The sequence below is a fragment of the Arthrobacter sp. NPDC058130 genome (genome assembly GCF_042884475.1).
Lineage (GTDB): Bacteria > Actinomycetota > Actinomycetes > Actinomycetales > Micrococcaceae > Arthrobacter.
Genome location: NZ_JBHVTV010000001.1, coordinates 801573 through 859243 on the forward strand (window position 1 = coordinate 801573; position 57671 = coordinate 859243).

Annotated in this window: 51 protein-coding genes and 1 pseudogene (1 of these 52 only partly in view); 22 read left to right on the plus strand and 30 right to left on the minus strand. The window is 60.7% G+C overall.

Annotation, left to right across the window (positions count from 1 at the left end; translation table 11 throughout):
* Window positions 1-526: 526 nt before the first annotated feature.
* A pseudogene (locus ACFVTM_RS03770) lies at window positions 527-961 on the plus strand (ABC transporter ATP-binding protein); the annotation flags it as partial.
* Window positions 962-1072: 111 nt separating this feature from the next.
* Window positions 1073-2362 carry an ABC transporter permease gene (locus ACFVTM_RS03775; RefSeq protein WP_390202109.1) on the plus strand — a complete coding sequence of 430 codons (1290 nt, stop codon included), beginning with the start codon at window positions 1073-1075 and terminating at the stop codon, window positions 2360-2362.
* A 74-nt stretch (window positions 2363-2436) separates the two neighbouring features.
* Here ACFVTM_RS03775 and ACFVTM_RS03780 read toward each other — a convergent pair whose 3' ends face one another.
* From ACFVTM_RS03780 to ACFVTM_RS03800, 5 genes are all read right to left on the minus strand, one after another.
* Window positions 2437-2802 (minus strand): peptidase inhibitor family I36 protein, encoded by a 366-nt coding sequence (locus ACFVTM_RS03780; RefSeq protein WP_390202110.1) that lies wholly within the window; start codon window positions 2800-2802, stop codon window positions 2437-2439.
* A 531-nt stretch (window positions 2803-3333) separates the two neighbouring features.
* Window positions 3334-3519 carry an ATP-binding protein gene (locus ACFVTM_RS03785; RefSeq protein WP_390202021.1) on the minus strand — a complete coding sequence of 62 codons (186 nt, stop codon included), beginning with the start codon at window positions 3517-3519 and terminating at the stop codon, window positions 3334-3336.
* 81 nt (window positions 3520-3600) lie between these two features.
* Entirely contained in the window at window positions 3601-3894 is a 294-nt protein-coding gene (locus ACFVTM_RS03790; protein WP_390202111.1) for a hypothetical protein, read from the minus strand.
* 76 nt (window positions 3895-3970) lie between these two features.
* Window positions 3971-6775: a DUF4365 domain-containing protein gene (locus ACFVTM_RS03795; protein ID WP_390202022.1), complete on the minus strand. Its 2805-nt coding sequence runs from the start codon at window positions 6773-6775 to the stop codon at window positions 3971-3973.
* 388 nt (window positions 6776-7163) lie between these two features.
* The gene (locus ACFVTM_RS03800; protein ID WP_390202112.1) at window positions 7164-8054 is read right to left on the minus strand and encodes an asparagine synthase-related protein; all 891 of its coding nucleotides are present in this window, start codon (window positions 8052-8054) and stop codon (window positions 7164-7166) included.
* Window positions 8055-9626: 1572 nt separating this feature from the next.
* Between ACFVTM_RS03800 and ACFVTM_RS03805 the strand changes: the two genes are divergently transcribed.
* From ACFVTM_RS03805 to ACFVTM_RS03815, 3 genes are all read left to right on the plus strand, one after another.
* Window positions 9627-10811 carry an ATP-binding protein gene (locus ACFVTM_RS03805; protein WP_390202113.1) on the plus strand — a complete coding sequence of 395 codons (1185 nt, stop codon included), beginning with the start codon at window positions 9627-9629 and terminating at the stop codon, window positions 10809-10811.
* A 221-nt stretch (window positions 10812-11032) separates the two neighbouring features.
* Window positions 11033-11278 carry a hypothetical protein gene (locus tag ACFVTM_RS03810; protein ID WP_390202023.1) on the plus strand — a complete coding sequence of 82 codons (246 nt, stop codon included), beginning with the start codon at window positions 11033-11035 and terminating at the stop codon, window positions 11276-11278.
* A 29-nt stretch (window positions 11279-11307) separates the two neighbouring features.
* Window positions 11308-12816, plus strand: a complete 1509-nt coding sequence (locus tag ACFVTM_RS03815) for a deoxyguanosinetriphosphate triphosphohydrolase family protein (protein WP_390202024.1) — start codon at window positions 11308-11310, stop codon at window positions 12814-12816.
* On the opposite strand, the gene ACFVTM_RS03820 is transcribed toward ACFVTM_RS03815, so the two are convergent.
* From ACFVTM_RS03820 to ACFVTM_RS03845, 6 genes are all read right to left on the minus strand, one after another.
* The gene (locus tag ACFVTM_RS03820; RefSeq protein WP_390202025.1) at window positions 12756-13292 is read right to left on the minus strand and encodes a transposase family protein; all 537 of its coding nucleotides are present in this window, start codon (window positions 13290-13292) and stop codon (window positions 12756-12758) included. The two genes, ACFVTM_RS03815 and ACFVTM_RS03820, sit on opposite strands and share 61 nt — an antisense overlap.
* 158 nt (window positions 13293-13450) lie before the next feature.
* Window positions 13451-14245 carry a transposase gene (locus tag ACFVTM_RS03825; RefSeq protein ID WP_390202026.1) on the minus strand — a complete coding sequence of 265 codons (795 nt, stop codon included), beginning with the start codon at window positions 14243-14245 and terminating at the stop codon, window positions 13451-13453.
* A gap of 186 nt (window positions 14246-14431) precedes the next feature.
* On the minus strand, window positions 14432-14593 hold the full coding sequence (locus ACFVTM_RS03830) for a hypothetical protein (protein WP_390202027.1): 162 nt from the start codon (window positions 14591-14593) through the stop codon (window positions 14432-14434).
* A 945-nt stretch (window positions 14594-15538) separates the two neighbouring features.
* Window positions 15539-17323 (minus strand): ADP-ribosylglycohydrolase family protein, encoded by a 1785-nt coding sequence (locus tag ACFVTM_RS03835; protein WP_390202028.1) that lies wholly within the window; start codon window positions 17321-17323, stop codon window positions 15539-15541.
* Between the two features lie 99 nt (window positions 17324-17422).
* On the minus strand, window positions 17423-18076 hold the full coding sequence (locus ACFVTM_RS03840) for a DarT ssDNA thymidine ADP-ribosyltransferase family protein (RefSeq protein ID WP_390202029.1): 654 nt from the start codon (window positions 18074-18076) through the stop codon (window positions 17423-17425).
* The gene (locus ACFVTM_RS03845) at window positions 18073-19467 is read right to left on the minus strand and encodes a 3'-5' exonuclease (protein WP_390202030.1); all 1395 of its coding nucleotides are present in this window, start codon (window positions 19465-19467) and stop codon (window positions 18073-18075) included. Before ACFVTM_RS03845 ends, ACFVTM_RS03840 begins: the two co-directional genes overlap by 4 nt.
* A 789-nt stretch (window positions 19468-20256) precedes the next feature.
* On the opposite strand from ACFVTM_RS03845, the gene ACFVTM_RS03850 reads away from it, so the two are divergent.
* On the plus strand, window positions 20257-20892 hold the full coding sequence (locus ACFVTM_RS03850; protein WP_390202031.1) for a hypothetical protein: 636 nt from the start codon (window positions 20257-20259) through the stop codon (window positions 20890-20892).
* On the opposite strand, the gene ACFVTM_RS03855 is transcribed toward ACFVTM_RS03850, so the two are convergent.
* The 3 genes from ACFVTM_RS03855 to ACFVTM_RS03865 all read right to left on the minus strand — a co-directional run bounded on the left by ACFVTM_RS03855 (window position 20889) and on the right by ACFVTM_RS03865 (window position 24849).
* Window positions 20889-22040, minus strand: coding sequence for a hypothetical protein (locus tag ACFVTM_RS03855; protein ID WP_390202032.1), 1152 nt, complete (start codon window positions 22038-22040; stop codon window positions 20889-20891). The two genes, ACFVTM_RS03850 and ACFVTM_RS03855, sit on opposite strands and share 4 nt — an antisense overlap.
* Window positions 22037-23065: a helix-turn-helix domain-containing protein gene (locus tag ACFVTM_RS03860; protein WP_390202033.1), complete on the minus strand. Its 1029-nt coding sequence runs from the start codon at window positions 23063-23065 to the stop codon at window positions 22037-22039. Before ACFVTM_RS03860 ends, ACFVTM_RS03855 begins: the two co-directional genes overlap by 4 nt.
* Before the next feature lie 686 nt (window positions 23066-23751).
* The gene (locus ACFVTM_RS03865; protein ID WP_390202034.1) at window positions 23752-24849 is read right to left on the minus strand and encodes a DNA sulfur modification protein DndB; all 1098 of its coding nucleotides are present in this window, start codon (window positions 24847-24849) and stop codon (window positions 23752-23754) included.
* Window positions 24850-25034: 185 nt separating this feature from the next.
* Between ACFVTM_RS03865 and ACFVTM_RS03870 the strand changes: the two genes are divergently transcribed.
* Window positions 25035-25307: a hypothetical protein gene (locus ACFVTM_RS03870; protein ID WP_390202035.1), complete on the plus strand. Its 273-nt coding sequence runs from the start codon at window positions 25035-25037 to the stop codon at window positions 25305-25307.
* Window positions 25308-25697: 390 nt separating this feature from the next.
* Here ACFVTM_RS03870 and ACFVTM_RS03875 read toward each other — a convergent pair whose 3' ends face one another.
* Entirely contained in the window at window positions 25698-26705 is a 1008-nt protein-coding gene (locus tag ACFVTM_RS03875) for an NAD-dependent epimerase/dehydratase family protein (protein WP_390202036.1), read from the minus strand.
* Window positions 26706-26707: 2 nt separating this feature from the next.
* Here ACFVTM_RS03875 and ACFVTM_RS03880 point away from each other — a divergent pair, with 2 nt between their 5' ends.
* Complete coding sequence (locus ACFVTM_RS03880; protein ID WP_390202037.1) at window positions 26708-27373, plus strand: ScbR family autoregulator-binding transcription factor; 666 nt, start codon at window positions 26708-26710, stop codon at window positions 27371-27373.
* Here the strand turns inward: ACFVTM_RS03880 and ACFVTM_RS03885 are convergent.
* The 10 genes from ACFVTM_RS03885 to ACFVTM_RS03930 form a co-directional block, all read right to left on the minus strand.
* On the minus strand, window positions 27282-28271 hold the full coding sequence (locus ACFVTM_RS03885) for a ScbA/BarX family gamma-butyrolactone biosynthesis protein (RefSeq protein WP_390202038.1): 990 nt from the start codon (window positions 28269-28271) through the stop codon (window positions 27282-27284). The genes ACFVTM_RS03880 and ACFVTM_RS03885 overlap by 92 nt on opposite strands.
* Before the next feature lie 487 nt (window positions 28272-28758).
* Entirely contained in the window at window positions 28759-29640 is an 882-nt protein-coding gene (locus tag ACFVTM_RS03890; RefSeq protein WP_390202039.1) for a hypothetical protein, read from the minus strand.
* Window positions 29641-29675: 35 nt separating this feature from the next.
* Window positions 29676-31625: an ATP-binding cassette domain-containing protein gene (locus tag ACFVTM_RS03895; RefSeq protein WP_390202040.1), complete on the minus strand. Its 1950-nt coding sequence runs from the start codon at window positions 31623-31625 to the stop codon at window positions 29676-29678.
* Entirely contained in the window at window positions 31622-32791 is a 1170-nt protein-coding gene (locus ACFVTM_RS03900) for a hypothetical protein (RefSeq protein ID WP_390202041.1), read from the minus strand. Before ACFVTM_RS03900 ends, ACFVTM_RS03895 begins: the two co-directional genes overlap by 4 nt.
* A gap of 99 nt (window positions 32792-32890) precedes the next feature.
* A complete protein-coding gene (locus ACFVTM_RS03905; protein ID WP_390202042.1) occupies window positions 32891-33259 on the minus strand; it encodes a peptidase inhibitor family I36 protein in 369 nt (122 codons plus the stop codon).
* A gap of 430 nt (window positions 33260-33689) precedes the next feature.
* A complete protein-coding gene (galU, locus tag ACFVTM_RS03910; RefSeq protein WP_390202043.1) occupies window positions 33690-34571 on the minus strand; it encodes a UTP--glucose-1-phosphate uridylyltransferase GalU in 882 nt (293 codons plus the stop codon).
* 50 nt (window positions 34572-34621) lie between these two features.
* Window positions 34622-35512 (minus strand): AMP-binding protein, encoded by an 891-nt coding sequence (locus ACFVTM_RS03915; RefSeq protein WP_390202044.1) that lies wholly within the window; start codon window positions 35510-35512, stop codon window positions 34622-34624.
* Window positions 35484-36512 carry an LLM class flavin-dependent oxidoreductase gene (locus tag ACFVTM_RS03920; RefSeq protein ID WP_390202045.1) on the minus strand — a complete coding sequence of 343 codons (1029 nt, stop codon included), beginning with the start codon at window positions 36510-36512 and terminating at the stop codon, window positions 35484-35486. The genes ACFVTM_RS03915 and ACFVTM_RS03920 overlap by 29 nt, the downstream gene beginning before the upstream one ends.
* On the minus strand, window positions 36509-37042 hold the full coding sequence (locus tag ACFVTM_RS03925; RefSeq protein WP_390202046.1) for a hypothetical protein: 534 nt from the start codon (window positions 37040-37042) through the stop codon (window positions 36509-36511). Before ACFVTM_RS03925 ends, ACFVTM_RS03920 begins: the two co-directional genes overlap by 4 nt.
* Before the next feature lie 18 nt (window positions 37043-37060).
* Window positions 37061-37891, minus strand: coding sequence for an alpha/beta hydrolase fold domain-containing protein (locus tag ACFVTM_RS03930; protein WP_390202047.1), 831 nt, complete (start codon window positions 37889-37891; stop codon window positions 37061-37063).
* A gap of 172 nt (window positions 37892-38063) precedes the next feature.
* On the opposite strand from ACFVTM_RS03930, the gene ACFVTM_RS03935 reads away from it, so the two are divergent.
* From ACFVTM_RS03935 to ACFVTM_RS03960, 6 genes are all read left to right on the plus strand, one after another.
* Complete coding sequence (locus ACFVTM_RS03935) at window positions 38064-38789, plus strand: hypothetical protein (protein WP_390202048.1); 726 nt, start codon at window positions 38064-38066, stop codon at window positions 38787-38789.
* Between the two features lie 90 nt (window positions 38790-38879).
* Window positions 38880-40061, plus strand: coding sequence for a non-hydrolyzing UDP-N-acetylglucosamine 2-epimerase (wecB, locus tag ACFVTM_RS03940; RefSeq protein ID WP_390202049.1), 1182 nt, complete (start codon window positions 38880-38882; stop codon window positions 40059-40061).
* A gap of 5 nt (window positions 40062-40066) precedes the next feature.
* Window positions 40067-41266, plus strand: a complete 1200-nt coding sequence (locus ACFVTM_RS03945; RefSeq protein WP_390202114.1) for an MFS transporter — start codon at window positions 40067-40069, stop codon at window positions 41264-41266.
* 18 nt (window positions 41267-41284) lie between these two features.
* A complete protein-coding gene (locus tag ACFVTM_RS03950) occupies window positions 41285-42559 on the plus strand; it encodes an FG-GAP repeat domain-containing protein (protein ID WP_390202050.1) in 1275 nt (424 codons plus the stop codon).
* Window positions 42559-44253: an FAD-dependent oxidoreductase gene (locus ACFVTM_RS03955; protein WP_390202051.1), complete on the plus strand. Its 1695-nt coding sequence runs from the start codon at window positions 42559-42561 to the stop codon at window positions 44251-44253. Before ACFVTM_RS03950 ends, ACFVTM_RS03955 begins: the two co-directional genes overlap by 1 nt.
* A complete protein-coding gene (locus ACFVTM_RS03960) occupies window positions 44250-45437 on the plus strand; it encodes an acyltransferase family protein (RefSeq protein WP_390202052.1) in 1188 nt (395 codons plus the stop codon). The genes ACFVTM_RS03955 and ACFVTM_RS03960 overlap by 4 nt, the downstream gene beginning before the upstream one ends.
* Before the next feature lie 95 nt (window positions 45438-45532).
* On the opposite strand, the gene ACFVTM_RS03965 is transcribed toward ACFVTM_RS03960, so the two are convergent.
* A complete protein-coding gene (locus ACFVTM_RS03965; RefSeq protein WP_390202053.1) occupies window positions 45533-46099 on the minus strand; it encodes a hypothetical protein in 567 nt (188 codons plus the stop codon).
* A 413-nt stretch (window positions 46100-46512) separates the two neighbouring features.
* Window positions 46513-47400 (minus strand): helix-turn-helix transcriptional regulator, encoded by an 888-nt coding sequence (locus tag ACFVTM_RS03970; protein ID WP_390202115.1) that lies wholly within the window; start codon window positions 47398-47400, stop codon window positions 46513-46515.
* 326 nt (window positions 47401-47726) lie between these two features.
* Between ACFVTM_RS03970 and ACFVTM_RS03975 the strand changes: the two genes are divergently transcribed.
* From ACFVTM_RS03975 to ACFVTM_RS03990, 4 genes are all read left to right on the plus strand, one after another.
* Window positions 47727-49115 carry an MFS transporter gene (locus ACFVTM_RS03975; RefSeq protein WP_390202116.1) on the plus strand — a complete coding sequence of 463 codons (1389 nt, stop codon included), beginning with the start codon at window positions 47727-47729 and terminating at the stop codon, window positions 49113-49115.
* A gap of 254 nt (window positions 49116-49369) precedes the next feature.
* Window positions 49370-50254, plus strand: coding sequence for a hypothetical protein (locus ACFVTM_RS03980; protein ID WP_390202054.1), 885 nt, complete (start codon window positions 49370-49372; stop codon window positions 50252-50254).
* 12 nt (window positions 50255-50266) lie between these two features.
* Window positions 50267-50785, plus strand: a complete 519-nt coding sequence (locus ACFVTM_RS03985) for a hypothetical protein (RefSeq protein ID WP_390202055.1) — start codon at window positions 50267-50269, stop codon at window positions 50783-50785.
* Window positions 50786-50877: 92 nt separating this feature from the next.
* Window positions 50878-51210, plus strand: coding sequence for a DUF4913 domain-containing protein (locus ACFVTM_RS03990; RefSeq protein ID WP_390202056.1), 333 nt, complete (start codon window positions 50878-50880; stop codon window positions 51208-51210).
* Window positions 51211-51689: 479 nt separating this feature from the next.
* On the opposite strand, the gene ACFVTM_RS03995 is transcribed toward ACFVTM_RS03990, so the two are convergent.
* The 3 genes from ACFVTM_RS03995 to ACFVTM_RS04005 are packed head-to-tail and all read right to left on the minus strand — an operon-like array spanning window position 51690 to window position 53904.
* Complete coding sequence (locus ACFVTM_RS03995; RefSeq protein ID WP_390202057.1) at window positions 51690-52721, minus strand: LacI family DNA-binding transcriptional regulator; 1032 nt, start codon at window positions 52719-52721, stop codon at window positions 51690-51692.
* Complete coding sequence (locus tag ACFVTM_RS04000; protein ID WP_390202058.1) at window positions 52718-52849, minus strand: hypothetical protein; 132 nt, start codon at window positions 52847-52849, stop codon at window positions 52718-52720. Before ACFVTM_RS04000 ends, ACFVTM_RS03995 begins: the two co-directional genes overlap by 4 nt.
* Entirely contained in the window at window positions 52846-53904 is a 1059-nt protein-coding gene (locus ACFVTM_RS04005; protein ID WP_390202059.1) for a LacI family DNA-binding transcriptional regulator, read from the minus strand. Before ACFVTM_RS04005 ends, ACFVTM_RS04000 begins: the two co-directional genes overlap by 4 nt.
* Before the next feature lie 196 nt (window positions 53905-54100).
* Between ACFVTM_RS04005 and ACFVTM_RS04010 the strand changes: the two genes are divergently transcribed.
* From ACFVTM_RS04010 to ACFVTM_RS04025, 4 genes are all read left to right on the plus strand, one after another.
* Window positions 54101-55393 carry an ABC transporter substrate-binding protein gene (locus ACFVTM_RS04010; RefSeq protein WP_390202060.1) on the plus strand — a complete coding sequence of 431 codons (1293 nt, stop codon included), beginning with the start codon at window positions 54101-54103 and terminating at the stop codon, window positions 55391-55393.
* 14 nt (window positions 55394-55407) lie between these two features.
* Window positions 55408-56376: a carbohydrate ABC transporter permease gene (locus ACFVTM_RS04015; protein ID WP_390202061.1), complete on the plus strand. Its 969-nt coding sequence runs from the start codon at window positions 55408-55410 to the stop codon at window positions 56374-56376.
* Between the two features lie 104 nt (window positions 56377-56480).
* Window positions 56481-57263, plus strand: a complete 783-nt coding sequence (locus ACFVTM_RS04020; protein ID WP_390202117.1) for a carbohydrate ABC transporter permease — start codon at window positions 56481-56483, stop codon at window positions 57261-57263.
* 303 nt (window positions 57264-57566) lie between these two features.
* A protein-coding gene (locus ACFVTM_RS04025) for a right-handed parallel beta-helix repeat-containing protein (RefSeq protein ID WP_390202062.1) crosses the window boundary here: on the plus strand, window positions 57567-57671 show its start. 1869 nt of this gene lie beyond the right edge of the window; the window shows 105 of its 1974 coding nt (coding positions 1-105); its start codon is at window positions 57567-57569; the stop codon falls past the right edge of the window.

The following is a 57671-nucleotide window of genomic DNA, read 5'->3' on the forward strand; positions in this document are numbered from 1 at the left end:
TCACAGTTCTATTGGGACCGCCTCAGGTCGAATTCCGGGCTTCACCCCGCGAGGTTTCGAAGATTCCTCAAGGCACGGAACTAATCATATCCAATGGATCCGGGGAAACGAGCCCGGGAAAAGTGACCGAGGTCGGTCCCTTTGAGGCGGCTACTACAGGAGAAAAACCACAAAAGGCCGGCCATTTGATACGAGTTGCCCTCACAACGCCACCGACACAAGGGTTCGAAGAAGGAATGGGGGTTTCCGTTTCGACACATGGGACTTCGAAACCTAAGCGGGCGCTACCTTCCCTTGCTGTACGGGATGATGCCGGAAAAAAATTCGTTTTGGTCAAATCTTCCAAAGGCGAGGTTCAACGAATGGAGATCACGGTTTCCGAAAGCGCATCCGGATGGACCACTGTTGACAGTGGGGATCTGTCCGTCGGAGATCAAGTGCAGGTGTCGCCGTGAACACTGATCCAACTCTCAGGCTGAGACGCGTCCGCCGCGACTTCGGGACTTCGGCCGCAACCACTCAGGCAGTGTCCGATGTCAACCTGGATGTATATCCAGGCGAGATGGTCGCAATAATGGGTCCGTCCGGTTCCGGCAAGTCGACTTTGCTAAACATACTGGGGCTGCTCGACGCGGCTTCAGCCGGCAGCTATGCCATCGACGGAAGACAAGTTGCGGATCTCCGTGAAAGTGAAAAGAACGCTCTGCGTTCCGCCACATTCGGTTTCGTCTTTCAATCGGCTCACATGCTGCCCTACGAAACCTGCGTGCAAAACGTAGCACTGGGGTTATCGATTACAGGAGTGCCAAAACGGTACAGGAGTGCTCGCGTCGCGGCAGCTCTTCGAGAAGTGGGCTTGTTGCATCGTCACGCAAGTTTAGCCCGAACTCTTTCGGGTGGGGAGAGGCAGCGATTAGCAATCGCTAGGGCACTCGCTACGGACCCGAAAGTCATCCTGGCGGATGAACCTACCGGCAACTTAGATTCCAGAAACACGCGAGAGGTCCTCTCCCTCCTTGCGCAGCTTCGTCTCCGTGGGAAGACTATAGTTCTCATTACACACGATGAGGATGTGGCAAAAATCGCGGACCGCACGGTCATGTTGGTCGACGGAATTATGCATCTGGACCGGATCCAGAGACGCGCCGACACCAAATTCTCGGCCTTTGTCCCTGCGGCGAAAGCCCCCAAGTCCCACTGGGCGCGTCCCTTGGAAAAGTTTGCCGAAGCTTTGTCAGCCCTTACTTCAAGACCACTGAGAAGTTTGATGCTTGTCTGCGCATTCTTATTAGGCGCAGGCGGACTAGTGTCTGCGACCGGAATAGCGGCTTCAGCCTCCGTTCAGGTGAGCAGCAGACTCGCCGAAGGTGCTCTGAACAGACTCACACTGTTTGTTCCCCCCGAAGCTACCGTGAGCGAGAGATCGAAGCTGCTGCATAGAATCGACGCCATTCCCCACGTTATCGGGGCCGCGGAAAAAATTCCGGTAGCACGGACGCTCGCGGACGTCTCTCTACCGGTCGAACTCGATGACGTCGATTCACCCTCATTCAAGGGTCAGGTACTAGGTGTAAGTTCCGACTATCCCCTCCTTTATCAAGCGGAGGCCGTCCCAGTAGGTTCCGTTACGGCCTTAGACAGTCCCATTGACAGTCCTGTAGCCGTTATTGGGTCGGAAGCGGCCTCTCAGTTGGGCTACTCGCCCTATCGCTTGGGCTATCAGATTTGGATTCAGGGGCGGCTACACACCGTCGTCGGTGTTATCAGGGATGGAGGCGAGGACGACACGCTAGCCTCTTCAATTCTCATTCCTCTTTCGAGCGCTCCTAGCTCCGACAACCAGATCAGTATTAGAACGGAAATGGGGTATCCGTCAGCAGTGGCTGACGCACTGCCGCTGGCTATCAATCCTGCCAGCCCTGGAGATGTGGAAGTTTCAACCGTCGCTGATCTGCGCAACCTGAGCGTCGGTGTCGCAAATGATCTCGGGACCTTGGTGGGCCTGACTTCGGCCGTGCTCCTTCTCATGGCCATGCTCAGTTCTGCAACAGCCATGTTTCTTTCCGTGCAATCCAGAGCCCAGGAGATCGCCCTGAAACGAGCTATCGGCTCCAGCAAGGCAGGAATTTACACCAGCTTTATGATTGAAGGCGCCCTGATAGGGCTTGCTGGAGGTATTGCCGGTGTGGCCGCAGGCCTGGCCAGCGTAGTCGCAGTGGCCCAAGGACAAAGTTGGACCGCATCACTACCACCAGCTTCAATCGCAGTGGGTATCTTGGCCGGATTAGGCGGAGGGATCTTGGCGGCCGTTGTTCCGGCTTTCGCAGCTGCGCGCATCGAACCTGCTCAAGCGATACGCTAAAAGAAGTTTTCCGTTTTATTCATCGAGACCTGCGGGCAAGGACGAAGTATCCTCACCCGCAGCTTGTTTATTCTCTAATATAGGTAATGGCTGCTGAAGACGTCGTTATACGGCCACACGTAAAGCGAGACGTCCTGGCCGGGGTCTAGCGTCCAGGATGAGCCCCAATAACCACTCTCTGAGTACCAGACGGCGGTCGCCGACCTTCGGTTTGCAATTGACGACGTCCCGTCATTGTAAGGGTAGACATAAGAATACCTGGAATAGGTGTTGAACCACGCCCAACTGCCGGTATAGTTGGCGTCTTGCCAGTTACACACATTGTTGGCCGGGCAGTTGCTAAGGGCCGCGTGGGCCGGCGCGGCCCCCGCAATGCCCCCAATGGTAACCATTACTCCTACCCCAAGGGTCGCCGCCGTCTTCCTAACCGCACCTATCATCTCTATTTCCCCAATCAAGAATTACAACATTTGCGGGTGCTCGAACCCTCGCAGAATACTTGTAATATTCTGTCTTTTCAAGATGGTTGGGCGGAATTAGTGTGCGGTGCAGGATGAAGTCACCAGATGTCTCTATAACTGCGTCGGTTGAGCACCTGTAACGGTTTGTGAATGCATAGCCGTATCGTCTAGCGGCCCTTCCGTCGCCGGAACTTGAAGATTCCTGCAGCTCCTGATGCGGCCAGCAGGACTGAACTGCCCACGAGAATACAGAGCGCTACATTGATGCTCGCGGCGCCGGGCCCAGGAGTGTAGCCAAAACGCCGGCCACCGAATTGCACCATTTCCGCAATGGACGTGGTCAGCCCGATGGCGGCGATCAGAGCCACTAGAATCCAAGCGAAGGTGCCTGCTCTGATCCTGTTCGGTTTAGATTCCGGTTCTGGTTTATGGGCTTGCTTCATTTTTTCTGGCCTTCCGGGGCGTTAGTGTTGCTCCCTAGGATGGTTGAATTCCCTTCGTTCCACAACCTTAGGGCTGTGATCGACCGAGCGTGTCTAACGCCACCAGAATAGGGCCGGTTCTGCCGGTTGAGTACAGGGTCCAGAGCCGTTGCCCTATTGTGCCTGAAGCCGGCGTCCTGTCTTGTTCCCGGAGCCGGTAGCTGCTTCCGGTGAGGTTCAAAACCTTGGCATGGTGGACGATCCGGTCGATCATCGCCGAGGCCACGGTCGCGTCGCTGGAGACGTCTCCCCACCTGCTTAAGGCCGGGTGCTGGTAAGCACCGAGGAGCCGTTTTTATAGCAGGATGAGACGAGCTGGAAGAACAGGTTTGTCGTCGTAGGTGGTGGTGGCGATGATCCCATTGCCGTACTTGGTCGCGACCGTGTTGCCGTCGGCGTCCGGGGTGAACGTCGTGGCCTTGCCGGGCCAGTCCACAATCGAGGCGAGCCTGCCGGCTTTGTCATAGGTGCGCGGTATGGCCTGTCCGTTGGGGTATCCGAGGCCCGTCAGGTGACCGGCCAAATCGTAGGAATAGGTGGTGGCTTGTGCGTTGCCGTAGATAAGGGCGGAAAGAAGCCACCGCGGAATTCAGCCGAGAATGGCCGAACCGCAGATAGCTGAGTACGTCTAGAGGTTCCGGCAATGACATGCACTGCCGGGATCTTCAGCGTCGGGCGTTACTGCGGGCTGCGGAGCGGACGCGTGCGGAGGGGTGGCGCGCTGCGGTCTTCAGGAGTTCAGAGATGGTGGGTGAGGTGGAATTTCGGGGGAGCCGTGATGCAATTGCGGACGCGCTGCGTTTTCCGCCCGACTGCAGGTGCCACCGGAGCAACGTGAGCGCGGGAGCGGATGCGTGGCCGGCGACTGCTACAGCTGCGAGTCCGGCAAGTGCCGGGTTGCGCACCGTCTCGTTCGCGTCGCCCGCGAGTACGAGTAGCAGGTCGGCGTCTGATGGACCCCCAAACCGTTCAATGACTCGAGCACCGGCAGACCTATGTAATGCGTCTCCACCAAGAAGCTCGCGAACCAACTTCTTGCGCGTAAGGTCGTCCGTCAGCGCAGCGAATGCTTCAGCTGCGAGACTGCGGGCGTCATCGTGCTCCAGGTCACCGATCAGCACCTTACCTTCTCTGAGAGGCGCCAAGCGCTCAAGAAGTCGCTTTTTGACAGTACTGGAGAGGCCGGATCCGTGAACGGCGAGAACTTCTAGAGTGCCGAGGCAATCTTCCGGTGCCAGGTTCGGGTCGGACAGGAGTGACTCGACGGCGTCCCATCGTGCGGTGGACGGGTGCCAAACGTTCAACATGGTCAAAGCGCGCCCGGCGTCGAGCCCACCCGAGGTGCGGAAGCCTATTGCTGCGTTCCGAATGTCAGTGTGAACTACGTCGGACAACCGTTCAACAAGAGCAGCCACAGCGTCAGTCGAAAGAGTTCGGACGTCGTCGACCGCTTCCAGGATGATCAACTCGCCGGCACGGGCTCGGCGGTGCAGTTCCTCACGGCTCTCCTTTGCCGCGCGGACAGCAACACGTAAGTACGCCTCCCTCAGGTACGGTGCGTCTCCTCTGCGTTCCGCTGCACGGCGCCGCTCATCGTCGGTCCAAACAGTCTCCGGTATCGCCCGGATAAGCCTTGCGAAGGTTTCAGCAGTCGGTCCGTCGGAGACGGCCGGTTGGTTCAGAAAATACTCAATCACACGATGAACGGATGCGTCGCTCATCGACCAAAGCATTGACCTCAGGAGATAGATAATCTTGTACGTGACTGCGAATGTGGGTCGAGTCCGTACCAGGTATTCCTCAGGATTGGACAGGGTCGCCAGCGCCCAGGTGCACACCTCATCCGCGAAGTCCTCCTCGAGCGTGTCGCCGGCTGCCGTCAGGAGTTCCAAGTCTGCCAGCGCCGACGTTCGTGTAGACCGAGATAAGTCGACCCTGCCGGCGGCAAGGCGGGCGGCAACTGGTGGGCCTGCCAACGCCACATGGTGCGTAGCGCTGCTTACGCCTCTACTATCGCCGGACAATCGCAGGAGCGTCAGTTGGTCCGATACGGCTTGGGGGCTGCTAGTGGGATCGTTGGCGATGAGAAGCATTTCTGCGAGGGAACCCGTAGCTCCGCGCCAGCCTTCGTGGTCGCCGGCAAGGGACGCCAGTAATGCAGCTGACATGAGTCGTCTGTGGGCAGTCCCGGATCCTTGCGTGCGCGGTTGTCCGGTTTCGGTCCATGCACGGAACTCTTCGGACAGGTGGTTCGCTAGCCCGTAGGACATGAGCTGGGCTCTCCACCAGGAAACTGGGTTATCGCTTCCCTGAATGATGTTTGCAATATCGCCTTTCAACCATCCAGCCGCTCTGAATGAGGTTGAAGCGCAGGCACCCGATATGGCTGTGCCCGTGAGGTCATGTGGTGCTTCACGGTGAATGCGCTGGGCTCTCATGGCGAGGTCGAAAGCTTCTTCGTGTCGTCCTGTCTCCAAGAGAGCCCTCGCCCGGTGTGTTTCTAACCATGCGTGATCCACGGGGGAGTAGTCGTCGTGTTGTAGGGCATCATTCAGTATCTGGAGCGCTGCGTCCGGGTCGTTTTCCTCGAAGTGGACGGTGCAGGCCAAGATGACGGAGGCAGCTCGTTCCGAAGGACTCGGCGCGTTCTGAGTTAGCCGCGTCATGGCCGTGGTTTCGCCGTTATAGAGCCGCAAATGAAGCGCAGCGGTCGCACGCCAGCACCAGTCCTCCGACTCACCTGCCTCGTCGAGCGACAAGCCCTGCCATTGGTCGTCGAAGCCTGGGATGAGTCGGTCGTTGTTTTTCGGCGCGAGCGTTCGTTCAAGTTCGGTGCGGAGCAGCACTTGCATGGCGAGGGCTTCAAGGCCGGTGATGGAACGTGGACCCAAATTGGGGTGTGGCGCGATGAGGCGGGGAGTGATTAGGGCGTACCGGATTTCATCGCCAGACGACAGGTTTACAGCGCCAGTCCAAGCTGTGCCTTCCCAGCTGCTGGTTTCGAGTTGCGTCAATGCCACTTCGGACAGCGCTTGATTGTGGTCGACGTCAACGGTCTGCGAGGCGGGTACGAAGATCTTGGCGCCCTTGCCGGTGGATACAACACGTTCCGGCGTAACGTGGACCCAGAACGACTTTTCCTTGTTCTGGTCCCGCAGGATCAACAAGTGGGGCAGCGCATGGCGCAGCCAGTAGTCGAAGTGGTTTCTGTTGTCCTCAGCAAACCACCAACCACTGATGTCACCTTGTGCGTCCCGCTTGGGAGCGGTGAAGTGCGAAGGACCGGTCTTGACCTGGACGCCCATCACGACTCCAAGTTCGAATCGGCGGGCGTCTCTCGGCCTTAAATAGAGGTCTGTGCCGGTATCGTGTCGGCTGTCAATGAGGCCGCCCCATCCTAGGCGCTCAAATTGGGCTAGGACCTCCGATTCTCCGGAAGTGCCCGTGGCTTCATTTCGCGGAGCGCGCATCTATGCCGTTTCCTTGTCGGGTACAACCTCTAGCCGTTTGGGTTGGGTTGGTCTGTGTCTAGAGTGGGTTCGGGGTGTAGGAATCTCCCTAACGCGTGCTGGTTCGGTTGCCGCCACGTTCCCTTCCTTTCTGCCAGCCGGGGAGCGTCTCATCCAGCAGGGCACTGTCGCCGGGGGTCACCTGCCCACGGTTGAGGATTATGCGCTGCCATTGCCACCGGCTACAACAAACTCGCGCTGACCTACCGTGCCGGCGTCGTGCTCTACGCCGTCGTCATCTGGCTACGCGAATAAGTAGACACGCCCTAGGCGTAGCCCGGCCTAGGATGCGTCGTTGCGAGTCGCGATCCGCGCAAGCGAAATTCCACTTGCTATCTATATGCTTTGATCAGTAGACCGAGCGGAGCGATAACTCTAGCGTCAGCGCTCGAAACCCTTGATTGAGTATCTCCAGATCCTCATACGCAAGGTTCGGGCGAACGATTCGGTCCCACTCCGTTATTCGGAAGATCCCGAGACTCACGGTCGCCGGTTCCTCCCAAGTAGACAATAGGGGCTGGACCCGGGCCAACTCGGCGCGCAGGGAGGACTCGAAATTCTCTGGTGACGGCCGCTCTAACAAGGACTTGTCGACCCCCCACCTTTGCATCGAATTCCGCTGGATGAGTCGAGACTCTTTCCATGTGTCGGGAAGCCGTTCCGAAAATTCGACCATCTCACGCGAACAGTATGGGTTGCTCGGCCATACACCTCGTGACATGAACATCGGGGCACGAGCGATTGCTGCTAGCAGCGCTGTTTCCGGCACTGCCGCCTTCGGGGGTCTCGGGGGCGCGTGTGCCTCATCTGAAGCCTCGGATAAATGAACATTCTTACGAACACGCGGCAGAAATGCCTCATCACCTCCGATACCGGTGAGCACAACGCCGGAGTCTCCGAGATCCGCGGTATCCAGTCCAGTTTCAACTAGTTGACGGTAGATCTCTTCATAGGGGTTAACCCACCGACTTCCCGTCAACCAATGGTCCAAGAAGTGACTGCCCTGGACCGCAATTGTGGTATCGGTGGAACCCGCGAGCCGGACCACAGCATCTCTGCGCGCTGACTGCCACTTTCCAGCGTCACCCGGAAACATGAGCCCGTAGCTTCTCATCCCGATGTACCGAGCCCGCGCTGCGGCCAAAGCCACGTTAGACGAATCGAAGCCGCCGCTCAGTTCCAGACAGATCGTGGCGTTGTCGCGGAATTGACTGGCGAGGACGGCGCTGAAAAGGCTCATGTACGCACCGCATACGTCAGCCTCCGGAAATACGTCACGGGGTTCCAGCGATAGCGCGTCCTCCGGCAGATACTGTTTGACCCCAGCGGGAGTCGCCCGAATGGATGATCGTTCGGAGAGCAGGTGGATACTCCGAAAGATTGTTGCACTTTCGTACCGTTGCCTACCGGCAACGTATGCCCTTGCACGTCCGGCGTCGACGGGCCCTGAGAGCCCAGCGCTGACCAAATCATCCAGCCTCCAACTGAATGAAACGCCCTCACCGGTGCACGCAACATATATGGGTACGACCGCAAGCGGGCCGGTCTCCAGCGTCACGGCACGGTTGTTTTCCACAACAATGCTGATGTACTCCGTGAACTCCGCCCGGACTTTGGCGACATGCGCTGCGAATTCTCCGCTGCCGGCTGACGCTGGGAGCCAGGTTCGTCGGTACACGAGAAGCTTTAAAACACATCCGGCCCTATCTGTAATTACAGTTAGGGCCGGATGATCGAAATATTCAATCCAGCTTCCGGAACTTGCCGAAGTGGCCGCATCACTTCCGGCAGTTAGGTCAACTGACGCCGAGTCGAAGCGGATAGATCCGCGGATCACTAATCGTTCTCGTCTTTTTGGCCCTGGTCTTGACTGCCATTGGGTTTCCGCTGATATCCTGTTCTGTCCAATTGCAGTGACCGCTGATCAGTTCCAGAAAAGATTGACATCCAAAGTTGAGGCTTCGACTGTGCCATCCGCGCTCCTTATAATTGAGGTACCGCTTATCTTTGCAGATGCTGCGGGCCGTCACAAGGAATTCCACGAAATCTGACAAAGGCGGCTTGGAAGACCAGATGCAGTCGGATGGGCGCGTGCGCGCAGCAGGGAAATATTCTTGGGCGATCCCTGATGACACGGGCACGAAAAGTTCCGTCTTCACCTTTGCCCGCCGTCTGGAATCCGGGATGCGGAACCCGACTCAGGCCAGGAACTGGCGTCCGGTCGTCGCGCCGTGGGAGGACCCACCTCGGAAAGCCCTATCAGGTGGGATGGCCTGTTCTGTAACCATTCGGCCCGCTGACTGCGTTGGCGACAGTTTCCTAGCGTCCGGTAGACCAGCTCGCCGACCGCTGAATCCAGGCCGGGGGACGGGGAGTGCGGTGCGTCGGAATCAAAGAAATTGAAGTACATCGCCGAGTCATACCGGTGCACCGCGGAGCGCATTGCCGCCGGCGAGCTGAAGGACGAAAGGGCGACGGACGTGGAGTTGTGTGTCGCGAAGATAAAGCCGAAAACAGCCTTGAACCCCCTCATGGGTAAACATTCTCAGCTGGGTCCCATCGATCCCCAGCTGGTTCCTCCTTTTGAATGCGCGGGCGCCTGGCTAGTCCATTCACCGGCTGCGACATTTCTGATTCCTCCCCTTCTGGCGCGAGGCTACGTACGTGACGCCGGGCTCGTTGCGCAGTCGACGCCCCGTTTGCCACGGGTTTAGTCCGCAGACTAAATTTAGCTCTGGAACTAAACTCTTATGAAAGAGGAGCCATGCAAGCCCTAACGTTCGCCAACCCGTACCGTCCGGGAGCGGGACACATGCCCCCGCACCTGGCTGGCCGCGAGAGTGAATACGCCGACTTTCAGCGCCTCCTCCAACAGGAAACGATCTTGGACAACCTGATTTTGACCGGGCTTAGGGGCGTTGGGAAGACCGTACTCATGGAGACTTTCCGGCCCCGAGCCATTGCGTCAGGGTGGGTGTGGGTCGGCACTGATCTTTCAGAATCTGCCAGCGTTACCGAGGCAACGATGGCTACCAGGCTCATTACGGACCTTGCGGTTGCAACATCGTCTGTCTCTGTCGAGCAGGGCGTAGACGTTCCCACGGGATTTAGCGTCAAGACACCCTCGACAGTCCAGGTACCGGTGACCTATCAGATACTGATGAAGCTCTACGAGAGCACGCCCGGCCTGCCTCTCGACAAACTCAAGGCTGTTCTGCGCTTCGCCCATGAATGTCTGGCCTCTATCGGGACCCCCAAGGTCGTTTTTGCTTACGATGAAGCGCAAAACCTCGCTGATAACTCGGCGAAGAGTGAGTACCCGCTTTCAGTGCTGTTGGACGCTTTCCAGTCGGTACAGCGGGAGGGGATACCTTTCCTGCTCCTGCTGACGGGGCTGCCCACTCTCTTTCCAAAGTTGGTCGAATCCAGAACTTACTCAGAGCGGATGTTTCGTGTCCTAACTCTTGGACGGCTCAGCAAGGCTGAAAGCAAGGAGGCCATACTGAAGCCTCTGGATGTGGCTGACTGTCCCATTCTGTTTGACGATGCGTCCGTGCAAACGTTGATCCGGGAATCCGGGGGATACCCCTACTTTATTCAGTTCATGTGCAGGGAAGTATTTGACGTCATTATCCAATATGCGGCACGCGGTGAGATGCATCCCGTTCCGGTGGACGCCATCCAGCGGAAATTGGACGCGGATTTCTTCGCGGGTCGGTGGGCGAAAGTAACGGACCGGCAGCGCCAACTCCTCTTTGCGGCCACGTCGCTCAACCGCGGTGACGATGAGTTCACAATCCAGGAACTTGTCGAAGCATCCAAAACGGTCCTTAACAAGAGCTTTACTCCCAGCCATGTCAACCAGATTCTGAGTAGCCTCAGTGATCAGGGACTGATCTACAAGAACCGCTTCGGCAAGTACTCCTTTGCTGTGCCGTTGCTGAGCGAGTTCATCAAACGAACCACAGAGGGAGCGGCTGCCCAAGGCCTTTTCTGATGTGCAGCTTTGCGCGCTGTGGGCCTGGATGCGGTCGACGGACTGAAAATATAGTTCTCCGGATTCGCCGCCGCATGGGTATCCGCGAAACGCCGGAGCGGTCACAACGATGGCCCTGAAGATGACTATGATTGCTAAATAGTGTTCATCACACGGTGCGCAGATGGCTGTGCCGTCACCACGGGACAGCCATCCTGGCCGCCGGCGTATTGAGGAGTGCAATGACCGAAAGGTTGGAAGACCTGGCCGCTGATGAGCAGGTTAAGCGCATGAAGTTGATGTCAGATACAATTTCGGCTCTGCTCGCGCAGCAGGGCGGAACGATGAGCTTGAAAGAGTCGCGCGAGAAGGCGGCTGAACGGCTTGAAACCACCGTTGACGAAGTGGACTACGGCGTCGTCTATGGTGAGGCCACGCACAGGTTCAGCATGACCAGCAGCGCAGGCTTCCTCACGGCCATCGCCTAGGCCATATTTTCACGATGATTGGGGACCCTTTGGGTGAAGCACTGACGAATTTGCCCGATGGGTCTTTGGTCGTGGAGGACCAGACTGCCGCCCGCTACCAGCGACGGATGAAGGGTAGCCCGGGCGAGCATGACCAGCGAACTGAGACCGAAAAAGACCGAGGCCGAATAAGCTATTCCGGATTTCTTCGCCGTCTTTCAGGCGTTACTCAGGTAGTGTCGCCGGATCTGGGGACACCTCGGCTTCATTCACGCGAATCACATTCGCAGAAGGTTGCCTTGGTATCGCGCGAAATTGCCGAGCAGCTAACGCGCCGTGCCCAGACTGACGCAGATTCTGCCAAGGTCATCCAAGCCTTCGGCGGTTTGGACGTTTCCGCCACGGAAGCAGCTGGGCTGGCGCACGACCTCGGGCACCCACCTTTCGGACACGTTGGTGAGGTTGTTCTTAACGAGCTTCTGAGGAACCGGGGGGTTACGGATGGCTTCGAAGGTAATGCCCAGTCCTTTCGCATTGTTACGCGGCTCGACTCCCGCCGCCTCGACGCCTTGGTAAATGGGCTGAACCTGACAGCGGTAACGTTGGCTGCAATCTTGAAGTATCCGTACACGTGTCCCGAAGCTCGTTTGCTTGGGGGCAGCGAAGCGGAAATGGCGACACCGGTTCCGCCCAAGTTTGGTGCCTACGAGTCGGACCGGCAGGCATATGAATGGGCCATGGAGCACACCGCTTCCGAGACCAAAGGCGACCGGCAGTCGTTGGAAGCCTCGATCATGGATTTGGCGGACGACATCACATACGCCATTCACGACTTGGAAGATTTTCATCAAGAAGATGCCATCGACTTTAATTCCGTGCGGACGCATCTGAAGGAGGCTAAGGACGAGCTAGGCAGGAAACTGCTGGAGGAAATTGCCCCCGCACACCGCAACCCCTTTGTTCAAGCCGCCCTAAAGCTGAACCGGGACTACCCCGACTACTTCACGAAAGACCGCTACGTCGACAAGCTCGCTCTGACTGACGAAATATTGGACACCGGCGGGTTTATGGGCCGATACGATGGCAGCCGGCTGCAGGCCAGCAGAATACAGACGAAGATGGGCGTGACGATTGAGACGTTCTTCAATGCACTCCGCGTTAGCGCAGTTCCACAGTGGGAAGGCGGGCCCAGCGTCTATTTGGAGACGCATGCATGGCACTTGATGCAATGCCTTAAGACCATCACCCGCCGGTACGTCGTGGACACACCAAAGATCGGTCTCATTCAACGAGCTCAACGCAAGGTACTCACGGAGTTATTCCAGGGCCTGTGCGAATGGGTAGAGTCAGAGCCGCAGTACGCCGAGTTGCCGCAGCCGTTGGCGGACTACTTGAGAAACGCGTCGCCGGGCGCCGGGCGGCGTGTGCCTTCGGAGCTGACCCCTGACCATTTCCGAGCGATCGCAGACTATATCTGCAGTCTGTCTGATCAGGAATGTTATGCGCGGTCGAGTTGGATCAGGGGCGTGGAAGTCCCAGGGTTGGCTCTCGCACGCTGATCCCAAGAGCGGAGCTTCGTCGGATTGGGCCAGCCTTGAAAGGCGACCGATGCTGCCCCAGATTCGGCAAGCCTCCCCACAAAAAGATGGGCTGCAGGGCAGTATTCAGGCACTAGCACGGTGCGCTGACGACCGAGATGGCACCGGAAATGGCTCGCTTCTCGGCTCTTGGGGTCGCCGCAGTTCTTGCCGAAGCCGGGGAACTGGTTGGCCCGCCCCACGACGCCCTTGCTCTCCGGGTCGTAGGGTTTGACCTGCACGATCCGGGTGACCAGGACCCCGGCGAGGGCCGCGACTCCGGCGGCGCAGCTGTTCCGCCGGCCGGTGCCGGTTTCGTTGTCCCAGATCAGCCGGCGTGGAACAGGGCCAAGAGATCCGATCAGCTCCCACAATCCGGCCAGCAGGTCCCCGGTCATCCGGGACGGGATCATCCGGGCCATGATGAACCGAGAATGCGCGCAGACCATCACCAGCATCGGCGACACCCTGGCTTTGCCGGCACTGACGGGTATCCGCACCCCGGAAACCACAGGTCACACTGCGCCTGATCCCCGGGGGTCGTAATTCGGCGGGTCGGTTCGATGACGCCATTTATTGCCTCGGTGGGCCAGTTGGAGGCACCCATGGTGTCGAACTAGGCCAGGATGGCTGCCTTCCATTGTTTGAGTGTCCGACCGAGGCGGGCGACTGCCGGGATGGGGCACGTCGGGAACGACGCAATCACCTCGGTCACGAGTGCCCTCCCGCGTTCCGGGCGGGCGTGGTAGATGTTGAGGAGCTTCTGGTAACACTGCCATGCCAGCGTGACTTCGTGGTCCGGGTCCCCGGGGATAAGTTTCATATCCAGCCGTGCAGACTGTTTCTCGCTGAGGTTTTCGGCGCCGATCTGCAGGGTCCGCTGGATCCCATAGAGCGGATCTCTCTTGCGGCCCCGGTGCCCGAGAGTGTCCTGCTGGACGCGGCGGCGGACCTCGTCGACCATGGCTGAGCCAAGCTTCACGACATGGAAAGCCTCCTGGACGGTGGCTTCAGGCAGTTCGTCTCGGATGGCGTTGGCGTAGCCGCGGAACGGGTCCAGCGCCGCGGTCTTGATGCAGGTGGTGAACCGGTGCTTGAGCCAGTCGGCGTAGGCCTTCCCGGACCCTACCGGGACGAGGTCCAGCAGCCGGGCATGAACGGTGCCGTCCGCGTCGCGGGTGTGGTCCACGATCCCGGTGACCATGCCGGAGCCGGCCGGCCCGGTGTGGGCCCTGACATGTTCGTCGACGCCGAGCGCATTCACCCCTTCGAAGCGGTCCGGCGCTGCGATCCGCCGGGATGCTTCTACCCGTACCGCGTGCCAGACGGTGTGCCAGGAAACGCGGTGCTGATGGGCCAGGGCCGAAACGGAGGTATCGAAATGCTGCAGCGCGTCGGTCGCCCAATTCACGGCGCGGGCGGTGAGTTGCGGGCGGTGAGTTTCGCTCGTGCGGTCCTGCCAGCGGGTGATCCTCGGTGAACGTCGTCTGGGGGCAGTCCGGTTCCGGGCAGCGCCGGACGCGTTTGGCCCAGAGCGGCCGCACGGGCTGGCCGAAACACGGGATGTCGTGCAGCCGGACCTGCCGGCGTCTGTGCCCTACGGCCACGCCGCAGCACTCGTGGCAGCCGGTGATGTCTCCCCGGTTTCGGTGTGCAGGACCAGGCTGGCCGCGGTTGCCGCGACGGAGCTGAAGTGGATGCCCTCGACACCGAGCAGCGCATCCGCGCGCGTGCACGAGCGGCCATCGGAACAAGACATAGAGTTAGTCATGTCAGGGGCTCTCTTGGATATTGGTTGCTTGATCGCTACCAATTCAAAGGGGCCCTGACCTCCTTCCCGCCACACCACGCCGCCCCGAAAACGTTCAACGCCCTCGGCGGCAGTCTCAGACCGCCCTAACCACGCTCATATGCGAAGTGCCCGTTTGGAACGGGTGGCTCAGTTTTCAACCGTCACAATGGCTCACTTTTCGGCCGTCACCGACATATCTATACGGCTTTCGTCGATTATCGATTCCAGCCGAAATTCTCTGGTGGTCTGTACGGGAAACTTCCAAGGGCTGGTCGCTACCCATTCGGAGTCAGGTGCGTGCCGCAACCACCTGTCCATGATGAACCCCATCACGCCACGGCCGTTCTGCGAGGCCCGGCCTAACAAGCAGATAAGGGCGGTGGCGGCCGCGATGATGCGAATGCGCGAGATGGCTCAGACCGGTATCCCGTCAGAGTCCTTTTGGTCCGGCCTTCTGACTGCGACTGGCCGGTTTCGGCGCCGTCAGTTACAAGGTCGGCTGGCGGGCCAGTGGGGCCGTTGTCGGCCCCGGGGGCGACCATCAGACACGCCTCAGAGGTGTCCTTATTATTCGCGGTGTAGTACTTCACCCCAACTTTTTGAAGCAGGCAGACAGGCTTTCTCGGTATTTACGTCCATTCCCCGGCACTTTGTCCTCCGCGGTTGCCTGGCGGTCCAACGCTTTGAGACCTCACGTGGCGGTGCAACCAGCCGAGCAGGATCGCCGCGCCGAGTACGGCCGTGATCGCGGGAACTTAGTAACGATTAATGGCGCTGTCTCCTCAAGCCGTCGCTGTCGCTTTGTCGGCCTGTGAATGAACGCCCCGTGGGGTGGCCTCCGATCGTGCCTCAAAGCACCGCACCGGGAAAATCTTGACAGGCGCGGTCGACCGCAAGTGCGTCTGTTCCTCGTTATTGCCTTAATTTCCGTATCGACGGGCGTACGCACGCGACGAAGACCGCGAGCTGTTCGACGGTTCCACTCTCAGCGATTCTGCGCAGCGCATATCCCAGGGAACTTTCGTCGTAGTGTTGCTCGGCGACCCACTTCAGAACCTGATCGACATCGATGGAGCTCTCTCCTCGCTTGGTCGGTCCGGAGTGCCCTTGGGTCCGTCGTTCGAAGTTAACCAGTGGGACTCCACTGGGTCCGTCGGCTTCGTCTGGATAGGGGGCCGGGATGTGTGTTGCCGGCACCGCGTCTTTCGAACCGCGTGATTGAAGGTAACGGTTTCGCTGGTCGTCGCGGTCTCGTCCGTCGAGGGCCGCGGCCTCCTCTGTCTGCCGATTGCGTAATTGTGGCCAGTTTTCCTGCTGAAGTTCCTTCAAGTCCAGCCGATGCTTTACGAGGACGCTTGGCCCGAACGACGTTCTCATCCAGGTCCAGGCGGCGTCCTGACCGTGGACTGACTCTGCAAGAGGCTCGAGCCAACCCAACCCGGCCAGCGCGGGGCGACCGTCAGCGAGGCCAGTGGAGTCGAGCTGCGACTGTGGGGGTGTCCAGCGCAAGAGGTCCGGATACGGGAACACTGCTGCAGAATGCCCTAGTCCGACTCGCACGAGTCTGGTCGCCTCCTCGCGGAGATAGGTCTCATCCACGAGCGTTGCGGGGCTCGGGGTTGGGGTAGCAGCCCCTACGACTGCCGAAGCCATCGTTGCAATCGTGTCTGTGTCCGTTCCGACAGCCCTTGCAGCCAACCGGGCCGAGTCCGCCGGGTGGTCAGGGAAGGCCGCAGCAAGGAGTAGGGCTGCCACGACTGTGGCCGTCCCGCTTCCCCTTGTAGCCGCATCGGTCAGGCCTAGGGAATCGGCAAGCTGGTGATAGGCCTGGGCGGCATCGTCAGAGAGTACATCGCCGCTGCAGCTCACTAGGCGGTTGAAGATTGGCAGGGAGTCTGAAAGCATTCGCGCGCATTCGGCTACGGTTTCGTCCCACGCCGCCGTAAGTGAGAGTCCACTTTCCATTTCCCAGCGCGGACGCCAATACGAGGCAAGCTCGGGGTTTCGTTCGAAGACTGCGGAACCTGAATGGACAGTCTGTAAGATCCCGCCCCACGAGTCGGGACCTGGTACTTGACCTTCGGTGAGCGCGTGGGCGAGTGCGGTCGCGTGGAGTGCGGCGCCAACGAGTGCGCGCGGGTGACCGTGGGTCGTTACGGAATTGCAGATAACCTCTTCAAGGTGGCCGAAACCGTCCAGGTCTCGCGACGCCCAGACATGGGGTTGTATCCGCATCGCAGCGCCATTGCCGCCGGCGTCTTTCCATCCCGTAAAAAAGTTCGTGTACCAAGTCGCACTGGTTTTGGTCATGGCGGCTGCGGCAGCCTTGGATGCCCTTCCTCCGCCGAGGGCGTAAGCCGGCCACAGTGTGAGTTCCACGCGGGCGAAAGCTTCCACGTCGAACCCATGCCCGGAGATGCTTCGTGCTGTGGAGAGCCGCAGTTGGGTGTCGTCTGAGTAGCAACCGGCCGGAAGGTCGGCCTGGACCCCGAATTTTCCGCCCACTCGCCGTTTCCAAGCTATCGGATCGGTTAGAGGCACATTGTTGGTGCGTCGCCGCAGGCCTCTCTCGTCCGTGAGCTCGGAGATGAATCCCAGGGCATCTGCCCACGCTGACCAAACCATCGAAGAGATCGTTCTCTCAAGCCTGGTTTCGGAAGTGTCGCCCGCCAGCGCGCTAATACCGTGATCATCCATGTTAGTTGCACCGTCCGGTATGGATTGATTTCATGTCGTGGCACGGCCTATGAGTGATGCATGGGCCGGGCCGGTGAGGATGACAATCGTATTTGCTGCTCATTGGAAAATTTCTGGTTTGCAGGCCACGTCGACATTGGGCACATTCGAAAAGGCCGCCACCCAGCCAGCAATCTCATCTATGTGTTCGGGCTCGGGCACATAGATCGAGCGCAACCACGACAAGGCCACCGATGCAGGGTAGAGAACCTCGGCTTGAACATCCGTTGTATGCTCTGGCAGCGATCCCCTATGTCGTCTCACCACGGAGCCGTAGTAGCCGTAGGGAACGGTTTCGCTAAACAGATCTGTAATGCCCTTCAATCCCGTCTGGCGCCTAACGACGGGATACGTGTTGTTGGTCGTCGTGAATTGGACGTCCTGGTGTCCAAGGATTTCGGGGTCGAAGGATAGGACGGCCCACCAGATCCCAGCACGTTCGTGCCATCTTTGCGATGTTCCCAGCATGGAGTTATTAACCCTACTGATAGACATGTTGACGTATCCGGTCCACGCCGCATCCTTGTGGCGGCTTTCGCAATTGAGGAGTTTCACGCTGTCCAAGCGCTCATCCTCATTCAGTTGATCCCGGCTGCAGACCGCACCACGGTCAAAAATGCCGATCAGGCCTCTGTTTGTCGTGAAATGCAGGACTTCCGTGATGTTCCGTTCCTGCGCGAAGCCGACTACGAGGAGATCGGGTTCAGCCGTCAAAGTGTGACCTTTTCATAGGTGTCGGCCCGCAAGAGGCCGATGAGCGTCGATGCTTCACCTGGCTTGTACCCGATCGTCACGGACTTCCGGGCGCGTCCGACGCCCATGGCCACGAGCCGGCGAAGTCCCTCGAACTGAGCATCACCCTCCTCCACCCCATGAGGAGTGACCTGCTGATTCAGGCCCGGTATGACAACGTGGTCGAATTCCAGGCCCTTGGCGGAGTGCAGGGTACACAATGCGACCGCGGCGGTACCGCCGGGCCAGGTGCTCGCCCGAGTAAGCTCCACCCAGCCGATCCCCGCGTTATCAAGCCTGTCTTTAAGGTACGAGAACCACTTGCCTCCCCGGGGCTGGAGAAATGCGAATGATTCATTCGCCAGATCCGAGGACTGTACAAGGTTGCCGATAATGTGTTCGATCTGCTGCCCGTAGGTGCCCGCGATGACCTGAGGCTTGGGGCCAACCGCCTGAGTTGCCGTGAAATCCGGGAGCGCCCCGTCGTCGTCTAGATGCAATCCCTCGACAAGGGGGCGTGCGAACGCCGCGATCTGCCTGGTGTTGCGGTAGTTGCGTTTTAGGGTGTGGACGCGGGAGAGCCTCGCGCCAGCTTCTTTCCACGTGAAGGACCGCGGGTAAATCCGCTGGGTGGCATCCATGACGAACGTGGCCGAGTGGTCCTCGGAGAGGTGGCTGAGAATCGTACGAATCTGGTTTGCCGAGAAGTCCTGTGCCTCGTCGACGATCACGACGTCCCAAGGTTCGGCAGCGACTTCACCGGCCGCAACGGCAATGTCGTTCCAGTCCACTTCGCCTCGGGCGCCTTTGATCTTGTTGTATGGGTGGATGACCTCATCAAGCAGCCGCTGGCGGGTTGCGGCGTCCATTCGTGGGGACACGCCGCGACCGTCGCGGCGGGCGGTTATGTAGTCATCGAGGCTGGAAGGTTCGAAGCGGCCTAGAACGTACTCCACTTCATCTCGGAGGAAGTTTGCGTCCATCCCGAGGGGCTGGCCCAGCGTCTTGAGCAGTTGATCGGCTCGCTCGGAGTCAACAATTTCGGGGTTGTCCAGGAAGCCGAGAGCAAACTTGCCGAAGGTGAGGATTTCAAGATGCAGGTCGGGGTCTGCCTTCACCTGTCCACGCGCGAGCTCTTCTATGTATCCCTCCAGGGTGCGGTTGTACGTCAGGACCAGCACCCGCACTGGGCCTGCAAGCCCGAGCCGTCGCTTGCGTGAGAGCCATGAGCCGCACAGCTGCTTGAGCCGCAGGAGCGCCGTGGTCGTCTTGCCGCTGCCGGCTGCACCGGTAATCAGGACGATCCCGGGCCTGTTCTCAGCAAGAATCAGCAGTTGCTCGGGGGTCGGTGGTACGGGGGGAAGTATTCTCATGGCCGCCTCCGGCGTGGTTGGGGCCCGGTGTGCCGGACTCACATGAAATGAACCGTACATGCCGCCGGCCACTGCGACAAGTACCTGGGGCGTTGGGAGTTGCAACGTGACGGAGGCCGGAATCACAGATGGGTCAGACGCCTCGGGCTTGAGTCGTCCATGTCTGGGCCTATCCACAGGCCGTCCTGCGGGCCGTCAGCTGGCGCAACACGGAGCCAGAGATGGCCGCAAACGAACGGTCCTTGCGCCTTTACCTGTCGAGCTGCGTCAGAGCCCGTCCTCATCTATATCTATGCGTACCGCCGCGCCAGCCGGAGAACCTAGGCGGACCACACATGGGAGCCGTCCACGCAAAGGAGCTGGGGTAAAGTCGCCCCGCACCACTCTCTTCAGGCCCACATAGTAATTTCAGGAGACATCCTTCAAAGTTCGCAGATGTCCTACTCCACTTGGCTATTCGTTATTCGAAAAGCGCAATTTGCATTACAATGATGGCGTGTCAGATGAAACGCGTGTCGATGAGTGGTCGAAACTGCTTTTCAATAACGCTCACGTGCTTCGGGTGTCTGCCGCGATAGCCAGCGGAGGCTTCGAGACAGACTGTGGCACGTTGCAGCGGGAGCTGTCGCTCGGTCAGACGGCCGTGTACCGCGTGATTCGAACACTGGAAAGAGTTAATCTATTGGAGAGAACGGAACGCAGCTCGCAGACCCAGCCGATAAAATATCGGCGGGTCAAGCACCCTTTCTGGGACGCGGCGTTCGAACTATTTTCAGCGGCGGAAGGAGCATGATGCCTCTACTGTTCGAGCCAGTGGACCTGTCATTGGCCCCTGCAGCCCGGTCCGGTGCCAGGATGTTCCGCCATAGCGGAATGTTTGACGGCTGCCCGTTGACCGTCACCTACCTGGTTGATGACAAAGAGCACAGGAGCCGTTCCGACAAGGCGCTGGGCGCCGTCACTGACGAGCGGACTCTGGCGGCGCTGCTGGCACTCCCCGTTGATGATCTGGCCCCGGTGCCCTCACGATTTCTGAAGGCTCTGTCCGGCAACGGGACCGCTTCACTAGCAATGTTGATTCGTGAACCGCACGGGTCGACGTGGGGCCAGAGGAAACTGGGCGTCCCCGTCGAGGTGCTCGAGATTGAGGCGCGGGCCAGGGACTGGACCCGGGGTTGTGCTCTAGCGCATCGCTGGGTGGGGTACGCACCCCGCACCGTTCGCGTTGCCTGCCCGATACCTGGTGACCCGACACTGCTGCTGACGGAAGCGGCGCACTATGGGCTGGGGGTCATCGCGGGGGCGCAGGATACGCGCCTTCTCAAGCCGTCTGCCTACGAACCCCGGCGGTGGACGCCGTCGCGGTGGCGATTCGCTGAACTAGTCTACGAGCAGTTCCTAACGTCCGATGCTGCCAACGGCTAGGTGACGGGTGTGGCCCAGACGTCGAGATCCCTGGTGGGCCGGACAGGAGCGCCGATATGTGTCTCGAGTTGTGGGTACGCGTCACGTGCCCCGGCCACAAGCTTCGCCCACGCTGACCTCATTTGCGCCGGCGGAAGATGACCAACAACGGAAAACAGCCGTCCGATCTCCAGAACGTTGTGCTGGTGGCCGATGATCCGGTCGGCTTGGTCACCATACAACCGGTCTATATCATCACCGCGGCACACCATGCAGAAGCAACGAATCGGAGGCGCTTCAGCGAACCAATGCCGCCGCATGTGTTTCGACCGCGTAAACCTCAGAATGTCGCCGATCAGCATGTGGGGTGACTTGTCCTCTGGGTCTGCCGATGAGCCGCCGCGGCCTACTGGGGTGAGTCGTCGGGCGGCAGGGTATGCTCCGATGGCCGACGCGATTGCCCCGCCCGCGAGTGCGTCAAATCCGAACAGATCGACACGATAGGCGAGAACCGTACCCGTCGTCTCGTGGATTAGGCGGCGGTAGGCGCGCATCCGTTTGAGACTGCCCAATGGGTTTGCGGGGTCAATGAACGTTAGTGCGACAGGGTGACGGCTTCGGTCGATGGCTTTGACGAGCTGTCGGGTTGCCGCCTCATCGCTCAACCAGTTCGCAGCAAGCGGCAGCGCGAGAAGCGTGTCTTCCCTATCGAGCGCATTGGCGGCGAACAGGGCGGCTTTCAGCGATGCTGAGTCGCCGGAGGCAATCTGACCCGTAGGTGTGATTGCGAGGTCACTTCCCATTGCCCTTTGGTCATCGAGAGCACCGGCGAGATCGCCTGTGTGGAACAGGTTGTCCGGAGGCAGGACGAACGGTTGCTCCGGAGTAGCAATGTAATGAGTGATGGACCTAGGCTCGACGATCATGGGAATAGTCGGGTGGAGCCTCCTCAGAGCGTTCATCCTCTGGGCCGCGTTCGGGCCAGTGAGGAACACTCCGCCGGATGTGTCGTCGACGTACTGAAGTGTGTTGAGGACGTTATCTCCGCATACGTGGAATTGGCGGGAAGTGAGCAGTTCTTTGGCCCGTCCGCTTTCCACGCCGCGGTCGGAGTAAGTCGGGGCGGAGCCGGCGATGCTGGGATTGCTTAGGACCGAGAACTGATTCATGCGGACTTCTCCAGGAAGACGGACGAAAATTCGTCAGTTGACATGTGGGTGCGCTCAGCGAGCTTTTCAACGGTTGTGCCGTTGGCGAGTTCGGTTTGGATGGTGTTGATCAAAAGTCGTGGTCGTTCCGGTGGCAGCGGGTCCGGTTCCCTGCGGTGCATGCCCGACGTGCTTAGGACGATATTCCAGTGACGATAGGCGGCTTCGTCCAGGACGTCGCAGTCGCGTGCTCGGCGAATCAAAGCAGAGAGCGAAATACCCCAACGGCGCTTGAGAGGTAGGAGGTCTTCCAAATGTGGTGGGTTTGGCCATTCGTTGCGAAGCCGGGCCGCCGGTAGAAGAAACTCCGCTGCAAAGGCATCGGCTTCGCGTTCCTGCTGTTCAGTGGCTTCCCCGTTGTGCAGGACAGCGTGACCGAGTTCGTGGGCAATTGTGAAGCGTAGGCGCTCGGCGCCTGCGTGTTCCCCGAGAAGGATCAGTGGGGCGGTGTCCTCGGGCCACGCGGCTATAGCGTCGACCTGCAGTGAGTCCAGAGGCCAACGCAGTACCGTGACGCCGGCGCTTTCGAGAAGGCCCGTGAGATCAGGAATGGGTTCGGTCCCGACATCGAGTTCTGACCGCACCAGTTGGGCGATCTCCTGGGGCGTAACGAACCCATCCTCCAGATCATGTCGTTTCAGGTTTGTGGCAGGAGCAGCTATGAGCCGATCTACTCGTTGCCGCGTCAGCGCCAAGTCTGCCCCGATCCGTCGGATCTCACTCTTGGGGGTACTCCGGCGCTTGCGGTGAAAAATCCTGTCTGGTAACACTGCCGTCGAAGCCTCTGTAAAGGCTCGGGCAGGCACGTTGAGGGCCGATGCAATCCGTTCCCACCGATCTTCGTCCAGATCAATTACCCCTGACTCTGTCTTGGACAAAGTTGCCTGCGCTATGCCGGTGGCCCGCGCGAGATCAGTTTGAGTTAGCCCCCGGGACAGGCGCAGGGTCTCCAGTAGGGCGGATGCTGGTGACGTGGCCTGATTCATAAATTGAGAATAGCAGGATGCGCGGAATATTCCAAGCACCTATCCGCCACGATCTCGTTCCGCAGTATTACGCGTTGCTGATTGAGCCAGCGTGCAAGGGGAAACCTAAAGAACCTGACCCCCCAAAATGGTGAGCGGCCGTCCCTGCGCTGGTGCAACTCCGCATGAACGATTGCTTGTAAGTGTTGAGGGGTGGCGCACAGCGCGGTCATCCCGGTCGTCAAGGGCTTGGGGTGCGGTGGCCGCGAGACATCGGAGGCTGAATTCTCTGTGGCTGGCAGCCACAGTGGTTACTCATTGCGTCCGCAGGGCCAGGACTGTGGCTCGTCACAGGAATGCCTCGGAGTGACCTTAACCCGGGCCAGCTTCAGGCCGCACCGCGCGGCCTGAAGCATCTGCCCCTTCGTGAGGAAGGAACCCCGGCTGTGATGACCACTGTCGCATGCTCCCACCCTTTCGTGATCGGCGTGGACACTCACGCTCGCACACTTACCCTGCCGTTATCGCTGCCAGCGGCGAGCATCCGGGTACGCAGGCCTCTCCGAATACCCACGCCGCCAGGAACCGTGCGATCGCCTGGGCTGCACGCCGCACTGGCGGCGACCTCGGTGCCTTGGGGGTCATCGAGGGCGGCAGCTACGGGGCACTGCTCACGGGCACCGCCGGAAGGGCCGCTGGCCTGGTGGCTACCCTTCGATGGAGACCTGCTCTTCCAATCCGAGACGACGCTTCAATTCAGCTGCGACGGTACGGCGGGTTTGGAAGCTCATTCGTAGTTGCTGCTTGCCGTTAGTGTCAACTAGCGCTCCGAGCTTCGTCCAGACAGGGTTCTTGTATGAGAAGTAGTCGACGCGATCCCCATCGGTATAAACCGGTTCGGCCAGGGGCGCGAGAACTTCCTGTGAGTTGAGGTCACGCTTGTAAATCTCATACGCGATCGCGATGATGCCGTGTATGGAAAGCGCGGTGCCTGCCATCGACGTGCCACGCAACGCAGTGCGCTCGGTCTTTCCCAGTCGTCCGAACTCCGGGCGGATTGAGACAAGAGCATCCCAGTAGTCCACAAGGAACCTTCCCTGGGCCTCCTCCTCAGTTTTGTTGACGGGATCGCCATGCCAGAACGACTCCATTGCCTGCGTCAGAGTGTTGAAAGCAAAAAGCTTCGAACTCGACGCAGACACTGCGTTCTTTAGCACCTCGACGTTGTCAACCCCGAGGTGGGGGCTGTTCTGGAGGAGCGCGCGAGCGATGCGCTTCTCAGCGTTGTCTTGGTAGGCGAACTTGGCCGCAGTGTCGTTTACCTTGTCGCCTCGCGTGTTGTAGTCGGAGCCGACACGGGCGGCGAGCTGGTCATCGGCCACCCAAATGCGTGTCGCAAATCGCGTCTGCGAGTCAAACGATCCCAAAGGATTGTTCACAGCGCGAATGATTGAAGTGATTCGCGACTGCGAGTCGACAGCTGTGTCGAGGTGGCCCGACCAGATACTGAGCGTCCAGTCTCCGTCCTCGTCTTGATCGACATCGAAATCGCACTTGCCGGGGTCGAGGCGGACGCTGAGATTGCCCATCACGGCATCGTTCTGGAGCAACTCTTCGGTCCAGCGCTCCACTTTGCGCCGGGTCTTGGCACCCATCTTGTCGGTTTGCCAGTCCGGGCGGATGTTTCCGCCGTACTCGAGGACACCTGTGGTCAGGCTATCCGCGAACCAAGCCCCAGTCATGATCCCCTCATAGTGATCCTGACCCGCATCATGCACAACGCGTAGGTGGCGAATCACTGTCACTGGTTCTCCTTTGAAACTCACGTACATCCCATCTTCTAGTCGCGACCTCTCCGAAGGATCGTTACGTGCAAATTTATAGGGGTACGTGCGATTTGTAAAGAGTACGTGGATATTTTGACCCGTACGTGTAAGATTTGAGCTGGTCGGGTACTTTCCCGACATCCACTTATCTGGAGGCAATCGATATGGCAGTTCACTGGGTCAACTACGATCTCAATAAGACTGGTCAAAACTACGAAGATCTCATTAGCTACCTCAAATCACACGACAGCTGGGCCAAGCCGCTCAAGAGCAGCTTCTTCGTGAAGACCGCCCTGACGGCGGGCCAGCTCCGCGACGGGATTAATGGCCACATTGACGCAAATGATGACGTCGTGGTCGTTCCTGTCGGGGGTCAGGGCTGGGCGACTCACGGACTCTCCGATGTTCTCAACACCTGGCTCAGGGATAACCTGTAGAGCGACTCCCTGCCTATCCGGTCTGCCAGCACACGGGGGCAGGCCGACCGGGTAGTTGCGGGCCAAGTGGTCCTTCGAATTTGAGATGGCCCAGCCCGGCCCACGCTCCAGGGGATCGACGAACAGGACCGCTGCCTGTGAGCCCCGGGGATGTGTTCCTGTTGACATTCTCTCTGCCCAGAGTGAGCCAGCACCACGTGCTGACGAAGGCCAACCTCGTTCTAATCCGGCACGAGCGATTCGAAGACTCCACTGGCAAACGGGCTTGGGACTTCTCGCAGCAGAAGACCGCGAGCGTGCTCCTGCATAGTCGCCTCGCCGGCCTCAGCAGTGGGGACGCGGGCAAGAGCTTTCGAACGGAGACGCCTTTGGACTCAGCGAAGGCCAGCTCTAAGAGGGCCTTGTGGACGCGACTCTACTGCGGTACCAAAGCATCGCCTCGGGTGAGACTTCAAAACTGGTCGACGGTAGGCATGCCATATCCCAGAGTTCGTGGGACTGGTAGTGGTGGTCCAGACCGAGCATTTTGATCTGATGGGGACTGAATCCCGCCGGTTCCAGGGTGCGTATCGCCTCCTCGATACGCGAATTTCCCCGGGCCATCAGTGGAGCGATGTGCCGGTCGATGGTAGCCAGCAGTTGGGCGAGGGCGATTGGCTTTGGATTGGCCGCGTGAAACGCCCCGGAAACATGCGAGGCTGTGACGGCCAAGGCGGCCACGAGTCGGCCGAGGTCGGCAACGTCAATCGTGGAGAGCAGTGCGCGTCCGTTTTCTAAGTTCGTGCCGAGTGTAGTGAACATTCGGACTGCCCCCGGGATGAACCAGCGGTCTCCAGGGCCGTAGACCAAGTTCGGTCTGATGACGATTCCACCGGCCGCTAGCATTGCCGCGTCCCCTAGTGCCCGGCTGCGGCTGACCTCAGACTCCGGGCGGAAAGTTGCTTCCCAGGGAGATGTCGCTCGGTGTGGACCGCTACCGTACACCGCAGTGGAGCTGATATGAACGATCCGCTGGACGTTCGACTTCCTGCAGGCCTCGATAACTGAGAGTGCTCCCCGGTGGTTGACGTAGTGTGCCATTTTCGGTTCGTTCCCGACGTAGGACGCCGCGTTGATCACGACGTCCGCGTTCTTGACTGCAGGGCCGAGGGATTCCGGGTCTGACACATCTCCGATGAATATCTTCGGGAGGGGGGCGGAAATGAAGTCGGTGGGCCGTCTTGCTACGATCGAGATAAGGACGTCATTGCGTGCCTGCAGTGCTCGAAGGATTCGGTTTCCGATGAAACCGGTGGCCCCGATCAGCAATACCCTGGTTGAACGCGATGCCAGCACCCCCGAGAACGCAGAAGCCTTGACGTCCGACCTGCATGTGTTCTGACTAGAGTTGAGGTTCACCGATGGTCCTTCAGGATCGCGCAAAAGCAACACGTGAGGCGATCGTTGCCGGCGCTGCAGTCGTCTTTGAGGAGCACGGATATGGCAACGCCAGCCTGACCCAGGTGTCCGAAGCGGCACGGGTGACAAAGGGAGCCCTCTACTTTCATTTCCAGTCCAAGGAAGATCTGGCCAAAGCGGTAATTGAGGAGCAGCACCGCATAGTTATGGCACATAGCGAAGCAATACTTGGGGGCAACCAGCCCGGGCTTACGACGATGATCCTCATGTGCCGAGCGTTTGGTCTGCAACTGATCCACGAGCCCGTGGTGAAGGCCGGTATCCGTCTGACATTTGAAGCGGCCACCTTCGGCCAGCCAGTTAGAGGGCCGTACGAGGACTGGATTGCTGCGATGGAGCGACTCACGACCCAGGGTAAAAACGAGAGGCAAATTCGTTCGTCGATCGACCCCGCCGCTCTTGCCCGGTACATTGTTGCATCGTTCACGGGAGTTCAAATGGTGTCCGATGTCCTGACCGGGCGTACGGATGTCATGCAGCGCATTGAAGAGATGTGGGCGCTCCTCTTGCCTGGACTTATGCATGAAGATTTTCACGAAGAGCCGAGCGCTCTGTCCCGACTGATTTCCACTGGTGAATCCCGGTTGAAACGAGCCGCTTTGCTGTAATCCTTGCCTGCATCCGGACCCTGCCTGCGGCCTGAATGCTTGCATGCACGATGGCAGGTTCTGGTCCGTCCGATACGGACTCCAGGACAACTGTGGCTTCGTCGCTGAACTCGGCGATGGAGACGAATTGGGCTTCGACCGTCAAGAAATCCAAACAGGGATCCCGAAACGCGAGGCGCACCGCCTGACGCACAGCTTCGATGAGCAGAACGCCCGGAACATGATCCAGCGGGTGATCAAAGAGTATTGGATTTGAGACATCCACTCTCAACGGCCAGTGGCCTGTGTCGGAGCTCTCGTTCAGGACCACGTTCCAAGGCGAGAGATGCCCTACCTCGGCTGCGGGCACTGGCCGACCCATCCGGCAGCCGACCGCAACGCCGCGGTGGGATCTGATGCGGTTGTAGGCCTCGGGGGTAACGATTCGTGCTCCGGCCGTTCCGGCAGCGATCCTCTGTCCGTCCACGAAGAATATGGCGCTGGTGCGGAAGGCCGTTACTCCCTGGACTGCCGCCCTGATGTCCGTAACTACGACTTCAACAGTCACCTCTGCCGGCCGGGACGGGTCCTGGAGGGCTCCGGGGGCCATCGAAACCGACATGTCTGGCATGAGGAACTGCATGCCCAGCGGAACGTTCAACTGCGTGTGTGCAACCAGAACAGTCAGCTGGCGAAGGGTCTCGACCACGAGTGCAGAGTCGAAGCCGTGACGCACGGAACCAAAGAAGACATGCCAGCGCGGCCACTGCGCGGACACGGTGTAAACCGCGTTGCCGCTTGTGTGAATGCCAGTCAGAAGGACTTCCGAGATGGCGCGACGGTGGACGAGCTCGCGCGGAATGGTGGCACCGAAGCGGTCTTTCGCGCGCCGGTCACACTCTGAATTGTCGGGGACCATTTTCTTCCTCACCTGGTTCTGGCAAGCAAAGCATACCGGTCGTACGGTTTGTGGACGGGCGACGCGCTAGACCGCAATTTGGGGCGTGCGCAAGACTATCGCGCCGGGGCAGTCCGGTTAGCCGGCGCACGGAGCAGGAGACGATGGCGGACGGTGCCAGCTCCAACCCAGCCGCATTTCTTACGCGCGGCAGAACCGGCTTCGTCCTAGGGGCTACAATTCCGGGGATCCTGTGCACGGGGTGACCTGTAAGATCAGTTCAGCGGCGCCATCGAGAGAACTCGGCCAGTGTCGGCGTCGATCCGTCGTCGAGTCAAGTATTGCGATCCGAGGATACTCAGCCCGAGACACGCTCGTTCAAAAAGATCCGGCCGAAAGACCGACCACACACCGTATTCACGGAGGTGCGTCCACTTCGCAGTGACACAGGGGCCCCGACGCGCTGCCCGCGAAGTGCGTTGGACGCCTCGCGGGCAGCGTCAGCCGATTATTGGGTGCCGGCTAGTATCTTTTGGGCCGTCTGTCCCGCAGCGTTTCGGATCGATTGAATCTCCGTGACCATTGCTTCATTGTCCCGCAGGAATGCGGTCAGATACTTGGACAAAACAGCGTTGGCGGCTGTCTGGAAACCGGTCTGTTCGCGACATTTGGCGTCTGCGATGGCAACGGCCTGGTCCCGGTTCTTACCTTGCAGGAAGTTCCGGAGCGCTTCTCCTGGCGTGCGTAGGTCTGTGAAGCCAGCTGTCTTCATGCATGTACTCCATTTTTCTTGAATGGGGGCTATGGCCGGGTCGGCAGAAGCAGCATTAACTGCGGGAAGGACGGCGTTGATTGACACCCCTGTGGCCTTCATGCCGTTCTCAGCCGAACCGTAAACTTCCGCATAACTCTTCGCGAGGCATCCACCCTGAGAGATAGACAGTTGGCTCCCAAAAATGTCGACGGAAACCTTGCCGGATTGTGGAGAACCCGCGAAAGCGGCTTGGGCGGCATCTGACTGTTGCGACTCCTGCTCAGTCCCGGTCGATGCCCTTGCATAGCCTCGCGTGCGTGCGTCTTCAATGCTCAGTGGCGGAGCCCCGAAATACTGCAGAACGGTTACGGGAGAAGGTGTGGAGGGTGTCCAATCAAAGCCAGCCTCGTGCATGCATTTCGCAATTACAATGTCGCGTGCCTGTTCCGCGGGCCCCTCGGGGTTGATAAATGTGTCAACTTTCGATCTCGCCAGAGGATCGGCAGCACTCTCTGGCGTAGTCCCAGGCAACGATGGATTTAGAGATTGGGGTGCATTGGAACAAGCGCTAGCGGAGACGGCGACGGCCACTGAAACGGCCAGGCAAAGGGCAAATTTTCTTGGCTTGACATTCATGTGTGTCATTTTCAATTGCAATTTTCCTTAGAGTTTCATGTGTGATAAAGGGTTTCTACGGGATCAATCCGAGCTGCCTTTATGGCCGGGTAAACTCCCGCGAGCAGGCCTATGGCAACCCCGGCCCCCAGACCTAGCAGGATTGTTTCCGGAGAAAATACCGGGGTCCATTTGTTCAAGTAGGCGATGACTGCCAAGGCATTCAACGCCGCGAGCACGCCTAGTCCAGCGCCGAGTAATGACGTGAAGACTGCTTCGAAGCAGAATTGGGCAACGATCGCCGACTGGGCGGACCCGATGGCCATCCGGAGGCCGATTTCTCGGCGGCGCTCCATGACCGCAACCAAGAATGTGTTCATGGTGCCAACGCCCCCGATGAGGAGCGCCAGGGCTGACATGGCGATGAGCATGGTCTTGGATTGCTCGTCGACCGACTGACGAAGTGTGTCGGGTTCCGGTGGTGCTGCTGCCGCGACCGATTGCGGCCTTGTGGGGTTCCAAGCAAGCGAAGCTTCCTTGGCGACGCTTGATGCTGCCCCGGGCGCGGTTTTGATTAGGACCCTCACGCGACCCGGAGCAGGCTCCGGGAGTGGAGAGGTGCCCAACGGCACGTAGACGCTTGCAGCCGATTCAGAGGACGTGAGGTCCTCTCTGACCACACCGATAATCTGTCGGGGAGTCTTGTTGATGTAGAGCGTCATGCCTGGCTGCCACGGTCGCCCCAACCTCTTCATCAGACTTTCCCCAACGAGTGCGACGTCGTCTTTCCGAGCAACATGCCCCTCATCGAATTCACGTCCCGCCGCAATTTCCAATCCGAGCGCACGCAACCCCGAAGGTGCGGCACCGATTATGGGGGCGTAAATGATGTTGTCGTTTTGTTTTTTCTCCCACGGTGCCAAGGAAATCGAAGACGACGGATCAAGAGTCTGAAGAGCACCGACTTCTTCGACGCCGTTTAGTCGGCTGAGCCGGCTGAGTCCGTCCGATTGTTGCCATGCCAGGGCTTCGGCGGGTGTTAGTAGTCGGTCATCTGCGGGGCTCAGGCTGACGCGCTGTGCAAGAAATACGTTGAACCTATCGGACAGTTGGGCAGAAATCGTTGCTGAAAGTGCAGCGGTCAGAACCAGCGATGCCACACCGAGAGCCACGCCAAGCATGGTGAACGAATTTCTTCGAAACCGGCTCAGCACTGCCTGGGCTGCCTCCCGCAAGCCACGCAGCACCCAAATCGGATTAGGGCGGGGGGACTTGAAATCGGCCAAGCCTTCAGGCGCTTCCAATGGGGTCCCGGAAGTCATGACACAACCATCATCCAACCGCACGACCTCATCGCACTGACTAGCAACCCACTCGTCGTGCGTAACGATGACGGTTGCCTGATCGGGTCCGGTCAGATCTTTCAAGAGGGCCAAAACGTCTCGTGTGCGCTCGGAGTCAAGACTTCCTGTTGGTTCGTCGCATAGCAAAAGCGCTGGTCGGGTGATGATTGCACGCCCGATCGCGACTCGCTGCTTTTCTCCGCCGGACAGTGTTCGCGGCATGGCATCTTTGCGATGTTCCAAACCGAGTCGGCGTATTACGTCGTCAGCAAGTTGTTGTCGCTCACCTGCATCGGTTCCTGTGTAGAGCAAGGGGAGTGCGATATTCTCTCGAACGTTTTTGTGTTCAATGAGGTGGAACGATTGGAAGACAAAGCCAATGTTTTCCAGGCGAAAAGCTGCCCGTGCGCGGGAGCCCAGGTGTCCAGTCTCTGTGCCTCCAATTGTCAGCGATCCGGCATCTGGTGCTGTGAGAAGTCCGAGGATATTGAGCAGAGTACTCTTTCCCGAACCGGACGTCCCGACGATGGCAGTCAGGCGGCCCTTCGCGAAATCGAAGGATCCGTCGGTGAGTACAGGGGTTCTCTGGAAGCCTGTCACGTAGCTTTTCGTCAGCTGCCGGCCGGATACGGCGGTCGAAAAGACGGTTTTGGTGAGGGTCACGACGCGGAACCTGAGACCACAACAGCGTCTCCTGCGGCGAGCGGTGCGGGGTCGGTCTTCGCTGGCACGACGGCGGATTCACCGGACGCTGAGAAAACCACGGTCACTTCCACGTCCGTGCGTGTGTCGCTCTTGACCACGGAAACCATGCTGACGCCGTTTCGCGTCCACAAAGCGGCACTGGGCACGATGAGCTGCTCCGGAGGGGACTGGTCGAGGACCAGCGAGGCACTCACAGGATTGGCTAGCTTCTCGGTGCCTGACGCGACTGGAATGAAAACTGCTTTGGACGTTGCCGGCACTGTCGGTTCGGGCGCGACATTTGATGAGGCGCCCGCATCTGCATTTGACCCGGCCCCTGAAACTGCGCCTGTGGCTGGTAGAGCGCTTGCATCCGTATCAATGATGGAAATTTCATGGCCATCGGTACCGATCGCCGGAATTATTGCGGACTGACCTGCGCGTGCTTCCGGCGGCAGTGTCCCATTAGTCCCGGTGCAATTCAGACCGCGCCCTCCCGATCCTAGGGTTAGGAGTGGGTAGGCTCCCAGGACGCCGGGCAGATGCGGTGCGCCGACAACCACTCCTTCCTCGGGGACAACGAGAAAGCGGTTCGCTGCGACCAGGACTTCGTCTCTCTTGGGGGCGGCGTGACCGGATTGAACATACAGATAGGCCAAGGCCGCCGCCGTGGCCTCAGTCACAGTGGACGCGGATGGCTCGGTTTGAGCGTAGAGCACACCGGCACGCACGAGCGCGTTATTGACGAGTAGAGCATCGGGTCCGGTGTCCTTCAGCTTCAAGTCCCTGTAGAGGGGAAACTGCCCCGTCAGGGTAAACATTGGGAGCCCATTGGCCTCACCAACGTACGTGCCATCGCCGACAGATTCACCAGCGCTAACGGCAACTGACGTGATCACGGTGCCGCTGCCGCCTGCTGGAGCGACCAAAGCACGCGTTCGGAATCCTGGTGCGCACGCCAGCTGGGTGGTGTCGGAGATCTGGCCCAGTCTGGTTGCAGCCGTGATGACAGAAGGAGATGGCGGAACGGCCCGAGCCGCCTGTTCTGCAGTTGTTGTAAAGCCCGAAGCGATGCCCATTGTCGTGGCGGTCAGGGCAATGCAAAGCAGGCCGCCTCCAATTAGTCCAAAATTGCGTTTCTTCATAATGCTGCCCCGATAGTTATTCCTCACGAGCCAGAAGCGGACGGCGTGGTCGACATTTCGTGCCACGCCGTCCGCCAAGCAACTCGTCTAGTAAGAGAGTTATGCCCAGTCCACGAAGTCTGCCGCGTTGGCGAAACCTACGCTTCCCAGATTGGGCTCGTACCAGCCAGCATTCAAGACTTGTCCGACATAGTATGAGCCTGAGCGCCACTCACCGATCAGCATTTTTCGCGTATTGTTGGCATTAATCCATGAATTCGCGTGGTCATGGATGGTCGAGTTCAGGTCGACGTATCCAGCAAAGCCGCTAATGTCCTGGTGTGCGCCTGATTCGTTAGTGCCCGTGTAAACGCACACCGTGCTGGTGGCGCAACCGAAAACACTTGCCTGCGCCGGAGCGACGGCGCCGGCAATTCCGGCCGTGACCAAACCTGCAACGGCGAGCAGCCGAATGGTTCCAGTTTTCATATTTCCCCCATTTTTACGTTTGCCATATGGCGTTGACCTGTGATTTCACGCATTACGCGAGGTCCCGGAATGATTGCCGGAACCCCGCGGCTCTCATCCAATCGCCCCAAAGTGAAAAAAACAAGCCGGTCGACCTGTTTGTAACCATCCTGTTATCCAGTCATCATCTGGCGGGCAAGAATGCTGCTGCTCAGCTTCAGGTGCTGGTTCCCGCGTTGAGCACACGCCTCCAGGCCCACGCCGACACGGTGGGATGGATGAAGTGTTGCTGTCGGGGCATGCTTTGAAGCAAGCGACTTCGAAAATCACACCAGCATCTTCGCGGTCTAGCGAGCCTGACCAGGGGGCACCACGGTGCTGGGAACCTCGCCGAGTGCTCCTACACGGGACGGAGATTTCAACCGTTCGAACCAATTCCGCGCATACCCGGTCAGGCTACAGGGGCCATTACTTCGTCCAGCCAGTGCCGCAGCCCCGGGCCTGTATCCTCGCGCTCAAGCGCCAGGGTCATGACTGCCTTGATATAGCTGAGTTTGTCGCCGGTGTCGAATCGTCGGCCGCGGAAGATCACTCCGTAGACGCCCGAGCCTTCGCCTTCCGAAACCGCCAAGCTCTGCAGAGCATCAGTCAGTTGGATCTCGCCGCCGCGGCCTGGAGGGGTCTGCTCGAGGACATCAAACACCCGGGGGTGCAGGACGTAGCGTCCGATGACCGCGAGGTTCGATGGGGCCTGTGCCGGTTCTGGTTTCTCGACGAGCCCGCGGATGGACAGCGCCCCGTCGACGGAACCCGGATGCACGTCCGCGCAACCGTAAGCGCCGATCTGGTCCGGTTCAACTTCCATGAGGGCGACCACAGAACCTCCGGTCAAGTCCTGCACCCGGGCCATTTCTGTGAGAATGCCGTCCTGTTCGTCGATCAGGTCATCGCCCAGGAGTACGGCGAATGGTTCGTTGCCGACATGCGCTTTGGCACGCAGGACAGCGTGGCCAAGGCCCTTTGGGTCGCCCTGGCGGAGGTAGTGGAGGTCCGCCAGGGTGGAGGATTCCCGAACTGAAGCGAGCTTGACGTGATCTCCGTTGGCCGCGAGGGTCTGTTCGAGGAAGGGCTCGCGGTCGAAGTGGTCTTCCAGTGCGCGCTTGTTCCGGCCGGTGATCATGACGATGTCGGTTAGTCCGGCCCGGACGGCTTCCTCGACCACGTATTGAATGGCCGGTTTGTCGACAACCGGGAGCATCTCTTTGGGCATCGCTTTGGTGGCGGGCAGGAATCGTGTTCCGAGTCCTGCGGCGGGGATGACAGCTTTACGCATGATTGTCCTTCGGCTCGTGGTTGTTAATGCGTGTCGGGCTTTATTCGGCGCTACAGCTCTTGTGGCAGCTCACGGGCAAATTCAGCCGGACAGTAATCGATCATGGTGCCGTCGCCGGCCAGAATGTCCGTTTGGTGGAAGATGGCACAGGGAAACGCATCTGCCATCGCGGTCCGTGTTGGCGAGTCCGGGTAAACGGTGACCAGGACGTCTCTGAATTGCGGAAACACCGCCTCCCGGACGGCAGCGCGCCGGAAGAAGGCAGGATCGGCCACGACCAGGTCGGCTTCCGTCTCCCGGAAATGCTGGATCAGTGATGCGCACTGCAGGGAGCCGTGGTCGGTGAGCAGATCCACCGTCCCTCCGGCGGCCAGGGGAGCCCATACATCAAGCAGCGAGTGGTGTTGCTCTGATGTCGAGAGACCCAGGACGGTGCGGGCGGACAAGGTGAATCGCTTCTCCGCCCGCAGGACAAAGCGCTGCAGTTTCTCTTCGTCCAGCCACGTGGCGGAGCCCGCGGTACGAGTGGGGTCCGACGGTAGGACCAGGGCCGCTATGTTTGTTTGCTTTACTGAGCTGGAGGCCGGCGGGTTGGCCGGGACGGAGGTTCTGACGTAGTCGCCTCCTGGGTACATGAATCCGGCTGCCCCGCTCCGGATTGCGTTCCCTGCCAGGGTTCCGGAGGCTGCGGTGGTGATGGGCGTCGCAGACGCGCCGAGGGCCCACAACGCCGCGGTGTCCACCACGGCGTCCAAACACGGGGCGGCGTCGAACCCAACGACGTCGCCTGCCCGGATCCCTTTTAGCTGAAGGGCCCGGGCCCGGGTGTCGATCATGGCTTCCAGGGCGGCGTACGGGTAGTCGTTGCACCTCCAGCGAAGGGCTGCCTTGCCCGGGTGCTGCCGGGCGTGCTCACGGATGGCTGCGATCAACGGATGCATTCCCGGTCCTTTCCGCGGTGGAGTGGCCTGCCAGGGACACCCGGGGGCGGGGTGGCGCAGTTTTCACCGTTTCCTGCGTAAGTGTGGCGACGGCATCGGCGAGGAGGGCGTGCGAGAGGATCCTGTCCTTTAGCCGGGGCAGAGGAGTGGTGATCATCAGTTCGTCCACACCGAGGTTTTCGGCAAATCGGGTCAGCCTCTCTGCGACATCGTTGGCGGCCCCGACGATGAGGCGGTCCTCGTTGGCGTTGCGGCGCTGGATCTCCTCCTGGGACCACGACGACTGCGCGGCCTTGGCATAATTGGGGAAGGGCCGGTCGTCGCCAAGATCCTTGCGTGCCCGCCAGAGCCGGACCGTGTCGGCCAGCCGCTGCGCCCGGGAGTCGGTTTCCGCGGCGATGACGCGCACTGCAGCTAGCGCTTCGGGCCGCTCACGTCGTGCGCCAGGCTGAAAATGTGCCGTGTACTGGTTCAGTGCCGTCTTCCCGCTGCCGGGGTTGAGGAAGTGGGCGTGGGCGTATCCGGCGCCGAAGAGGGCGGCCAGGGGAGCGGAGCCGCTGCCGGCCCCGAGAAGCCAGATGTCCATGTCGTTTCGGCCGGGCGCGCCGGGGAGGACGCCAAGCCGGGTGTGCAGGTCGATGAGCTTTTCGTTGAATTCCCCGGTTCCGCCGCTGCCTGCCCGGCCAACGCCCAGGTTGACCCGGCCGGGGTGCAGTGCGGAGAGAATTTCGAAGGCTTCGGCGACTTGGGACGGTTGGTGGAGTCCGAGCAGCACTCCCCCGGAACCGACTGTGATGTTGGAGGTGGCGTCGAGCACGGCGAGGGCTAGAAGGGCGGGCGTGGTGCCGGCGAAGCTGGGGGAGTCGTGGTGTTCGGCGACCCAGAACCGGTGGTAGCCGGATTTTTCGGAGGCCCGGGCGAGTGCGATGGTTTCACGCAGCGCTTCGGCCTTGGTGTGGCCGTGGGCGACGGGGGATTGGTCGAGGACGGAGAGCTTCATCGCGTTGACGTCGTAGTGCCGGGTTTGGACGAGGGAACGATGGTGTAGTCGGCCAGGAAGACCAGGTTGTGGACTTCGGCCGAGGCGATTGCGCGAAGGATGGGCAGCTCTTCGGCCGCTTGTTGGCGCGTGAACACGTTAAGTGGCCATTCACGGACGGTACCGCCGCGCAGGTGGGGGTGGTGGAAACCTCGCCCGTAAAAGGCGTGGATGGTGATTGGCGGGATGCCTGCGGCTCGCTGCTCGGCCCATGCGAGGGTCCACGAGCAGACCTGACCGGCGTCGGCGGACCTGCCGACGCCCGACGATTCGACGGTGCCCTGGTCGAGCATCAGCACTTCGTTGATCTCCTCCAAGGCCTGCCGGGCGAACGGATCCAGAAGTTCGACGGCGGACCGGAAGAGCGCTTCCTTGTCCTGACGGCTGACAGCTTCACCGTGGGTGCCGTCGCGCAGGTCCGCGAAATGCCGCAGCAATGACTGGGTGTAGGCGGGCTGAGGTGGGGCCGTGTTCGGGCTGGTTGCGCTCATTTGTTACTCCGTAGCTCGTTATGGGTGGTCGGGCAGGGCATCGAGGCGGGACTGGATCCAGTCGTGAACCGGGTTGCTCCGGTAGGGGGAGGTGTCCAGGAACTGTCCGTGCGCGATGGATGGGCTTAGTTGCAGGTTGACGGCTACGGACGCGGCCGTCAGGCGGGCGGCGAATTGTTCGACGTCGTCTCTGACGGGGTCGGTGGTCCCGGCGATCAGCGAGGTGGGACAGAGCCCTTTGAGATCTGGTGCGTGCAGCGGGGACAGGTAGAGCCGGTCACGCAGGTCTTCGCCCGATCCGGCGTACTCCCGCCATGAGTCCAGCAGCAGCGTCCGGGGCGGGAAGGGCTGGCCGGCCTGGAGGTAGGAACCGGCGGCGCAGTCCGGGTCCAGCGGCGGGTACGCCAGGATCTGGCCCGCCAGCGGTAAGCCGCTATCCCGGAACCACAGGGCAGCACCTCCAGCCAGGGTCCCGCCGGCGCTGTCGCCGCCGACAAAGGTTCTGTGCCGGTACTCACGCTGCGCCCAAAGGGCTGCCGAGGCGATGTCCATGACCGCCGTGGGATGGGGCCATCGCGGGGCCAGCCTGTAGCCGACACTGATGATCCTGGCGGTCCCTGCAGCGGCCAGCGCTTCGCATCCGCCGTGCCAGCCCTCGATGGAGCCGCGCGTCCAGCTTCCCCCGTGGGCCCACACCAATGTTGCGGACGGCTGTGCGGCGGGTTCATAAATGCGCAGCCGGATGTTCGCTCCGTCGGCGCCGGAAATGGTCCTGTCCGTCCAGGGGACATCAGTCCGGGGGGCGTGCAGATAGGCCGTCCCGGGCCGCGCGGAGGTGTCTGAGGTCATGGCTTCATCTTTCCCAACCTGGGCCGCCCGCGCCTGTCCCTGCTTTGCCTATCACTGACAGGGGGTGGATAGCGTGGCCTAGTACTGCTGATACTTGCTCCAGTGGGACAGTGTGGTGGCCTCGCCGGAGGCATCCACACTGTCCCACTTCTGTGTGCAGGCCAGTAACTGCATGGGGACGGATCTTATTGAAACCTCGGGGGTATTTGTGAGAACTGTCTTATCGGAAGACCTGTCGTTCAGCAGTCCGCTGGCTTACGTCACAGTGCTGCGGGACGTAGAGGATCGTCAGGTCGCCGGCCCCGTGGTCATCGTGAATCTTGCGGGAACGGATGCCTTCGTCGGCCACGGGCAGGTCTCTGCTTTGCCGTCGTTCAGCTCCACCGTCCTCGTCCGAGGAACTGTGACAGGGGACCTGCTCGTCGTCGTCTCCATGGAGAACATAGGGCACGGCGAGTTGTTGGCCAGGGAACTTGGCTGGACCGATTTTTATGGGGGCGTGCCCGCCAAGCCTGTCCTGCTGCGGTCGCCGCAGACAACCATTGCTGAAGTAGCGCTTGACCCCGCGGCCGTGCTCCGACAACCCGGGCTTCCCGGAGGGGAGGAAAAATTCACCGTGAAGGCGAACCTCTGGTTCAGCCCCGCAGGGACCGACTGCGGCATCCACAATAGCCACGACTTCATCGAAGTCCACACTCAGATTTCAGGTTTCGGCCGGATGCAGAAGTTCACTTCCCCGGACCACGGCTCCCTTTATGAGGATCAGCAGCTGAGTCCGGGAGCCACTAACCCGGTTCCGTTCTGTCTGGAGCGGGAGGGGCGCTTCATCTACCCGTGGCACCAGTACCGAGCCGACACCGACTGCGTGTGGCTCGCCGTGGAATACCACCTCAGCTAGAGCATCACCAGCTAGAAAATCACTCCGTTTCGCCAACTGTCGCCGGTTACAACCGGTCGATCCGCCACACCCTTTTTCAGGAGAGAAACCATGAAAACCATTGGAATAGTCTTCGGAACACGACCTGAGGCAGTGAAGTTTGCTCCCATCATCCACGCCCTGATCCGGGACCCGCGGTTCCGTCCGGTGCTCATCTCCACCGGCCAGCATCGCGAAATGCTGGACAGCACCCTGGAGGAATTCCGGATCACCCCGGACGTGGAACTGCGGATCATGAAGGACCAACAGACCCTCTCCCAAGTCACCCATCGCATCCTGGAAGGGCTTTGCTCCGGGGACCACATGGAAGGACTTGACGCGGTCATGGTCCATGGTGATACGGCCACGACCCTGGCCGGAGCCTTGGCGGCCCTACACCGCTCTGTGCCGATCATCCATGTAGAGGCCGGCTTGCGCAGCGGCAACAATTACTCACCTTTCCCCGAAGAAGTAAATCGGAAGCTGGTTGCGCAGATCGCCGCCCTGCACCTGGCCCCGACTCCGGGCAACAGCGCCAACCTCATCCGCGAAGGCGTCCGGGAACACTCCATCGTCGTCACCGGCAACACTATCGTGGACGCCCTGCACTGGGGCATGAACAATCTCCGCGACTACGGCGAATCGGCCCTGGCAGACCTGGACAACGACCCCCGCAAGGTCATCCTGTCCACCACGCACCGCCGTGAGAGCCACGGCCGTCCCATGCGCGAGATCGCGGCCGCCTTGGCGGACATCGCCGCGCGCCGGAACGACGTGCGGATCGTGGTGCCGCTGCACCTGAACCCGAAAGTCCGGGAAGCCATGGTGCCGATACTGTCCGGACTGCCCAACGTGGACCTGGTGGACCCGCTGCCATACCTGAGCTTCTGCCGTCTGTTGCAGCGCAGCGACCTCATCCTTTCCGACAGCTCCGGCGCGGAAGAAGAAGGCCCTGCCCTGGGCAAGCCGACCCTGGTGCTGCGCGAAATTACCGAACGCAGCGAATCCATCCTGACCGGGAGCTCCCGGCTGGTCAGTCGCAACCGGGGCCAGATCGTCCACGAAGTGGACCGGCTGCTCGATGATCCGAACGCGTACATGGAGATGGCTACCGCTATCAATCCTTACGGTGACGGCAAAGCCACCGACAGAACCATCGCGGCAGTGGCTCACTACTTCCTGCTCGGTCCTGCCGCGATGCCGTTTGTCCCCGGCGCGGACTTCGTGCCGGCGGCAACCAGGGCAGCGGCGTGAGAGGTATGCCGTTGGGGCTCCTGGCCCTCGCTGTCGGAGGGTTCGGGATCGGGCTAACCGAATTCGTCATTCTGGGCTTGCTGCCCGAGGTGGCCGCCGATTTTTCAGTCAGCATTCCGGTAGCCGGGCACCTGGTCTCCGGTTATGCCCTCAGCGTCGCCGTGGGCGGTTTCCTCGTGACCGCCGCGACAGCATCAATGCGGCCCAAAGCGGTCCTATGCGGACTCATGGCCCTGTTCATTCTGGGAAACCTGCTCTCGGCTGTGGCCAGTGACTACACCGCGATGTTCGCAGGCCGGGTTGTCGCAGCGCTCTGCCACGGGGCGTTCTTCGGGATCGGCGCGGTGCTCGCTTCGACGCTGGTCGCTCCGGACCGCAAGGCCAGGGCCATCTCGGTCATGTTCGCCGGCCTAACTATCGCCAACGTCCTTGGGGTGCCGCTGGGCACCTTCCTGGGTCAGCAGTTGGGGTGGAGAGCGACGTTCTGGGCCATCACCATCATCGGGGTCATCGCCCTGTCCGGCCTGATCGCGTACGTTCCCGCGCGGGACGCCGAGCACCGGGGTCCCGGGCAGTTGCGCCGTGAACTCGGCGCCTTCGCCAGCGGCCAGGTCTGGCTTTCCATACTGGTCACGGTATTTGGGTTCGGAGCAATGTTTGGCGCGTTCACCTACATCGCACCGATGCTGACCGGGCTCTCCGGGCTCTCGCCGGAGGCTGTGCCGTGGATGCTGGTCGTGTTCGGCGCGGGTCTGTTCACCGGCAACCTGATCGGCGGCCGGGCGGCCGACGCGAACCTGGACCGCTCCCTGCTCATCCTCCTCACCATCCTGACCGTTGTGCTCTTGGTCTTCACCGTCACAGTCAACAACCCCTGGGGTGCCGGGGTCACGCTTTTCCTTCTTGGCACTGTGGGTTTCGCGGCCGTTCCAGGCATGCAGACCCGCGTCCTATCCTTCGCGCACCGCGCACCGACGCTGGCCTCCGGGGTGAACATCTCGGCGTTCAACCTCGGAAACGCGATCGGCGCCTACCTCGGCGGTGTCACCATCTCCGCCGGCCTGGGCCTATCGTCACCGGTCTGGGTAGGTGCAGGCCTGGCCGTCACGGCCGTTGCGCTTATGGGCGCCGCGGTGCTGTTGTTGCGCCGAATTCCTCAAAAGTCCGGCTCGCCGGAACCTGCTGCTGCATCACTGAGCTCGTAAGACACGAAAGGCACTCTCATGACATCACCAGCACTGCCTAAAGCCTCCGCGCCGCGCCTGAACATCACCGAACCAGCTTTCGGCAGCGAAACCGTGACCGACTTCCTGCGCGACGGCTACTGGCTGGAAGCCGCCGACATCGATGGCGACGGCAAACCCGATCTTGTCGGCTACGGCCTGACCGTCGGTGAAATCTACTGGTACAAGAATCCCGCCTGGGAAAAGCGCCTGGTGGTGGACAAGATCAAAGAACCCGTCGGTATGGACTTCGGCGACGTCACCGGGGACGGCACCACCGACCTGGTCGTCTGCTACCAGCTGTACGGACCCGGCGGCACCATCCACCACGCCGACCCAGAAGGCGGCAAGATCGACTGGCTGGAAAATCCCGGGAACCCGTCCGAATCGACGGAAAACTGGAAGCGGCACTACGTCGGCCGCGCCATCGGCATGCACCGGCTGCGGGTCGGACACTTCACCCGCACCGACAAGATCCAGATCATCGGCTTCCCGATCGTCGCCGTCGAAGACGTCCATGCCGTCCTGCCGGTCGTCCTGTTCACCCCGGGTGATGACCCGCGCGCCGAATGGGACAAGGAGATCGTCAGCGACTCAGACTTCCGGATGATCCACGGCGTCGCCAAGAAGAAGGACATCATCCCCGGCTCTGCCCTGGACTCGATTCTGATGGCCTCAGACGAGGGCGTCAGCTGGCTGTACTACGACGAAGACAGCCGGACCTGGGCCTGGGAGCACATCGGCGACGGCGAAGAGAGCCAGTTCGAACAGACCACCTTCAAAGGCAGCGGCGATGTGGACGGCGGCCGCATCGGCGATGACCCGCTCGCCTACGTGGCCGCCATCGAACCCTTCCACGGCAACACCGTCGCCGTGTACACGCGAAGCGGAGGAGACGCCGAAGCTGCCGGCTGGACTCGCCACCTCCTCGACATTTACGGGGACCCGAACGAGAACGGCGAAGGCCCCGGCCACACCGTGATGTGCCGGGACTTCGACGGCGACGGGGACGATGAATTCCTCATCGGGCTGCGCGGGCCCGAACCCTGGCAGGGCGCCTACTACTACAAAGCCGTGGACCTGGCTAAGGGCCTCTTCCTGAAATGGAAGGTCTCGAACGAGTCCATCGCGCGGATCGTCGCCGGCGACTTCAACTCCCGGGGTGTAGAGGACTACGCCACCATCTCCTACTCGGTGCAGCACTACTTCGTAGCCCCCAAGGCCCAGATCACCCTGCATCCCAACAACACACCTCAAGGCGAAGGACAAAAGTAATGACCACCGCAGAGAAAAACGGCATCGGCCGCCGGTTCTTCATGACCGGCTCGGCCGGCACCGTCGCCGCAGCTTCCCTGACGGCCTTGGGCACAGCCACCGCACCCAAGGCCCAGGCCGCATCCGGCCCCACAGTCCCGGACGGCTCCGTCGTCCAACCCGGGGATTCCCGCTACGCGGACCTGATGACTGGTAACAACCAGCGCTTCATCGCAAAACCTGACTACGTCAGGCTGATTACCAGCGCCAAGGACGCAGAAGAAGCTGTCCGTGAGGCCGTCCGCACCGGCAAGAAGGTCTCCGTCCGAAGCGGCGGGCACTGCTTCGCGGACTTCGTCTGCAACCCCTCCGTCCAAGTCATCCTCGACGTCTCGCCCATGAACGCTGTCTACTACGACAAGAAGATGGGCGCCTTCGCCATTGAGCCCGGCGCCCGGATCATGAACGCCTACGAGGCCCTGTACAAGAACTGGGGCGTCACCATCCCGGGCGGCATCTGCTACAGCGTCGGCATCGGCGGACACATCGCCGGGGGCGGATACGGGCTGCTCTCCCGCTCCCACGGCCTGGTCGTAGACCACCTCTACGCGGTGGAAGTGGTCACCGTGGACGCGAGCCGCAAAGTCCGCACCGTTACCGCCACACGCGATGACATGGGCGAACTGGGCGACCTATGGTGGGCGCACACCGGCGGGGGAGGCGGGAACTGGGGCATTGTGACCAAGTACTGGTTCCGGTCGCCGGGAACCGAAGGCAAGAACCCCTCCGAGCAGCTGGTCAAGGCCCCGTCCACCGTGCTCGTCAGCGGCATCTCGATCCCGTGGGATCAGCTTGATGAACTCAAGTTCCGCCGGCTGATCACCAACTTCGGCACCTGGCACGAACAGCATCGCGACCCGGGCACCCCCGAATCGCACCTGAGCAGCCTCTTCAACGTCAGTTCCAAGGCCCACGGCAGCCTGGGCATGTTCACCCAGATCGACGCCGCCGCCCCGGACGCCAAGGGCGTCATGGAACGCTACGTGGCAGCGATTCTGGACGGTGTCGCGGTCACGCCAGAACCCCTGGAGAAGCCCAACGGCGAGATCCCGGCCATGCCCGAGTTCTACAAGACCCGCGAAATCCCCTGGCTGCAGGCGACCCGCCTCGTCGGGACCGACAATCCGGTAATCACCAACCCGACCAGCCGGGGTGCCCACAAGTCCGCCTACCTGAACCGGAAATTCACCGACGAGCAGATCGGCGTCCTTTACCGGCAGATGAGCCGGCCGGACTTCACCAACCCAAACACCATGCTCGTGCTGTTCTCCTTCGGCGGCCAAGTCAACGCGGTTCCCGTTGACGCTACAGCCAACGTCCAGCGCCAGTCCGCGTTCAAACTCTGCCTGCAGACCTTCTGGCCGGACCTGGCCGACGACGACTTCTACCTCGGCTGGGAGCGGGAAACGTACGAGGGGATGTTCTCCGCGACGGGCGGCGCGCCGGTCCCGGGCGAGCAACTGGACGGCTGCTACATCAACTACCCGGACGTTGACATGGCCGATCCGGCCCGCAACCGTTCCGGCACCGGCTGGCAGACGCTGTACTTCAAGGGCAACTACCCGCGGCTGCAGCGGGCCAAGGGCCGCTGGGACCCGACAAACTTCTTCACCCACAGCCTCGGCATCGAACTCCCGGCCGGAGGTGCCTCATGACCGCTACCGTCCCGGAAGCCACCCTCGCCCACCCGCGGCTGAGTAAACTGCCGTCCCTGACCGGATTGCGGTTCTTCGCCGCAGTCCTGGTCTTTTTCTTCCACATCACGCTGTCCAACTCGCCGATCCCGCCGAATGATCCCATCAACCCGTTCGCGGACGCCGAGCTCGGCTCCGCACTGGAATGGCTGGTCAGCAAGGCCGGGTACGTGGGGGTGTCGTTCTTCTTCGTCCTTAGCGGCTTCCTGCTGGCGTGGGCATCGAAGCCGGGTGAAGCCAAACGCCAGTTCTGGCGCCGGCGGCTGCTGAAAATCTTCCCCAACCATCTGGTGATGTGGGTCCTGTCGATGATCCTGTTTGCCGCAGCCATCAACCCGCCGCTGGGATGGGTGAGCAACCTGTTCCTCGTGAACTCGTTCATCCCGGACGGGTCGATCTACGTCGCGGTAAATCCGCCGTCGTGGACCCTGAACAGCGAACTGCTCTTTTACGTCCTGTTCCCGCTGCTGATGGTCCCGATCCGGAAAATTCCGGGAAACCGGCTTTGGGTGTGGGCCTGGATCATGGTGGCGGCGATGGTGGCTGTGCAGCTTGTCACCACCTACCTCATCCCGGCCACCCCGGTGTCCGCGCTGACACCGGTTTCGGTGACCCAGTTCTGGTTCGGTTACATCTTCCCGCCCGCCCGGCTGTTCGAGTTCATCCTCGGCTCCATCCTGGCCCGCATCGTCCTGTCCGGTCGCTGGATTCCCCTCAAGATGTGGCATGCGCTCGTGTTGTGCGTGCTGGGCTACGCCGCCGCGATGGTGGTCCCGTTCGTGTACTCCTTCAACGTTGCCACGATCGTCCCTGTCGCCGCGATCATCTGCACCGTAGCCACCCGTGACATCGCGGGCCGATCCGGCTTTCTCGGCTCAAGGCCGATGGTCTGGCTGGGCAACGTGTCGTTCGGCTTCTACCTTTGCCAGGGTGTCGTGATCTTCTACGGACGCATCCTGCTGGGCAACGAGGTCTACGCGACACCCACTGCTTGGCTGGTCGTGGCCGGGTTCTTCGTCGCGACCCTGCTGAGCGGCTGGGCGCTCTACGCCCTCGTCGAGAAGCCGGTCATGGACCGCTGGGCCAGGCCCCGCCCGAAACCGGCAGCGCGTGAACTGGCACCAGCCGGCGCATCTGTGACTTAGAAGGGCATCAGGCAGATAGCGAAGGCCCGGTCAGCTGACCGGGTCTTCGTTCCGTTCGGAGCCCCGCATCAGCCCGCCCCGCTGGCAGCAGCGAGTCAGTATTGCGGGCTCGATCGGTTCGAAAACAGGGTGATCGCCTCGGCCAGCATTGAATACGCCAGCTGGGTCAGCACTGCAATGTCTGTCATTCCTGCTGTGAGCCGAACTTCCGACACGCCTTCGGCAACCTCCTGGACGAACTGCCGGTGAAGGACATCCAAGGTGGACCACTCCCGTCCGTGGGCCATGCCACTGCACATCCGCCAGCCCAGCTCGCCGATGTTCTCACCGTCACACCAGGTTTCCTTGTCGACAGTCTTCGCTATCGACCCGAACGAGGGGACGCCGCCCCGCACCCTGGAACGGTCAAGGCCGCATTCATTGATGAGTTTCTCGATCCAATCGTCCCTCGGGGTTGCAGGCGGTTCGTCGACGCAGGCGGCCATCGTAGTCTGGTCCCTGTCATCTGCACGGACCGCCAGGATGTGGCGGGTAATCCGCTCACCACGTTGATCCGGCTTCAGGAGCCAGAGCGCATTGATGGCGCCCTCAAGGCCGCCACGGATCAGTGTGAACGGCGCGTAGGTATGCAGCGAATTTGCGATCAGCAGTGCAGCGCGCAAGGCATGAAGGTGATCAATCCCGATGAGCAGATTGCGTGTGACCGCGTGCGACAGAGGGAACGGATCTGTCCTTTGTCGTCCCCGTTCAGAGAGGAACGCTGCTGCACACTTGGAAGCTTGATCGCCCCGTCGACGTACCACGAGTCGACCGAATCAAATATCTCTGACAGTTCGGCACCTGCATGACGAGCATCCTCAGGCCGTTCGCCTGGCCGGCCACTCCACGCGTCGTTCTCAACCTCGGTCATTGTGTTCCTCCGTTCCGCCTGCCCTTTCTGAACACGCTACGTCAACTGCAGGTGACTGAACGGTGTCCCACGGCCGCACGCCGCAGCTGACACAGTGGAGAAGATCCTGAACAGGCTGAGGACCTTGCGCGATGATCTAGGATGCGGCGCGGCGCCGTGGCGTTCTCAGGAGGCGAGCCCGGCCGCCAGCGCGTTGACTGACCCCTGGGCGCCGATGGAGTTTTGCAGCAGCTGGAGGGCCTCGGCAGCCGAGCTGCCCGGGTCCGCGGTATACATCAAGATCCGGTGGCCGGAGTCGTCAGGCGGAGTGAGGACCTCGAAGTTCAACTCCAGATCACCGACCTCGGGATGATGCATGTACTTCAGGCCGGACATGCAGTTCTCCACCGGGTGCTTGGCCCACAGGTTCGCGAACTCCTCGCTTTTCAAGGTCAACTCGCCAATCAGGGCCGCCAGCTCCTGATCCTCAGAAGTGCGGCCGGCCACCAGCCGCAAGGACGCCACGGCACGGGTAGCCTCCTCCTGCCAGCGGGTATAGAGCTCACGAGTGTGCCGGTCAAGGAACAACAACCGGGTCATGTTCGGACGCGTCGAGGGCACCTCAGGGGCGGCAAGATCCAGATGCCCTGCCACCAGCCGGTGCCCGATCGGATTCCACGCCAGAACTTCGCTCCTGCGACCCAGAACGACCGTCGGAGTACCCGACATGGACTGGATAAGACGCATTGTCCCAGGCCGCACTTTGTCAGGCTTGGCCAAAGTACGCCGTTTGGTCTTGCCCGGACTGGCCAAGTTGAAAAGGTGTGCCCGCTCGTCCGTGTTCAGATTCAAAGCACGGGCGATGGCATCGATGACGGCCTCGGAGGCGTTGTTGCTCAGACCCTGCTCAAGACGGGTGTAGTAGGTGTTACTGACGCCGGCCAGCATCGCAAGTTCCTCCCGGCGGAGGCCGGGCACGCGCCGGATGCCGTAGTTCAGAAGCCCAACGTCCTCAGGCTGCAGAGCCGCCCTCCGGACCCGAAGGAACTCCCCAAGCTCACTCAGATTACTCATGGCCACCATTGTGCCGGTGTTCCGTCCCTGTGTCGTGTCACTGCGAGTGTCACCCAGCGATTGAAGACGCATTGGGACATTGACATGACAGGTCCGTCAGGAACGGGTAGAGGATCGCGCAGCGGGCCGCGGCCTGTCACTGTCAGTGGTACCCATCGGGGGGTGTGGTTGATACTTCCGGCTTCCGTGAGGCTGGGGTGGTGACAGTGCCGCTAACGCGGCCACACCTGCAGACAAGGATCACCAACATGACCACGCAACCGGATACAGCCACCGAGCCCGACACCTCGTCGTCGCTCCAGACCGAGGCCGCTGAGACGGGAAAAATGACCGGCCGTCAGCGGCTGGCACTCATCGTCCTGCTCGCCGCGAGCTTCACCCTCGCCGTCGACTTCTCCATCCTCAACGTCGCGCTTCCCACCATTGGCGCCGACGTGGGCTTCACCCTCGAAAACCTCCAGTGGATCGCCACAGCCTTCTCCCTCTGCGCCGCAGGGCTCACGCTGTTGTTCGGAAGGGTCGCTGACCTGGCCGGACGTCGCAAGATGTTTCTGATCGGCATGGCCCTGCTCGGCGCCGCATCCGTGGCCGGCGGCCTGGCCGGCGACCCCACACTGCTGCTGATCGCCCGCGTAGGCCAAGGCGTCGCCACAGCCATCGTCGTGCCCGCCGCCTTGTCACTACTGCTCAGCTCCTTCCCGGAGGGCCCACTCCGGGCCAAGGCACTCGGACTCAACGGCTCGCTCATGGCGGCCGGTTTCACCACCGGCGCCATCCTGGGCGGACTGCTGACCGACCTGCTGACCTGGCGCTGGGCGTTCTTCATCAACGTCCCCGTCGCCGTCGCAGTCTTGCTCATCGCCCCCGCTGTCCTGGCCGAAAGCAAACCCACCACGAAACAGCGGCTGGACGTACCCGGGGCCATCACAGTCACCCTCGGTCTCCTGGCCCTCGTCTTTGGCCTGACCTACGCCGCTGAACACTCCTGGACCGACCCGCTTACCCTTGGGTCCCTCGCGGTCGCGGTTCTGCTGCTCATCGCCTTCACCGCGGTCGAGCACCGCGCCAAATTCCCACTGGTGCCCCTGGGCATCCTCAAGCGCTCCACAGTGGCATGGGGCAACATAGCGGGCGTGCTGGCGTTCGTCACGGAGACCTCACTGGTGTTCCTCCTGACCCTTTACCTGCAGCGGGTCCTCGGCTACTCACCTCTCGGCGCGGGACTGTCCTTTGCCGTACTCGGCCTTGGGACCGTACTTGGCGGTATCCTCGGGCCTAAGGTGATCGGGAAGATCGGGAACAAGAAAGCCATCGTGTACGGCTTCATCGTTCAGGCCGCCGCCACCGGCGCCCTTGTCCTACTCAGCAGCAGCCCAGCGTCCATCGCTCTACTCCTGGTCGCCACGTTCGTCGGCGGCGTTGCGAACCTGGTCGTCATTGTTGGTTTCATGGTCACTGCTACGTCGGGGCTTCCCGAAGGCGAGCAGGGCCTCGCCACGGGGCTCGCCACCATGAGCCAGCAGATCGGCATCACCATGGGCATTCCGATCATGAGTGCCATTATCACCGCGCACCTCGTCGGCCTCGGCGCACAGGATGCGTCCGCCGTCCTCAGCGGCGTGACGGTAGCTATCTGGGTGAACGCGGGTCTGTGCCTGCTCACCGCCCTGGCCGTGGCTCTGTTCCTGAGGAAGGCAGCGCCCGTCCCGGACTAGTGAGCGGGTAGGGGAGGAGAGGCGTACACCATGGATTTGGGTGCGTCTCTCTTCCGCCCGGGCCGCTCCGGTAGTCGAAGGCGGTCCGCGTGTACTTACCAAAGCGACCGCTGTGGTGCGGTAGCGCCCAATTGCGCCAGGGCATCGGGGGAGGCTATCCTCCACGAGATCATTTGTAGGGCCGCGCATAACTGTCTGTTCCAAATGATTGAATAAGGGCATCCGCACATCGCACCGCTTGCCAAGGGGAACCATTGCCGCACCACACCGTCGGATTGCTCGAAATCAGAATCGTGCACTCCCAAACCTCCACCGACGTCCATCCTGTGAATTTCGGCGACAAGCAGCATGATCTCCGCGAACTCTGGCTTGCTTACCTCCAGGAGGTCGAGCGGGAGGGCGGCGTGCAGACGCGCGAACGGTATTTCACTGTTGAGGCCGTGGGAGATGTCCACGGGGACACTCTGTGTGAGCTTGACTACGGACGCTTTGGATCGAATAGGCGGGTCCGCGATGTTCACACTGGGTCCCTCACGGGCAACGTCGCCCACGACGAGGTTGCCAGCGAAGCGTTGCGATTGCTTTGCCATGTACCAACCCGAGGAACCGTCAGCTATGTCGCCCACGAGCAGGTTGGAATCAACAGCGTCGTCGGCGTCCTGTCCCACCACTTTAAGAATTGGTTTCATTGGCAGTGCCGCGGTTTCGATGTCGAGATTGCCTACGTCGAGGACGCTGACGCGTGGAAAGAGTTCTTGGATGGTGCGACGCTTCGTGAACTGACCTTTGTGGCTAGGAAGCCGGCAGACGGAAACAGGGCAGGCCGCCCAACCAAGGAAATATACGAAGTACGTCCTGACGGCCGCGGTGCCGTTCTTCCCAAGTCCTGGCTAGACAGGATCCGCGGGGGTCGGCTGCAGGCGAACGAGGTCTTAAGCGTCCAAGTTAACGAAGCCGACATCTCAGAAACGCGAGTGGTGGTCGAGAAGGATAAACGCCGCCGGACCATCAGCATCGGGTCTGACTGGCCTCGATTCACTTGGGAGATTGAACCGGGCGGCACGACTCGACCAAGCGATCCTACTTTCACAGCAGTGGCTGCTGACATCATCCATGGCCATCTGGCGCGCCATCACTAGAAGACGGTCCCGATGAGTCGCAAGATCAATGTGCTGGAAATCGCTCGGGCGCAGCTCTCGACGTTCCAGGGCTATGCGCGACGGACCCTACTCGGAGATCTGGCGACGTTTCTAGGGCTGCCCGTTGCCGTGGGTATCGCAGCGGCCTTCTTTGCTCCGCCCGTCCATTCAGTCGGGGGCCTTCTAACTGGCGCATCCGTCTTCTCAGGCCTCTTGGTTGCCCTGCTCGTGAACATCTTTAACTTCAGCGTCAAAGTTCGTCGAGATGAGAAAGTTCGACCGGAAGAAAAATTGGCTAGAACGGTGGATGAGTTGCTCACCAATGCGGCGTGGACCGTCCTCGTGGGGCTCACTTTGGTTGTGTTGCTTGCGGTAGCATCGGCGACCCAGGAACCATCGAAGCCGCTCGACCAAGTGTGGGTAGGGACGCTGGCCGGTTTTTCCGCATACCTCGTCTTGAACATACTGATGGTTCTCAGCCGCATCTGGACCGCCCATGAGGACATCAAGGACTTGCCGCCGAAAAAGTAGCCATCCTCACGCCCTTCGATCGTGAGCCCGTGGCCGATTCGGCCCACAATCCATGGACGGCTGGTGACAATGCATGAGTGAGGAGTTCGGGGATGCGTTCTGCGACGAAGAGGGTTCCAGCTACCAGCAGCGGCCACGGCCATGACGAGCCCGAACCGGAGCCGGTCGACTCCAGCGGGGTGGAGTTTTCGCCGAACTCCTGGCCCAGTCCTACGTCCGGGAAGTCAACGAGGGAGCAGCCTACGCATGGTGCCCCGCGGAATGGTACAAACAAACACCCAGAAGCCCTGATGCAGATGGGGAGCATCTGGCAGGCCTGGGAACCCCTACGGCTCGAACCCGCCCTCGGCATCAGCACCTGGTGGCTCAACCACGCTGATCCCCACATGCTCGCACTCACGGACACAAAACACACCAACACCTGAGAAGGTAGTCCTGCCGCACGTCGTTCCGGAGGCAAGCATTTCGACCACTAGCTGCATTGCCAGGGGACGCTAGTGAGGGCTTCTTCCTTGGTCAACGCCGCGGCCTTACGCTCGGCGGCCACGCACCCCTTGGCGGTCGAGCCGCTGACATGATCGTCGGATAATGTATGAGAGAACGCTTCGCGCTCGGCAGTTGTCCCAGACCGGACTTCCTTGCTGGGAGCCACTGCATAAACCATAGGGCCGCCCGCCCTGGCGCGTTGCGGGAATTCCCGCCCATCCCTCGTGGTTGCCGCGATGGCCGTAGCTGAGTCGGGTGGGCCTTTGAAATAGGGTCGAATGCATGCCCTGCCGATGGACGGCTTCTGGGCCAATGCCGGTCAGGGGTTCTCCGGCCGATCAGGCAGCGATCTGCGTTCCCGGTGGGACCAAGCGCCCTGCGCCGCCATTTCGCGGCATCAATGCCTCTATAGACCAGCTCAGGTCTGACCCGCAATTACGGGGCCGGTCGATTCGCGAATAACAAGGCTGGTCGTAAGCTCGAATCGGTCTGTGCCGAGTTGCTCGCCGCGGACCTGACGGAGAAGCGCGCGCAGCGCCGTCCGACCCATATCGCGGAGAGGCTGAGCCACAGAAGTAAGCGCCGGGACGGAGTTCTCTGCCATAACGGTGCCGTCGAAGCCGACAAGGCTGAGGTCTTCAGGAACGCGGATTCTTCTCCGGTGCGCTTCCCTCAGGACACCGACAGCGATATCGTCGTTGGCCGCGAAGATCGCCGTCGGCCGATTTGGCGAGGCGAGCAACTCGGCGAGGCCCGCAACCCCGTGCTCAACGTGGAACTTGCCATGGATGACCAGGCCAGGCGTTATGTCTATGCCGCTCAACATTAGGGCCGAACAGTAGCCGTGCATTCGAGCTTGATTGCATTCAGCCGATGCAGGACCGCCAAGATAGGCAATCCGACGATGGCCAAGGTTGAGAAGGTGCTCCGTCGCGGACCGGCCTCCGGCCCAATTGGTGGCTCCGATACTGACCACTCCAGACCGTGAGTTGAACGGGTCAACGACGACAACCGGAATGCTCTGCGCTCGAAGTGGTGTCAGATCAGAGTCATCAGACGCGGTCGTGACAATTATCAAGCCGTCGCGCCGCTTGTTGGGCATCGGCTGTGACTTGCGGTCAGAGTCTCGCTTAGGGCCGGATCCGCTTGCGATGCTCAACCGCACGTCGACACCCTCTTCGGATGCGGTCTCGAGAATGCCGCCCAGCACTGTCGGCAAACAGGCGCTAAACCCGTCGAGGGCGACTTCGACCACGATAGGCCCTGCCGTGAGACGGCGTTGGGCAGGTGACCTGTAGCCGGCTTTCCTGAGTGCCTCCAGGATGTCTGTCCTTGTCGCCGCCGCAACATCGTCGCGCCCGTTCAAGACTTTCGACACGGTAGAGGTGGAAACGCCAACAGATTGAGCAATGTAGGCGAGCGTAGGCCTCTCGCCTTTGCTGAGGATCATCGAAACAAAATTCCGTAGCGATACCCATCTTTGATCGCTTTGAGGTGCCGCAGGGCCTCCACGTTCACCGCGGACTTGTAAGGCACCCAATGGCGCTGCTCAAGTCGAACATCGATGGTGGTATTCATGACCCTCCAAGGGACGGAGGTGGGGCGGTAGAATCGCGGATTACGAGGTGGGTGGCCAACTCAACACGTTTGGACGGCAAGACCTCACCGCGCGCGAGCTTCTGCACAGTTTCGACCGCCGTCTGTCCTATCTCCTCGACCGGCTGATGGATTGTCGTCAACCGCGGTGAGGACGTGTGAGCAAGAAGTGTGTTGTCGAACCCGACAATGCTCAGCTGCCCGGGAACACTGATCCCGAGGGTGCGTGCCGCCTCCAGCACACCCATCGCAGTGACATCGCTGGCCGCAAAGATTGCCGTGGGCGGGACGGGTCGGCCGAGAACCTCGGTTCCAGCGGCAAGCCCCTGTTCGAAGGTAAAGGGCCCATGGACGACTTCCGTGAGGTCGATGGGCAATCCTGCCTGCTGCATCGCCGCCTGATACCCGTGAGTGCGGGCGACATCGCAGTCAGCACCAGATGGGCCACCGATGTATGCGATATCCACGTGGCCCAGCTCGATGAGGTGCCGGGTTGCTTCCATGCCACCGGCCCAGTTGGTGGCACCGACGCTAACCAGGCTCATCCGCGGCACTTCGAGGGGGTCGACCAGTACGAACGGAAGGCCCACGGTCTGCAAAGCACGCACCCGCTCGACGGAAAACTCCGAAGTCACCTCGATAACGCCGATCCTGCCGCCTCGAGCAAGACGCTGGGCCCACTTCAACGAGGTCTCCTTCTCAATCGCGCTCAAGGATCGCGTCACAATCGCTAGTTCGGCATTTTCGGCGGCCTGCACGGCGCCGCACAGGAGCGCGAGCGTATACGGATTGCGGAGCGAGTCGACGACAACTTCGATCAGAGGTTCTCGACTGCCGCGCTGTGGTCGTTCGCGTTCGCCGACACCGATGTAGCCCAAACGTTCAGCCACCTCCTCGATGGCGCGCCGGGTATCAGCCCCCACACCGCTTCGACCGTTGAGCACCTTCGAAGCGGTGGAGACGGAAACGCCGCCCTCTTCGGCGACCCGAGACAGAGTGACGCGGCTGCGGCCGATGGATTGGCTTGTTGTGGTCATTGTCGACTTCCGTTTCGTCGTGTGACATTTCTATCCGCGATGCGCTTCACGGTCAATGACATACTATACGAAAATTTTTCGTAGCAAAAATCCTTGACCTACTTGCTGATTGTGGGCGAATGTTGCCATTACGCATTCGCGAACGATACGAAACTTTCGTACGAAAATGCACAAAACCACCTAGAAAGGATGAGCGATGAAGCTCACACGAAAGACAGGCCGGCTGGCGGCCGTCATTGGTACTGTCGCAGCGGCAGCTCTGGTCCTGAGCGGTTGTGGATCCACTGGACCCTCAGCATCCGGTGGCGCCAGCGCCTGGGCGCTGACCGGACAGCAGAAAACCATCCAAAGCGCCTTTGACAGCTGGAACCAGTCAAACGCCGATCAGAGCATCAACGTTCAGTTCTTCCAGAATGACGCGTTCAAGCAGAAGATCCGGACGGCGATTGGCTCAGGCAATTCCCCGACCCTGATCTGGTCCTGGGGTGGCGCCGGCAACTTCAAGACCTACGTTGACTCGAAGAAAGTCATACCGCTCGACGAATCTCTGACTAAGAACTTCTTCCCGTCTATTGTCAATAACGGCAAGATCGACGGCACTCTCTACGCGATCCCGAACAATACCGTCCAGCCCGTTGTCCTCTACTTCAACAAGGACCTGTTCAAGAAGGCGGGTATCGACACGCCGCCGGCAACCTGGGATGAGCTCCTGCACGATGTGAGCACACTGAAGGCGAACGGCATCGCCCCGTTCGCGATGGGCGGGGCGAGCAAATGGCCTCAGCTGATGTGGCTCGAATATCTCCTTGACCGCATTGGCGGCCCGAAAGTGTTCGAGGCGATCCAGCAGAACAAGAAGGACGCCTGGTCCGATCCAGCAATCGCCCAGTCGATCGACAAGATCCAGGAACTAATCAAGGCGGGTGGATTCATCGATGGATACCACTCAGTGTCAACCGACAGCAACGCCGACACCGCCCTGCTGACCACCGGCAAGGCAGCGATGATCGTTCAGGGTGCATGGGCCTACGCCAACATGAAGAACTCCGATCCCGAGTTCGTGAAGTCCTCGCTCGGCTGGTCTCCCTTCCCAACCGTCGGAGGCGGCGCCGGCGACCCCAAGAATGTTGTGGGCAACGCTTCAAACTACTGGTCCATCTCATCCGATGCATCCCAGACGGAGCAGACCGCCGCAAAGCAGTTCCTCGCAAAGGGCAACATGACGGATGCGTACGTGGACAACCTGATTGCGGGCGGTGGCGTACCTCCGGTGCTTGGCATCGAGAGCAAGATCAAGGCCAGCCCCAATGGCGACTTCCTCATGGACGTCTACACCATGTCGAAGGATGCTCCCAGCTTCACGCTCTCCTGGGATCAGGCCATTTCGCCAGCAGCCGCGGACGCGATGCTCACCAATCTCGACAAGGTTTTCCTGGGTCAGATGAATGCGCAACAGTTCGCTGACGCGATGAACAAGACCATCCAGTAGTGACAGATCCCGTCATGACTACTGGCTTCAACGCACCGACCGGATTCAACACACCGGTGCCGGCCAATATGGCCGGCACCGGGCGTCCCCGCCGTCCGCGCAGAGAGCGGACGCTCTCAACCGGACCGAGCTTCTGGTACGCGGCACCCGCGCTCACGATGTTCGTCGGTTTCGCAATCATCCCGTTGCTCGTCGTACTGGGACTGAGCTTCACGAACTGGGACGGGATCGGCCCGATCACCCCCGCCGGGATCGATAACTGGATTTCGGCTTTCGCCGACCCGCAGACCTACCAGTCGCTCGGACTGACTCTGCAGATGATGATCCTGAGCTGGGTGATCCAGACTCCCCTGTCCATCCTGATTGGCGTCTTCACCGCAGGTCGGCAGAAGTATAGGGCTCTGTATGCGGTCCTCTTCTTCGTGCCCCTCCTGATCTCTTCCGCAGCAATCGCCCTGTCGTGGCGGGCGCTGCTCGATCCAAACTTCGGACTCGGGGCCTCCAGCGGACTGCCATGGCTCTCAAAGGACTGGCTCGGCAACCCAGAGACCGCACTATTCGTTGTGATCATCATCATCACGTGGCAGTATGTGCCCTTCCACGCGCTGCTGTACCAGGGCGGCGTGCAACAGATTCCGGCATCCATGTACGAGGCGGCTCGGCTGGACGGAGCCGGCCGTGTGCAGCAGTTCTTCCACATCACTCTGCCGCAGCTGCGCAATACCATCATCACGTCCTCCACGCTCATGTTGGTCGGATCACTGGCGTACTTTGACATCGTGTACGTGCTGACAATGGGTGGCCCAGGAACGGCGACACGGGTCCTCCCGCTCCACATGTACCTGACGGGCTTCGCCGGCCAGAACATGGGCGTTGCCAGCGTGCTAGCCGTCATCCTCGTCGTTCTGGGGTTGGCACTGTCGCTCGGGCTGACAAAGCTGTCCGGGTTCTCGAAAATGACCAGTGATTTGGAGGGTGCCTGATGGTCACCGAAGCCGTAGCCGTCGATCAGCAGCCTCTTCGAGGGGGACGACGGCCCAAGAAAGCCGGCCGAACGCTCAATGTGCCTGGCGCTCTGGGCGCCACGATGTGGCTTATCTTTGCCATGGTTCCGATCTACTATGTCGTGATCACTAGCTTGAAAAGTCAGGCAGGCTTCTTCAAGGAGAATGCCCTTCTACCGCCGTCCGATCCGACGCTGGACAACTATGCACTGGTGCTGAGCAACAACTTCCTCGGTTACCTGGCGAACAGCGTCATCGTTACGGTTGGAACCGTGGTCATCGCCGTTGCGTTCGCGCTTGGTGCGGCATATGCCATCGTGCGCGGCTCCCGGACGAGCCGGTGGCTGCGCGGGAGCTTCTCGCTCTTCCTGCTGGGCCTAGCCATCCCACTTCAGGCCGTCATTATTCCTGTCTACCTGATGATCATCCGTGCGGGACTCTACGACAGCCTTGTGGCCTTGATCCTTCCGTCCGTTGCCTTCGCCTTGCCGCTGACGATCATCATTCTCGTGAACTTCCTCCGCGACATCCCCGGTGAACTGTATGAGGCGATGAAGGTGGACGGAGCCAGCGACTGGCGGACGCTCACCACCCTCGTTCTCCCTCTCGCACGGCCTGCGCTGAGTACCGTTGCGATCTACAACGGGCTTCACGTGTGGAACGGGTTCATTTTCCCGCTCGTGTTGACTCAGAGCCCCGACAAGCGTGTCCTGCCGCTCGCGCTCTGGACATTTCAGGGCGAATTCACCACGAATGTTCCAGCGGTTCTGGCTGCTGTGGTGCTGTCAACCCTTCCGATCGTGGTTCTGTATGTCTTCGGTCGCCGACAGCTCCTTGCAGGACTCACCGCAGGCGTGGGCAAATAGTGCCGCCGTCATCCCCGAACCTGGCCAACAGGCGCCAGCCGCCCTGGCTCCGGGGGGGGGGGGGGGGGGCGGCTGACGATGGCAGTCGCGAAAACGCCCAAAAGCCTGTGGCCACGGCGGTACTGGCGTTTCAGGGCCCGGTAGGCCCGAGAACCACCCGTGCCTTTTCGTGTACTCGCCGTCGCACGTTGCCAATGGCTTGGCGCTTGTCGTCTGCCTCCGCTCTGGACGGCCCCGCACACAAATAGACGGTCAACGTCTACATCATCCAATTCACACCGATATTGAAGGATCCTTCGAGATATGACCTCCGTGCTCCACGTCGCAACCACTGGCAGCGACCTTTCCGATGGCACCGCGGATCACCCGTTCCGCACGATCAACCACGCAGCGACGTGCGCACGGCCC

Bases quoted from the DNA above. Each gene is read 5' to 3' on its own strand.
- ACFVTM_RS03780 (WP_390202110.1), bottom strand. From the start codon at position 2,802: ATGATAGGTGCGGTTAGGAAGACGGCGGCGACCCTTGGGGTAGGAGTA.
- ACFVTM_RS03785 (WP_390202021.1), bottom strand. From the start codon at position 3,519: ATGATCGACCGGATCGTCCACCATGCCAAGGTTTTGAACCTCACCGGA.
- ACFVTM_RS03795 (WP_390202022.1), bottom strand. From the start codon at position 6,775: ATGCGCGCTCCGCGAAATGAAGCCACGGGCACTTCCGGAGAATCGGAG.
- ACFVTM_RS03800 (WP_390202112.1), bottom strand. From the start codon at position 8,054: ATGAGCCTTTTCAGCGCCGTCCTCGCCAGTCAATTCCGCGACAACGCC.
- ACFVTM_RS03805 (WP_390202113.1), top strand. From the start codon at position 9,627: ATGCCCCCGCACCTGGCTGGCCGCGAGAGTGAATACGCCGACTTTCAG.
- ACFVTM_RS03810 (WP_390202023.1), top strand. From the start codon at position 11,033: ATGACCGAAAGGTTGGAAGACCTGGCCGCTGATGAGCAGGTTAAGCGC.
- ACFVTM_RS03820 (WP_390202025.1), bottom strand. From the start codon at position 13,292: ATGCTGGTGATGGTCTGCGCGCATTCTCGGTTCATCATGGCCCGGATG.
- ACFVTM_RS03830 (WP_390202027.1), bottom strand. From the start codon at position 14,593: ATGTCTTGTTCCGATGGCCGCTCGTGCACGCGCGCGGATGCGCTGCTC.
- ACFVTM_RS03835 (WP_390202028.1), bottom strand. From the start codon at position 17,323: ATGGATGATCACGGTATTAGCGCGCTGGCGGGCGACACTTCCGAAACC.
- ACFVTM_RS03845 (WP_390202030.1), bottom strand. From the start codon at position 19,467: ATGAGAATACTTCCCCCCGTACCACCGACCCCCGAGCAACTGCTGATT.
- ACFVTM_RS03850 (WP_390202031.1), top strand. From the start codon at position 20,257: ATGATGCCTCTACTGTTCGAGCCAGTGGACCTGTCATTGGCCCCTGCA.
- ACFVTM_RS03855 (WP_390202032.1), bottom strand. From the start codon at position 22,040: ATGAATCAGTTCTCGGTCCTAAGCAATCCCAGCATCGCCGGCTCCGCC.
- ACFVTM_RS03860 (WP_390202033.1), bottom strand. From the start codon at position 23,065: ATGAATCAGGCCACGTCACCAGCATCCGCCCTACTGGAGACCCTGCGC.
- ACFVTM_RS03870 (WP_390202035.1), top strand. From the start codon at position 25,035: ATGGCAGTTCACTGGGTCAACTACGATCTCAATAAGACTGGTCAAAAC.
- ACFVTM_RS03880 (WP_390202037.1), top strand. From the start codon at position 26,708: ATGGTCCTTCAGGATCGCGCAAAAGCAACACGTGAGGCGATCGTTGCC.
- ACFVTM_RS03885 (WP_390202038.1), bottom strand. From the start codon at position 28,271: ATGGTCCCCGACAATTCAGAGTGTGACCGGCGCGCGAAAGACCGCTTC.
- ACFVTM_RS03890 (WP_390202039.1), bottom strand. From the start codon at position 29,640: ATGAATGTCAAGCCAAGAAAATTTGCCCTTTGCCTGGCCGTTTCAGTG.
- ACFVTM_RS03900 (WP_390202041.1), bottom strand. From the start codon at position 32,791: ATGAAGAAACGCAATTTTGGACTAATTGGAGGCGGCCTGCTTTGCATT.
- ACFVTM_RS03905 (WP_390202042.1), bottom strand. From the start codon at position 33,259: ATGAAAACTGGAACCATTCGGCTGCTCGCCGTTGCAGGTTTGGTCACG.
- galU (WP_390202043.1), bottom strand. From the start codon at position 34,571: ATGCGTAAAGCTGTCATCCCCGCCGCAGGACTCGGAACACGATTCCTG.
- ACFVTM_RS03915 (WP_390202044.1), bottom strand. From the start codon at position 35,512: ATGCATCCGTTGATCGCAGCCATCCGTGAGCACGCCCGGCAGCACCCG.
- ACFVTM_RS03920 (WP_390202045.1), bottom strand. From the start codon at position 36,512: ATGAAGCTCTCCGTCCTCGACCAATCCCCCGTCGCCCACGGCCACACC.
- ACFVTM_RS03925 (WP_390202046.1), bottom strand. From the start codon at position 37,042: ATGAGCGCAACCAGCCCGAACACGGCCCCACCTCAGCCCGCCTACACC.
- ACFVTM_RS03930 (WP_390202047.1), bottom strand. From the start codon at position 37,891: ATGACCTCAGACACCTCCGCGCGGCCCGGGACGGCCTATCTGCACGCC.
- ACFVTM_RS03935 (WP_390202048.1), top strand. From the start codon at position 38,064: ATGGGGACGGATCTTATTGAAACCTCGGGGGTATTTGTGAGAACTGTC.
- wecB (WP_390202049.1), top strand. From the start codon at position 38,880: ATGAAAACCATTGGAATAGTCTTCGGAACACGACCTGAGGCAGTGAAG.
- ACFVTM_RS03945 (WP_390202114.1), top strand. From the start codon at position 40,067: ATGCCGTTGGGGCTCCTGGCCCTCGCTGTCGGAGGGTTCGGGATCGGG.
- ACFVTM_RS03950 (WP_390202050.1), top strand. From the start codon at position 41,285: ATGACATCACCAGCACTGCCTAAAGCCTCCGCGCCGCGCCTGAACATC.
- ACFVTM_RS03955 (WP_390202051.1), top strand. From the start codon at position 42,559: ATGACCACCGCAGAGAAAAACGGCATCGGCCGCCGGTTCTTCATGACC.
- ACFVTM_RS03960 (WP_390202052.1), top strand. From the start codon at position 44,250: ATGACCGCTACCGTCCCGGAAGCCACCCTCGCCCACCCGCGGCTGAGT.
- ACFVTM_RS03970 (WP_390202115.1), bottom strand. From the start codon at position 47,400: ATGAGTAATCTGAGTGAGCTTGGGGAGTTCCTTCGGGTCCGGAGGGCG.
- ACFVTM_RS03975 (WP_390202116.1), top strand. From the start codon at position 47,727: ATGACCGGCCGTCAGCGGCTGGCACTCATCGTCCTGCTCGCCGCGAGC.
- ACFVTM_RS03985 (WP_390202055.1), top strand. From the start codon at position 50,267: ATGAGTCGCAAGATCAATGTGCTGGAAATCGCTCGGGCGCAGCTCTCG.
- ACFVTM_RS03990 (WP_390202056.1), top strand. From the start codon at position 50,878: ATGCGTTCTGCGACGAAGAGGGTTCCAGCTACCAGCAGCGGCCACGGC.
- ACFVTM_RS03995 (WP_390202057.1), bottom strand. From the start codon at position 52,721: ATGATCCTCAGCAAAGGCGAGAGGCCTACGCTCGCCTACATTGCTCAA.
- ACFVTM_RS04000 (WP_390202058.1), bottom strand. From the start codon at position 52,849: ATGAATACCACCATCGATGTTCGACTTGAGCAGCGCCATTGGGTGCCT.
- ACFVTM_RS04005 (WP_390202059.1), bottom strand. From the start codon at position 53,904: ATGACCACAACAAGCCAATCCATCGGCCGCAGCCGCGTCACTCTGTCT.
- ACFVTM_RS04010 (WP_390202060.1), top strand. From the start codon at position 54,101: ATGAAGCTCACACGAAAGACAGGCCGGCTGGCGGCCGTCATTGGTACT.
- ACFVTM_RS04015 (WP_390202061.1), top strand. From the start codon at position 55,408: ATGACTACTGGCTTCAACGCACCGACCGGATTCAACACACCGGTGCCG.
- ACFVTM_RS04020 (WP_390202117.1), top strand. From the start codon at position 56,481: ATGTGGCTTATCTTTGCCATGGTTCCGATCTACTATGTCGTGATCACT.